General features: G+C 71.7%; 49 protein-coding genes, 1 pseudogene and 1 riboswitch (1 of these 51 only partly in view). Of the genes and pseudogenes, 32 read left to right on the forward strand and 18 right to left on the reverse strand.

The features are described 5' to 3' along the window. The 6 genes from rpsM to truA all read left to right on the forward strand — a co-directional run. Nucleotides 1-62, forward strand: partial view of a 30S ribosomal protein S13 gene (gene rpsM / locus OH804_RS31785; protein ID WP_030329917.1) — the 3' portion only. Its footprint begins 319 nt before the window's first position; the window shows 62 of its 381 coding nt (coding positions 320-381); its start codon lies off the left edge, out of view; the stop codon is at nt 60-62. An 89-nt stretch (nt 63-151) separates the two neighbouring features. Continuing rightward, on the forward strand, nt 152-559 hold the full coding sequence (rpsK, locus tag OH804_RS31790; protein ID WP_030329919.1) for a 30S ribosomal protein S11: 408 nt from the start codon (nt 152-154) through the stop codon (nt 557-559). Nucleotides 560-572: 13 nt separating this feature from the next. Then, entirely contained in the window at nt 573-1199 is a 627-nt protein-coding gene (gene rpsD, locus OH804_RS31795) for a 30S ribosomal protein S4 (RefSeq protein WP_030489600.1), read from the forward strand. A 98-nt stretch (nt 1200-1297) separates the two neighbouring features. Further along, nucleotides 1298-2320 carry a DNA-directed RNA polymerase subunit alpha gene (locus OH804_RS31800; protein WP_007465227.1) on the forward strand — a complete coding sequence of 341 codons (1023 nt, stop codon included), beginning with the start codon at nt 1298-1300 and terminating at the stop codon, nt 2318-2320. A 34-nt stretch (nt 2321-2354) separates the two neighbouring features. Continuing rightward, a complete protein-coding gene (rplQ, locus tag OH804_RS31805) occupies nt 2355-2912 on the forward strand; it encodes a 50S ribosomal protein L17 (RefSeq protein ID WP_196919806.1) in 558 nt (185 codons plus the stop codon). A gap of 68 nt (nt 2913-2980) precedes the next feature. Further along, nucleotides 2981-3811: a tRNA pseudouridine(38-40) synthase TruA gene (truA, locus tag OH804_RS31810; RefSeq protein WP_196919805.1), complete on the forward strand. Its 831-nt coding sequence runs from the start codon at nt 2981-2983 to the stop codon at nt 3809-3811. Nucleotides 3812-3824: 13 nt separating this feature from the next. On the opposite strand, the gene OH804_RS31815 is transcribed toward truA, so the two are convergent. Then, nucleotides 3825-4940, reverse strand: a complete 1116-nt coding sequence (locus tag OH804_RS31815; protein ID WP_231392414.1) for a hypothetical protein — start codon at nt 4938-4940, stop codon at nt 3825-3827. A gap of 102 nt (nt 4941-5042) precedes the next feature. Between OH804_RS31815 and OH804_RS31820 the strand changes: the two genes are divergently transcribed. From OH804_RS31820 to OH804_RS31835, 4 genes are read left to right on the forward strand one after another with little or no spacing between them, the layout of a single operon-like run. Beyond that, nucleotides 5043-5648: a class I SAM-dependent methyltransferase gene (locus OH804_RS31820; protein WP_196919803.1), complete on the forward strand. Its 606-nt coding sequence runs from the start codon at nt 5043-5045 to the stop codon at nt 5646-5648. A 41-nt stretch (nt 5649-5689) separates the two neighbouring features. Next, nucleotides 5690-7369 (forward strand): ABC-F family ATP-binding cassette domain-containing protein, encoded by a 1680-nt coding sequence (locus OH804_RS31825; protein WP_406061304.1) that lies wholly within the window; start codon nt 5690-5692, stop codon nt 7367-7369. Then, on the forward strand, nt 7366-8166 hold the full coding sequence (locus OH804_RS31830) for a nucleotidyltransferase domain-containing protein (protein WP_406061306.1): 801 nt from the start codon (nt 7366-7368) through the stop codon (nt 8164-8166). The genes OH804_RS31825 and OH804_RS31830 overlap by 4 nt, the downstream gene beginning before the upstream one ends. Nucleotides 8167-8203: 37 nt before the next feature. Then, complete coding sequence (locus OH804_RS31835) at nt 8204-9166, forward strand: aldo/keto reductase (protein ID WP_406061308.1); 963 nt, start codon at nt 8204-8206, stop codon at nt 9164-9166. 192 nt (nt 9167-9358) lie between these two features. Here OH804_RS31835 and OH804_RS31840 read toward each other — a convergent pair whose 3' ends face one another. Both OH804_RS31840 and OH804_RS31845 read right to left on the reverse strand, forming a co-directional pair. After that, on the reverse strand, nt 9359-9934 hold the full coding sequence (locus OH804_RS31840) for a hypothetical protein (RefSeq protein ID WP_406061310.1): 576 nt from the start codon (nt 9932-9934) through the stop codon (nt 9359-9361). A 71-nt stretch (nt 9935-10005) separates the two neighbouring features. Then, nucleotides 10006-15837, reverse strand: coding sequence for a ThuA domain-containing protein (locus tag OH804_RS31845; protein ID WP_406061312.1), 5832 nt, complete (start codon nt 15835-15837; stop codon nt 10006-10008). 313 nt (nt 15838-16150) lie between these two features. Further along, nucleotides 16151-16260, forward strand: a riboswitch (TPP riboswitch). Here OH804_RS31845 and thiE point away from each other — a divergent pair. From thiE to thiC, 7 genes and pseudogenes are all read left to right on the forward strand, one after another. Continuing rightward, the gene (gene thiE, locus OH804_RS31850) at nt 16255-16881 is read left to right on the forward strand and encodes a thiamine phosphate synthase (protein ID WP_196919797.1); all 627 of its coding nucleotides are present in this window, start codon (nt 16255-16257) and stop codon (nt 16879-16881) included. It overlaps the preceding riboswitch by 6 nt. Beyond that, the gene (thiO, locus tag OH804_RS31855; RefSeq protein ID WP_406061315.1) at nt 16875-18032 is read left to right on the forward strand and encodes a glycine oxidase ThiO; all 1158 of its coding nucleotides are present in this window, start codon (nt 16875-16877) and stop codon (nt 18030-18032) included. Before thiE ends, thiO begins: the two co-directional genes overlap by 7 nt. Next, nucleotides 18023-18223: a sulfur carrier protein ThiS gene (gene thiS, locus OH804_RS31860; protein WP_196919796.1), complete on the forward strand. Its 201-nt coding sequence runs from the start codon at nt 18023-18025 to the stop codon at nt 18221-18223. Before thiO ends, thiS begins: the two co-directional genes overlap by 10 nt. Then, nucleotides 18220-18999 (forward strand): thiazole synthase, encoded by a 780-nt coding sequence (locus tag OH804_RS31865; RefSeq protein WP_196919795.1) that lies wholly within the window; start codon nt 18220-18222, stop codon nt 18997-18999. The genes thiS and OH804_RS31865 overlap by 4 nt, the downstream gene beginning before the upstream one ends. 65 nt (nt 19000-19064) lie before the next feature. Further along, nucleotides 19065-19637: pseudogene (locus tag OH804_RS31870) on the forward strand (thiamine phosphate synthase); the annotation flags it as partial. A gap of 158 nt (nt 19638-19795) precedes the next feature. Continuing rightward, nucleotides 19796-20581 carry a bifunctional hydroxymethylpyrimidine kinase/phosphomethylpyrimidine kinase gene (gene thiD, locus OH804_RS31875; protein WP_406061317.1) on the forward strand — a complete coding sequence of 262 codons (786 nt, stop codon included), beginning with the start codon at nt 19796-19798 and terminating at the stop codon, nt 20579-20581. A gap of 17 nt (nt 20582-20598) precedes the next feature. Further along, complete coding sequence (thiC, locus tag OH804_RS31880; RefSeq protein ID WP_145790332.1) at nt 20599-22191, forward strand: phosphomethylpyrimidine synthase ThiC; 1593 nt, start codon at nt 20599-20601, stop codon at nt 22189-22191. A 188-nt stretch (nt 22192-22379) separates the two neighbouring features. Here the strand turns inward: thiC and OH804_RS31885 are convergent, their stop codons facing one another. From OH804_RS31885 to OH804_RS31900, 4 genes are all read right to left on the reverse strand, one after another. Then, entirely contained in the window at nt 22380-25559 is a 3180-nt protein-coding gene (locus tag OH804_RS31885; protein ID WP_406061320.1) for a hypothetical protein, read from the reverse strand. Between the two features lie 76 nt (nt 25560-25635). Continuing rightward, nucleotides 25636-25944 carry a cupin gene (locus OH804_RS31890; protein WP_030329959.1) on the reverse strand — a complete coding sequence of 103 codons (309 nt, stop codon included), beginning with the start codon at nt 25942-25944 and terminating at the stop codon, nt 25636-25638. After that, nucleotides 25941-26891 (reverse strand): LLM class F420-dependent oxidoreductase, encoded by a 951-nt coding sequence (locus tag OH804_RS31895; protein WP_196919792.1) that lies wholly within the window; start codon nt 26889-26891, stop codon nt 25941-25943. The genes OH804_RS31890 and OH804_RS31895 overlap by 4 nt, the downstream gene beginning before the upstream one ends. A gap of 2 nt (nt 26892-26893) precedes the next feature. After that, nucleotides 26894-27679 (reverse strand): ABC transporter ATP-binding protein, encoded by a 786-nt coding sequence (locus OH804_RS31900; protein WP_196919791.1) that lies wholly within the window; start codon nt 27677-27679, stop codon nt 26894-26896. Nucleotides 27680-27949: 270 nt separating this feature from the next. Between OH804_RS31900 and OH804_RS31905 the strand changes: the two genes are divergently transcribed. Further along, nucleotides 27950-28981, forward strand: coding sequence for an ABC transporter substrate-binding protein (locus tag OH804_RS31905; RefSeq protein ID WP_196919790.1), 1032 nt, complete (start codon nt 27950-27952; stop codon nt 28979-28981). 103 nt (nt 28982-29084) lie between these two features. After that, nucleotides 29085-29942 (forward strand): ABC transporter permease, encoded by an 858-nt coding sequence (locus tag OH804_RS31910; protein ID WP_196919789.1) that lies wholly within the window; start codon nt 29085-29087, stop codon nt 29940-29942. 214 nt (nt 29943-30156) lie between these two features. Here the strand turns inward: OH804_RS31910 and OH804_RS31915 are convergent, their stop codons facing one another. Continuing rightward, a complete protein-coding gene (locus OH804_RS31915) occupies nt 30157-31335 on the reverse strand; it encodes an ABC transporter substrate-binding protein (protein ID WP_196919788.1) in 1179 nt (392 codons plus the stop codon). Between the two features lie 444 nt (nt 31336-31779). Between OH804_RS31915 and OH804_RS31920 the strand changes: the two genes are divergently transcribed. The 4 genes from OH804_RS31920 to OH804_RS31935 all read left to right on the forward strand — a co-directional run bounded on the left by OH804_RS31920 (nt 31780) and on the right by OH804_RS31935 (nt 36392). Then, entirely contained in the window at nt 31780-34929 is a 3150-nt protein-coding gene (locus OH804_RS31920; protein ID WP_406061324.1) for a nitrate- and nitrite sensing domain-containing protein, read from the forward strand. Continuing rightward, nucleotides 34926-35333 (forward strand): roadblock/LC7 domain-containing protein, encoded by a 408-nt coding sequence (locus OH804_RS31925; protein ID WP_007465177.1) that lies wholly within the window; start codon nt 34926-34928, stop codon nt 35331-35333. The genes OH804_RS31920 and OH804_RS31925 overlap by 4 nt, the downstream gene beginning before the upstream one ends. An 89-nt stretch (nt 35334-35422) precedes the next feature. Beyond that, nucleotides 35423-35788: a DUF742 domain-containing protein gene (locus tag OH804_RS31930; protein WP_007465174.1), complete on the forward strand. Its 366-nt coding sequence runs from the start codon at nt 35423-35425 to the stop codon at nt 35786-35788. Then, complete coding sequence (locus OH804_RS31935) at nt 35769-36392, forward strand: ATP/GTP-binding protein (RefSeq protein ID WP_124821294.1); 624 nt, start codon at nt 35769-35771, stop codon at nt 36390-36392. The genes OH804_RS31930 and OH804_RS31935 overlap by 20 nt, the downstream gene beginning before the upstream one ends. Before the next feature lie 45 nt (nt 36393-36437). Here OH804_RS31935 and OH804_RS31940 read toward each other — a convergent pair whose 3' ends face one another. From OH804_RS31940 to OH804_RS31960, 5 genes are read right to left on the reverse strand one after another with little or no spacing between them, the layout of a single operon-like run. After that, nucleotides 36438-37526, reverse strand: a complete 1089-nt coding sequence (locus OH804_RS31940) for a uroporphyrinogen-III synthase (RefSeq protein WP_091402337.1) — start codon at nt 37524-37526, stop codon at nt 36438-36440. Continuing rightward, complete coding sequence (gene nirD / locus OH804_RS31945) at nt 37526-37873, reverse strand: nitrite reductase small subunit NirD (RefSeq protein WP_196919786.1); 348 nt, start codon at nt 37871-37873, stop codon at nt 37526-37528. The genes OH804_RS31940 and nirD overlap by 1 nt, the downstream gene beginning before the upstream one ends. Further along, the gene (gene nirB / locus OH804_RS31950; RefSeq protein WP_406061327.1) at nt 37870-40407 is read right to left on the reverse strand and encodes a nitrite reductase large subunit NirB; all 2538 of its coding nucleotides are present in this window, start codon (nt 40405-40407) and stop codon (nt 37870-37872) included. The genes nirD and nirB overlap by 4 nt, the downstream gene beginning before the upstream one ends. Next, nucleotides 40404-41843 (reverse strand): FAD-dependent oxidoreductase, encoded by a 1440-nt coding sequence (locus OH804_RS31955; protein WP_406061329.1) that lies wholly within the window; start codon nt 41841-41843, stop codon nt 40404-40406. Before OH804_RS31955 ends, nirB begins: the two co-directional genes overlap by 4 nt. After that, on the reverse strand, nt 41840-43999 hold the full coding sequence (locus tag OH804_RS31960) for a molybdopterin oxidoreductase family protein (RefSeq protein WP_406061331.1): 2160 nt from the start codon (nt 43997-43999) through the stop codon (nt 41840-41842). The genes OH804_RS31955 and OH804_RS31960 overlap by 4 nt, the downstream gene beginning before the upstream one ends. Nucleotides 44000-44237: 238 nt before the next feature. Between OH804_RS31960 and OH804_RS31965 the strand changes: the two genes are divergently transcribed. The 7 genes from OH804_RS31965 to glmM all read left to right on the forward strand — a co-directional run bounded on the left by OH804_RS31965 (nt 44238) and on the right by glmM (nt 49711). Continuing rightward, nucleotides 44238-44933, forward strand: coding sequence for a class I SAM-dependent methyltransferase (locus OH804_RS31965; protein WP_196919782.1), 696 nt, complete (start codon nt 44238-44240; stop codon nt 44931-44933). Between the two features lie 89 nt (nt 44934-45022). Continuing rightward, on the forward strand, nt 45023-45280 hold the full coding sequence (locus OH804_RS31970; protein WP_091403518.1) for a DUF6364 family protein: 258 nt from the start codon (nt 45023-45025) through the stop codon (nt 45278-45280). After that, nucleotides 45270-45563 carry a hypothetical protein gene (locus tag OH804_RS31975; RefSeq protein ID WP_406061334.1) on the forward strand — a complete coding sequence of 98 codons (294 nt, stop codon included), beginning with the start codon at nt 45270-45272 and terminating at the stop codon, nt 45561-45563. The genes OH804_RS31970 and OH804_RS31975 overlap by 11 nt, the downstream gene beginning before the upstream one ends. 142 nt (nt 45564-45705) lie before the next feature. Beyond that, complete coding sequence (locus tag OH804_RS31980) at nt 45706-47088, forward strand: nitrate/nitrite transporter (RefSeq protein WP_406061335.1); 1383 nt, start codon at nt 45706-45708, stop codon at nt 47086-47088. Between the two features lie 209 nt (nt 47089-47297). Next, on the forward strand, nt 47298-47741 hold the full coding sequence (rplM, locus tag OH804_RS31985; protein WP_053653864.1) for a 50S ribosomal protein L13: 444 nt from the start codon (nt 47298-47300) through the stop codon (nt 47739-47741). Between the two features lie 20 nt (nt 47742-47761). Beyond that, a complete protein-coding gene (gene rpsI, locus OH804_RS31990) occupies nt 47762-48235 on the forward strand; it encodes a 30S ribosomal protein S9 (protein ID WP_112626216.1) in 474 nt (157 codons plus the stop codon). A gap of 120 nt (nt 48236-48355) precedes the next feature. Continuing rightward, nucleotides 48356-49711, forward strand: a complete 1356-nt coding sequence (gene glmM / locus OH804_RS31995) for a phosphoglucosamine mutase (RefSeq protein ID WP_196919779.1) — start codon at nt 48356-48358, stop codon at nt 49709-49711. A gap of 161 nt (nt 49712-49872) precedes the next feature. On the opposite strand, the gene OH804_RS32000 is transcribed toward glmM, so the two are convergent. The 3 genes from OH804_RS32000 to OH804_RS32010 form a co-directional block, all read right to left on the reverse strand. Next, on the reverse strand, nt 49873-50982 hold the full coding sequence (locus OH804_RS32000; RefSeq protein WP_406061338.1) for an IS630 family transposase: 1110 nt from the start codon (nt 50980-50982) through the stop codon (nt 49873-49875). A gap of 96 nt (nt 50983-51078) precedes the next feature. Then, nucleotides 51079-52275 (reverse strand): pyridoxal phosphate-dependent aminotransferase, encoded by a 1197-nt coding sequence (locus OH804_RS32005; protein ID WP_406061340.1) that lies wholly within the window; start codon nt 52273-52275, stop codon nt 51079-51081. A gap of 45 nt (nt 52276-52320) precedes the next feature. Beyond that, nucleotides 52321-52911: an MmpS family transport accessory protein gene (locus OH804_RS32010; protein WP_406061342.1), complete on the reverse strand. Its 591-nt coding sequence runs from the start codon at nt 52909-52911 to the stop codon at nt 52321-52323. A gap of 348 nt (nt 52912-53259) precedes the next feature. Here OH804_RS32010 and glmS point away from each other — a divergent pair, with 348 nt between their 5' ends. Further along, complete coding sequence (gene glmS / locus OH804_RS32015; RefSeq protein WP_196919776.1) at nt 53260-55173, forward strand: glutamine--fructose-6-phosphate transaminase (isomerizing); 1914 nt, start codon at nt 53260-53262, stop codon at nt 55171-55173. A gap of 3 nt (nt 55174-55176) precedes the next feature. On the opposite strand, the gene OH804_RS32020 is transcribed toward glmS, so the two are convergent. Together OH804_RS32020 and OH804_RS32025 are read right to left on the reverse strand one after the other, a co-directional pair. After that, nucleotides 55177-56784: an alpha/beta hydrolase gene (locus OH804_RS32020; protein ID WP_406061344.1), complete on the reverse strand. Its 1608-nt coding sequence runs from the start codon at nt 56782-56784 to the stop codon at nt 55177-55179. After that, nucleotides 56781-57077, reverse strand: a complete 297-nt coding sequence (locus tag OH804_RS32025; protein ID WP_196919774.1) for a hypothetical protein — start codon at nt 57075-57077, stop codon at nt 56781-56783. The genes OH804_RS32020 and OH804_RS32025 overlap by 4 nt, the downstream gene beginning before the upstream one ends. Before the next feature lie 174 nt (nt 57078-57251). On the opposite strand from OH804_RS32025, the gene OH804_RS32030 reads away from it, so the two are divergent. Further along, complete coding sequence (locus tag OH804_RS32030; RefSeq protein WP_406061346.1) at nt 57252-57620, forward strand: holo-ACP synthase; 369 nt, start codon at nt 57252-57254, stop codon at nt 57618-57620. The last annotated feature ends 51 nt before the right edge of the window (nt 57621-57671 follow it).

Raw genomic sequence — 57671 nt, forward strand, 5'->3', positions numbered from 1 at the left:
CACGGACCCGCAAGGGCCCGAAGCGGACCGTCGCCGGCAAGAAGAAGCCCGGCAAGAAGTAGATTTTGACCGGAATTCGGGTCGATGTCGGGTCCAGGAAGACCGGCCCGCCCGGCCCGATCCGGAAAGTCAACTAGGAGCGCACAGACTTATGCCACCGAAGGCTCGTGCCGGAGCCGCTGTAAAGAAGGTCCGGCGCAAGGAACGCAAGAACGTCGCCCACGGGCAGGCGCACATCAAGAGCACGTTCAACAACACCATCGTGTCCATCACGGACCCGACCGGTGCGGTCATCTCCTGGGCCTCCGCCGGCCAGGTCGGCTTCAAGGGCTCCCGCAAGTCGACTCCGTTCGCCGCGCAGCTGGCCGCCGAGGCTGCCGCGCGTCGCGCCATGGAGCACGGCATGCGCAAGGTCGACGTGTTCGTCAAGGGCCCCGGCTCCGGCCGGGAGACCGCCATCCGTTCGCTGCAGGCAGTGGGCCTCGAGGTCGGGCAGATCGCCGACGTCACCCCGCAGCCGCACAACGGGTGCCGTCCGCCGAAGCGTCGCCGGGTCTGAGAGGTAGAGAGAGATGGCTCGTTACACCGGTGCAGACTGCCGCCGTTGCCGGCGGGAGAAGATGAAGCTGTTCCTCAAGGGCAGCAAGTGCGATGGGCCGAAGTGCCCGTTCGAGTCCCGGCCGTTCCCGCCCGGGCAGCACGGCCGCGGCCGTACCAAGGAGACGGAGTACCTGCTCCAGCTCCGTGAGAAGCAGAAGGCCCGTCGTGTCTACGGCGTGCTGGAGAAGCAGTTCCGCGGTTACTACGAGGAAGCCGTTGGCAAGCAGGCCAAGACCGGTGAGGTCCTCCTGCAGATCCTCGAGTCGCGGCTGGACAACGTCGTTTACCGGGCCGGCTACGCCCACTCGCGGGACATGGCCCGCCAGCTGGTCAAGCACGGTCACTTCACGGTGAACGGCAAGAAGGTCGACATCCCGTCGTACCGCGTCAAGGAGCACGACATCATCGAGGTTCGGGGCAAGAGCAAGGAGCTCACCCCGTTCATCGTCGCGCAGGCTCAGGCCGGCTCGAAGACGGTTCCGGCGTGGCTTGAGGCCATCCCGAGCCAGATGAAGGTGCTCGTGCACTCCCTCCCGGCCCGGCAGGTCATCGACACGCAGGTCCAGGAGCAGTTGATCGTCGAGCTCTACTCCAAGTAGTCCGAGCTCGTTCGGTGGCCCGCCCCTCGGGGCGGGCCACCGGAACAGTTTGTGTCGTGGGCGTCAAATAGCGGGCGCCCCGGAAGAGAAGAGAAAAGATGCTCATCAGCCAGCGACCCTCCCTCTCCGAGGAGTCGATCAACGAGACCCGGTCGCGGTTCGCCATCGAGCCGCTGGAGCCGGGCTTCGGCTACACCCTGGGCAACTCGCTGCGGCGTACGCTGCTGTCGTCGATCCCGGGCGCGGCCGTCACCTCGATCAAGATCGACGGTGTGCTGCACGAGTTCACCACGATCCCCGGTGTCAAGGAGGACGTGGTCGAGCTCGTCATGAACATCAAGGAGCTGTGCGTCAGCTCCGAGCACGACGAGCCGGTCAGCATGTACCTGCGTAAGCAGGGCCCGGGCGACGTGACCGCGGGCGACATCCAGCCGCCGGCCGGCGTCTCGGTGCACAACCCGGATCTCAAGCTCGCCACCCTGAACGGCAAGGGCCGGCTCGACATGGAGCTGACCGTCGAGCGGGGCCGGGGCTACGTGACGGCGGCGCAGAACAAGCAGTCCGGCGCGGAGATCGGCCGGATCCCGGTCGACTCGATCTACTCGCCGGTGCTGAAGGTGACCTACCGCGTCGAGGCGACCCGTGTCGAGCAGCGCACCGACTTCGACCGGCTGATCATCGACGTCGAGACCAAGCCGTCGATGGGTCCGCGTACCGCGCTGGCCTCCGCCGGTTCGACGCTGGTGGAGCTGTTCGGGCTCGCCCGGGAGCTGGACGAGACCGCCGAGGGCATCGACATCGGGCCGTCCCCGCAGGACGCCCAGCTGGCGGCGGACCTTGCCCTGCCGATCGAGGAGCTGGACCTCACCGTCCGCTCCTACAACTGCCTCAAGCGCGAGGGCATCAACTCCGTTGGTGAGCTCATCGGGCGTACCGAGGCCGACCTCCTCGACATTCGCAACTTCGGTCAGAAGTCGATCGACGAGGTCAAGATGAAGCTCGCCGGGATGGGTCTCGGGCTGAAGGACTCGGCTCCGAACTTCGACCCGGCGCACGTCGTGGACACCTTCGGCGAGGCCGACTACGACACCGACGACTACCGCGAGACCGAGCAGCTCTAGTCCGCGCTGCCGCCACAACTGAGGAGCACCAAAAATGCCCACGCCCACCAAGGGCCCCCGCCTCGGCGGCAGCCCCTCGCACGAGCGGCTGATGCTCGCCAACCTGGCGACCGCGCTGTTCCAGCACGGCAAGATCCAGACCACCGAGACGAAGGCCCGGCGGCTGCGCCCGCTGGCCGAGCAGCTCATCACCAAGGCCAAGCGCGGTGACCTCGCCTCGCGGCGTCGGGTGCTGGGTGTCGTCAAGGACAAGGACGTCGTCTACGCCCTGTTCGACCAGATCGCGCCCCGGTACTCCAACCGCCCCGGCGGTTACACCCGGATCGTGAAGACCGGTCCGCGCAAGGGTGACAACGCGCCGATGGCCATCATCGAGCTGGTGGAGGAGCTTCAGGTCGCCGAGCCGAAGGTGAACAAGAAGACCGCCGCCCGCAAGGCCGCGCAGCAGGACAAGGTCGAGGCGCTCGCCCCGGCCGACGAGGCCCCGAAGTCGGCTCCGGCCGACCAGGATTCCGAGGCGCCGGTGTCGGCGTCCGGTGACACCGCCGCCGCCCGCGAGGACAGCGACGAGGCCACCGAGAACAAGGCCTGATCAAGGGCATTATCGGGCCCGGCACCCCATCGGGGGTGCCGGGCCCGACCCGTAACAGGAGGTACGAGGTGGACGAGCGGATCCGGCTGCGGCTGGACGTCTCGTACGACGGCACCGACTTTTCCGGCTGGGCACCCCAGCCGACCCGGCGCACCGTCGCGGGGGTGCTCGTCGAGACCCTGGACCTGGTCCTCGGCGTTGGTACGGCCACCGGGCTGACGGTGGCCGGACGGACCGACGCGGGGGTGCACGCCACGGGGCAGGTGTGCCACCTGGACCTGCCGGTGGACGTGTGGCGGCAGCATGAGGGACGGCTGCTGCGTCGGCTGGCCCGGCTGCTCCCCACCGACGTGCGCGTACGGGCGATGACCGAGGTGCCGGCCGACTTCGACGCCCGGTTCTCGGCAACCTTCCGACGCTACGAGTACCGGGTCACCGATGCGCCCTTCGGCACCGAGCCGCTGCGCCGGCACGAGGTGCTGGCCTGGCCGAAGCCGTTGGACCTGGCCGCGCTGAACGCCGCAGCGACCGGGCTGGTGGGGGAGCACGACTTCGCCGCGTACTGCCGGCGCAAGGAGCACGCGACCACGCTGCGCGAGGTGACCCGGCTGGACTGGCGTCGCGACCCGGACGGCATCCTGGTCGCCACCGTGCAGGCCGACGCGTTCTGCCAGGCGATGGTGCGCAGCCTGGTGGGGGCCATGCTGGTGGCCGGGGACGGCCGCCGCCCGGTCGAGTGGCCGGGCACTCTACTCACCCGGCGCGAGCGGTCCAGCGAGGTGACGGTGGCCCCCGCGCACGGGCTGACGCTGGTCGCCGTCGGCTACCCGGCCGATCCGGCCGAGTACGCCCACCGCGCCACGCTCACCCGCCGGTTGCGGGTCCCGATCGAGGGTTGACCGCGCCTGCGGGTCAGTCGCCCGGCAGGCCACCCTGGTTCGCGTTGCTGCCGGTCGGGGCCGCCGTCGGTTGTCCGGCGGTGCCACCGTCCGCGCGGCTCTGCAGCACGCCCCGGCTGAGGTGCAGCTCGATCATGTCGAACAGGATTTCGCGGACCTTGGCGTCACCCGCCTTGATCGCCGCCCCGTCCTTGCGGACCACCAGCGCGTAGGCCAGGTAGTGGCCACGGACCTGCCAACCGACCCGGGCCGGGGCGCTGGTCAGGACGTCGGTGTCGGTGTCGTCGCCCTCGTCGCCGGTGAGGCCACGGAATCGGCCCTGCCGTTCGTCGAGCAGTTGCCGGAGTCGGTCGCGGGCTCGTTCCGCGCTGACCTTGTCGGTGAGGTTGAACAGGCCGGCGGTGACCAGGTGGTTGCCGTCGGGCGTGCTCAGCGTGGCCCGGACGACCTGGTTGCAGCCGAGCCGGACCAGCAGGTCGGCGACCTCGTCGGTGGCGGCGACGGCACAACTGCCGCTGGACTGCGTCTTGAGCACCTGGTAGCTCGGTTGGCCATCGGTGAGCTTCAGCTCCTTGCCGGGGAAGAGTTCCTTGGCGGTGAGCGGGGCCTGGTCGGTGTCCCGGGAGTCGAGGGCCAGCCGTTCCGGCGTTGCCGACGTCGGTGCGGCGGCGTTCGGCTGGTAGGTCGGGTTGCTCTGCGGCTGCTCGTTGCGGTCCATGAGCAGCGCGGCGGCACCGAGGCCGCAGAGGGCGAGCAGCACGAGGACGGCTGCGCCGCCGATCAGTACCTGCCACAGTCGGCCGCCGCCGCGCCGGGCGGACGGCTCCACCGGTGTCGCCGAGGTGTAGATCTGGCTGCGGGGCGGGGCGGGCGGGATGTCGGCACGCGTCGGCAGTGGCTGCGGCGCATCGGCACGATTCGGCGCGGGCTGCGGTACTGCGGCACGAGTCGGCGCGGGCTGCGACGAGGGCAGCGAGAGCTGGTTCGGCCGGGGCAGCGACGGCGTGGGGAAGCGCGACGGAGACGGCCCGGCCGGCGGGGGCGGACCGGCGCCGAGCACCGACAGGTCGGACCCGGGCTCCGGGTACTCCTCGAAAGCGTCCTCATCGGACTCGTACCGATACACCATGTCGCCCAGAGTAGGAGCCATTGTCCCTTTAGGGGGTAATATCGGGGAAATGTGCGTGTGGGCCGTGTCAGGTCCGCCCCGGACCGGTGCGAGAATTGCCAGGTGACCGGCGACCACTACTTCACCGCTCAGCCCACCAGCGACGCCCCGACGCGCGAGGTCGAGTTCTCCGTCGCCGACCGCGACTACCGGCTCACCTCGGCCGGCGGGGTCTTCTCCGCCAGCCGGCTCGACCCGGGCACCGCGGTGCTGCTGCGAAAGGCCGAGCTGCCCGCCGCCGACACCACAGGCGACCTGCTCGACCTCGGCTGCGGATTCGGGCCGATCAGCTGCGTGCTGGCCGACCTCGCGCCCGCCAGCACCATCTGGGCCGTCGACGTCAACGCCCGCGCCCGCGAGCTGACCGCCGCCAACGCGGCCCGGATCGGCGCCGCCGACCGGGTCCGGGTCAGCGCGCCGGACGACGTTCCGGACGGCGTCCGCTTCACCCAGCTCTGGTCGAACCCACCCATCCGGATCGGCAAGGACGGGCTGCACGACCTGCTGCTGCGCTGGCTGCCCCGACTCGCCCCGGACGGCGTCGGGTGGTTGGTCGTCGCCCGGCACCTCGGCGGCGACTCGCTGCAACGCTGGCTCACCGAGCAGAGCTGGCAGGTCGAGCGGTACGCCAGCCAAAAGGGCTTCCGGGTGCTGCGCGTCACCCGGTAATTGGATGTACCCCCCGACCCTCACTGGGGCAGGATCCCGGCGTGGGATACGTGGACGTGGCAGCGGTCGGGCACATCCTGCCCGACGGTCGGGAACTCTTCGCCGACGTGTCGTTCCGAGTCGGTGAGGGCAGCAAGGTCGCCCTGGTCGGGCCGAACGGCGCGGGAAAGACGACGCTGCTGAGGATGGTCGCCGGCGACCTGCCGGTACGCAGCGGCGTCGTCGCGCGGGCCGGCGGGCTGGGCGTGATGCGCCAGTTCATCGGCATGATCGGCGACGAGTCGACAGTCGCCGACCTGGCGTTGTCGCTGGCCCCGCCGGCGCTGCGCGACGCCGGCCGGCGACTCGGCGAGACCGAGGCGGCCATGCGGGCGGCCGAGGCCCACGGCAAGTTCAGCAACGCCGCGGGCAAGGCCCAACTGGCGTACGCCGATGCGCTCGGCGCCTGGGGCGAAGCCGGCGGGTACGACGCCGAGGTGCTCTTCGACACGGTCGCGACCATCGTGCTCAGCCAGCCCTGGGACGCCGTACGGGACCGGCCGGTGCGTACCCTCTCCGGCGGCCAGCAGAAGCGCTTCGCCCTGGAGTTGCTGCTGCGCGGCCCGGACGAGGTGCTGCTGCTCGACGAACCCGACAACTTCCTCGACGTGCCCGGCAAACGCTGGCTGGAGGCACGACTGCGCGAGTCGGCGAAGTCGGTGCTCTACGTCTCGCACGACCGCGAGCTGCTGGCTCAGAGCGCCGACCGGGTGGTTGCCGTCGAGGGTGGCAGCGCCTGGGTGCACCCCGGCGGCTTCGCCAGCTGGCACGAGGCTCGGGTGGCCCGGCACGCCCGCCTCGACGAGCTGCGCCGGCGCTGGGACGAGGAGCACCAGAAGCTGCGCGAGCTGATGCTGATGTACAAGCAGAAGGCCGCGTACAACGACGGGTTGGCCTCGCGCTACCAGGCCGCGCAGACCCGGCTGCGCAAGTTCGAGGAGGCCGGGCCGCCGCCCGTACCGCCGAAGGACCAGGACATCCGGATGCGGCTCAGCGGGGGGCGGACCGGCAAGCGCGCGGTCGTCTGCGAGCAGTTGGAGCTCGACGGCCTGACATTCCCCTTCGACCTGGAGATCTGGTACGGCGACAGGGTGGCGGTGCTCGGTGCCAACGGCACCGGCAAGTCGCACTTCCTGCGGCTGCTGGCCCGCGGCGGCACCGACCCGGACCCGGCGAACGGGCCTGTCGACGGCGCGGGCGCGCTGGCGCCGGTGACGCACGACGGCGTGGCCCGCCTCGGTGCCCGGGTCCGGCCCGGGCACTTCTCCCAGACGCACGACCGGCCGGAGCTGATGTCGAAGACGCTCGTCGAGATCCTCTGGCGGGGCGACGAGCACCGCACCGGGATGGACCGGCACGCGGCGATGGGGGTGCTCAGCCGCTACGAGCTGGCCGCGCAGGGCGACCAGCGCTTCGGCACGCTCTCCGGCGGGCAGCAGGCCCGGTTCCTGGTGCTGCTGCTGGAGCTGTCCGGGGCGACCCTGTTGCTGCTCGACGAGCCCACCGACAACCTCGACCTGGCCAGCGCGGAAGCTCTCGAAGCGGGTCTGAACGCCTTCGAGGGAACGGTGATCGCTGTCACCCACGACCGTTGGTTCACCCGCTCCTTCGACCGGTTCGTGCTGTTCCGAGGCGACAGTGAGGTGGTGGAGACCCCGGAGCCGGTCTGGGACGTCGGGTGATCCCCGCCGACCTGCCCGACCGGCTGTGCGGCGTCGGCGGGGTGGTCGCCGTGGCGCTCGGCGGTAGTCGGGCACGCGGCGAGCAACGCCCGGACTCCGACTGGGACCTGGGTCTCTACTACCAGGGTGAGCTGGACGTGCCGGCGCTGCGTGCGGTCGCCGCGACGGTCGCCGACGACACCGACGTCGCGCTCACCGCCCCCGGTGGTTGGGGCCCCTGGGTCGACGGGGGTGGCTGGCTGCGGGTCGGCGGGGTCGCCGTGGACTGGATCTACCGGGACCTCGGCCGGGTGCACCGCGTCTGGGCGGACTGTCGGGCCGGCCGGTACGAGGTCGGGGTGCAGGCCGGGCACCCGCTCGGGTTCTACTCGTCCGCCTATGCCGGCGAGGTGGCGTTGTGCCAGGTGCTGGCGGACCCGACCGGCCAGCTGACCCGCCTGCGGGACCGGACTCGGGAGTATCCGCCCGCGCTGGCCGACGCACTGGTGGCTGGCGGCTGGGAGGCCGGGTTTCTGCTGACCGGCGCGGCCAAGGCCGCCGCCGGCGGGGACAGCGGGTACGTCGCCGGCTGCCTGTTCCGGGTGGTCGGCGTCCTCGCCCAGGTGCTGCACGCCCGAGCCGGCCGGTGGTTGGTCAACGAGAAGGGGATGATCGCCGCCGCAGGGCGACTGCCCGGTGCTCCGCCGAACTTCACCCAGCGGGCGCAGGCGTTGCTCGGCGCCGTCGGACGTAGCCCCGCCGAGCTGGCCGCGACCATCGGAGCCGCCCGTGAGCTGGTCACCGAGGTGGTCGGCTGAGCCGCCGCCGAGGTGGTCCGCACCGAGCCGGCATAGGGTGGATCTCGTGACTGAAATGACCTATCGCCGGCTGGGCGACTCCGGGCTCGTGGTGTCAGTGGTCGGCATCGGCTGCAACAACTTCGGCCGCAAGCTCGACCTCGACGGCACCCGGGCGGTGGTGGACGCCGCCCTGGACGCCGGCATCAACCTCTTCGACACCGCCGACATCTACGGCGAGCCGCAGGGCGGTTCCGAGGAACTGCTCGGGCAGGCGCTCAAGGGACGCCGGGACGACGTGGTGGTGGCCACCAAGTTCGGCATGGACATGAACGGCCTCAACGGGCCGGACTACGGCGCCCGGGGTGCGCGGCGCTACATCGCCCGCGCTGTGGAGGCGTCGCTGCGCCGGCTCGGCACCGACCACATCGACCTGTACCAGATGCATGAGCCCGACCAGGGCACTCCGATCGACGAGACCCTCGCCGCCCTGGACGACCTGGTCCGGGACGGAAAGGTCCGTTACCTGGGCAACTCGAACTTCGCCGGCTGGCAGATCGCCGACGCGGACTGGGTCGCCTCGTCCAACGGTCGGTCCCGCTTCATCAGCGCCCAGAACCACTACAGCCTGCTGGAGCGCTCGGTGGAGGCCGAGGTGATCCCGGCGTGCGAGCGGTTCGGCCTCGGCATGCTGCCGTTCTTCCCGCTCGCCAACGGTCTGCTCACCGGCAAGTACAAGCGCGAGGCTCAGCCGCCCGCCGGCAGCCGACTCTCCGGCGGTGGCCGGTACGCGGAGCGGCTCGCCGCAGCCGACTGGGACACCATCGAGGCGATCGAGGCGTACGCGGGCGAGCGGGGTCTGACGATGCTCCAGGTGGCCATCGGCGGTCTGGCCGCCCAGCCGGCGGTGACCTCGGTGATCGCCGGTGCCACGACGCCCGAGCAGGTGCGCGCCAACGCGGCCGCCGGCACCTGGGAGCCCAGCGACGAGGACCTGGCGGCACTGCGCGCTGTCCTCTGAGCGCGGCGAGGCGTGCGCGGGCGTGCGCTGCGTCGTGCGCCACGCATGATCCACTCGCGTTCCTTGAAGTCGGGGTGACCTGCGGTCCGGGAAGCCCCGACTTCAAGGATGCCGAGTCGATCACCAGCCGATCGAACGACGCCGGGCCGGGCCGCTCGTCGCGGCCCGGCCCGGTCGTTGAATGCCGTTTGGTCAGTCGGTGCGGCGGCGGCCGAACAGCATGGCCACCCCCATCGCGGCGGCGACGAGCACGAGACCCGCCGCCGCGAACGGCCACCAACCGGTGCCCGCCCCGCCGTCCGCTGGCTTGGTCACCGCGACCGGCGCGGGCGCTGGCGGTGACTGCGCCGCCTTCGCCTGCACCGTGGCGGTGGCCTTGCTCTGAAGTGGAGCGGGGGAGTTCACCGACACCTTCCACATGCCGGTGGAAAGCACCGGGCCGCTGCTGTAGAAACCGTGCCCCTCGGGCTGCGGTTCGAGCTGCACCGGCCCGACCCGCTGCCCGTCCGGGCCGGTGGCGGTGAGGACCAACCGCACCACCTGCTCCAGCCGGCGGCCATCGGCGTGGGTGGCCTGGATGGTGACGCCCTGAGCCCCGTCACCGGCCACCGTGAGTTTGAGCTTGTCGGCCTTCGCCGCCGGGGCGGCCTGAGCGGCCTGCGCCGCCGGGGCGGCCTGAGCGGCCTGAGCCGCCGCCGGGGCGGCGGCGGACAGGGCCAGGGCCAGTCCGGCGAACACGGCGGCCAACACCTTGCGGATACCCGTCACGGACATCTCCTCCCTACCGATGAGGGAGGCCCCTCCCCGACGCCGTAGCGCCGGGGAGGGGCCTCGTCGGATCAGAGCTGGCGACCGGGTGCCAGCCGGGTGGCATCGCCACCGAGCCGCCCGGTGCCCTTGACCGGGTCACCGTCGTTCGCCTTGACCCCGGCCTTGCTGGCCGCGCCGCCGAGCCGAACGATCATGGCGTCGGCGTCCCGGATCAGGACGTCCCGAACCTCCGCCTCGGGCACCAGGGTGGCGTCGGAGGCAAGCGTCCGGAACGCGGTCAGCTGCCGGACGGCCGCCTTGTCGTCGCCGGCCGCCTCCGACGCGCGAACAGCGTCGAGCTTGTTCGACAACTGCTTGTGCGCCTTGGTGGAGAGCCGCCCCGTCGCCTTGAACCGGTCCAGCAGACTCTGCATGTCCCGGAACGAGGTGGTGACGAAGAACCGGACCGTCGAGGTGGTCTTGTTGCCCGCCTTGTCGGTCGCGGTCACGGTCAGCTCGTGCAGACCGAGCGACAGGTCGTACATGGCCTGCAGCGTGCCGCTGGTGTACGCCTGACCGTCGAGCTGGCCGACCACGCTCGCGATGCCCGAGGTCGGGTCGACGGCCTGCCAGGACACCCGAACGTCCTGGCTGTCGCCGTAGAGCTGTCCGTCGGCGAGACCGGACACCAGCAGCGTCGGCTTGGTGCCGTCGATGCGCAGCACCGCTGACTTCAGCGTCTCGACGTTGCCCGCCTTGTCCGTCGAGCGGAACAGCAGCTCGTGCTGCCCGTCGCCGGTCACCTCGACCGGCGTCGAGTACGGCGTCCACGCGCCACCGTCCAGCGACCACTCCACAGTTTTGACACCGGAACCAGCGTCGGTCGCGGCCAGCACCACCGGGATGGTCCCGTTGTGCCAACCGGCGTCGTTCGCCGGAGCGAACGTCGCCGAGGTCACCGGCGCGGTGGCGTCGATCTTGACCGAGACGGTCTTGGTCGCCTCCACGTTGCCGGCCTTGTCCGTCGAGCGGAACCGAAGCTCGTGCTCGCCGTCCCCGCTGACCGCCACCGGAGCGGTGTACGCCGTCCAGGTGGTGGCCCCGTCCAGCTGGTACTCCGTGCTGGCGAGCCCGCTACCGCCGGCCTCGTCGGCGCCGGTGAGCGTGATCGTCACCGGTCCGGTGTGCCACCCGTCGGTCGGGGTGCCGGAAACCGCCGCCGTGGTCACCGGCGCGGTCTCGTCGGCCACCTCCGTGCTGAGCCGGAAGTAGTCGAACGAGGCGGTCTTCGACGCTGTCTGGTTGGCGCCGAGGGTGAACAGCCCCACCTTCGGGGTGGCCCCGACCGCGCTGTTGGTCAGCGCCGTCAACGCGGTCCAGGTCGTCCCGTCGGCCGAGTACGACGCGGTGAACGTGTCGCCCGTGCGGGCCAGCCGCAGGTGCCACACCGCCGAGGTCAGGTTGCCCGCCTCGGGTTGCGGGTTCTGGACCACCCCGGCGATCTCGCTGCGGAACTCGATCCGCCGCGTCACCGCCTGGCCGGCCTGGTTGTCCGCGATGAAGTCGAACTTCAGGTAGTTGTCGTCGTCGGCCTGCACGAGCAGACCGGCCTGCTGGTACTGCTCGTTCAGCAGACTGCCGTCGACCTTCGTCTCCAGGGTCCAGTCGCCCGACGGCGCGGTCTGGAGGATGAAGTTCTTCGGCCCGGTGTTGTCGGTGCCGTAGATGTCACCGTTGGGCACGTCGATCCGCAGCGCGCCATCGGTGACCCGGTAACCGCTCGGGTCCTCCCGCGTGATGGCGTCCCACCGGCACTTGTCCAGCGTGCTGCCGGTGAACTCGTCCGACGGGTCGACCGGGCCGGCCGGAGCGTCCGGCGTGACCTGGAACGAGTCGAACGCGGCGTCGACAACCGGCGCCTCGGTGCCTCCGTTGAGCGCGAAGACCCCGATCCGCGGGTTGGTGATGCCGGCGAGCGCTGCCGAACGGCCGACCGGGGTGAAGGTCTGCCCATCGGCCGAGACGGCCGCGGTCAGGTTCGTCCCGTCGCTGGTGATCCGCAGGTACACGGTGTCACCCGCCGGTGCGGCGGTCCTGTCGTCGGCCTCGTTGCGAGGCGTGGCCGCCGTTTCCCGGATGAACTCCACCGCCCGGCTGCCGTTGTACAGCAGGTCCAGCTTGGCGTAGTTGTCGTCGTCGCCGTACACCAGAAGGCCAGCCTGCTGGTAGTTGGCCGTCACCGGCAGGGTGACCTTGGTGGTCATCTCCCACGCGCCGGTCGGGGCCGCCTGGAGCACCAGGTTGGTGGCGTCGTTGCGTGCGCCGTAGAGGTCACCCACGCCGGTGGGCAGCCGCAGCGCGCCGCCACTGAGCGAGTAGAGCTGGTTCTCCCGGATCACGCTGGTCCAGCGGTCCTTGTCGAGGCTGTTGCCGTTGAAGTCGTCCGAACGCGCCCCGAAGCAGGACGTGTCCGGAGCGTCGACCCGCACCGGCACCGTGGCGTACGACTTGGCACCCTTGCTGTCGGTCACCGTGAGGGTGGCCGTGAAGGTACCCGGGCTGGTGTAGGTGTGGCTGGCGTCCAGTGTGGTCGCCGAGCCTCCGTCACCGAAGTCCCAGGCGTACGTCAGCGGGGTGTCGCCCTCGGCGTCGGTGGCCGTGCCGTCGAAGGCGACGGTGACCGGCGCGGTGCCGGTGGCCGGGGTGGCCGTGGCGCTGACCGTCGGCGGCCCGTTCTCGGTGACACCGCGGCCGACGAAGTCCATCCAGTTGACGTTGAACAGCGAACCCGTTCCGCCGTTCGGGTCGCGGGCCAGGAAGTACAGCGAGCCGCTCGCCGCGCCGGTGACCGGTGCGCTCACGTCCGTGTACGTCTGCCACGCGCCGGTCGACGGTACGACGGCCGTGGCGACCACCGGTCCGTCCACCGCACCCGCGCGGACCTCGATCCGACCGCCAGCGGCGGCGGAGGCGGCCCGGAACCGGATCTCGGTGATGTTGGTCAGGTCCGCCGGGGCGAGCGACCACCAGTCGCCGTCCTCGATGAACGCGACGCTCTGGCCGCCGCCGGCGGTGTCGGCGCCGGCCTCCCGCTGCACGCCGGCGTCGCCGCCGCCGGTGCTCACCGGTGCGCGCCCGGTGGCGGTGAAGAACTCGGCCTGCTTGCGCTTGGGCTGGAGCACCTCGATCGCGCGGCCGGTGAGCGGGCTGGCCCCGCCGGTCCCGCCACCGTCGGTGTAGGTGGCCTCGAAGACCGCGAAGACGTTCGCCTCGGCGCCGTGCCCGGAGGCGAGCGACGTCTGCACGGTGCCGCTGCAGCCGGTGTGCTGCTCCAGCGGGTGGGCGTGCTCGTCGTGGCCGAGCAGCACCTGGAGGTTGACCTTGGCGCAGTCGATCTGCCCGTCCTCCGGGTCGGTCACCTTGATCGAGTAGCGGACCTGGTCACCCCACTCGAAGAACCCACCGTCCGGCGGGAACTCGATGGTCACCGTCGGGGACGTGTTGCCCACGGTGACCGGCACGTTGGCCACCGCGGTACGGCCCTTGGGGTTGGTGACGGTGAGCTGGGCGGTGTAGTTGCCCGCCGTGGCGTACGTGTGGGTCGGGTTCGCCTCGGTGGAGGTCTGCCCGTCGCCGAAGGCCCAGGCGTAGGTGAGAGTGCCACCGTCCGGGTCCCGGGATCCGGCGCTGGAGAACTCGACAGTCAACGGCGCGGCGCCCGACGTCGGGGTCGCGGACGCCGTCGCGATCGGCGCGCGGTCACCGGCGGTGTAGTCGATCCGGTAGACGCCGGAGTTGTCGTTGTTGCCGCCGAAGCCGCTGCCCCACTCGATCAGGTACAGCGCGCCGTCCGGGCCGAACTCGAAGTCCATCGGCCGGACCATGCTCATGCCGGTGAGCAGCTGGTTGATGTCCACCAACGACTTGCCGTCGGGGGTCACCTGCATGGTGTACATCTTGTTCTGGTTCCACTCACCGAGCAGAGCCTTGCCGTCGTAGTACGCCGGCCACTTGCGGTTGGAGTTGAGGTCGGCGTCGTACCGGTAGACCGGGCCGCCCATCGGGGCGCCGCCGCCGCCGATCTCCGGGTAACGCGCGTCGCCGGCGTACCCGTAGTCGACGGTCGCAGGGACCACCGGCGGGAGGTTGGTCAGGCCCGTGTTGTTGGGCGAGTTGTTCACCGGCGCGGCGCAGTCGAACTTCGCGCCGCTCGGGCCGGACGGGAACGTGTAGTCGTTGTACGCCTCGTTCGTGCCCGTGCAGTACGGCCAGCCGTAGTTGCCCGGGGTGACGATGTTCCACTCGACCAGACCGCGCGGGCCCCGGTTCGGGTTGTCCGCGTTGGCGTCCGGCCCGTAGTCCGCGACGTACAGCGTGTTGGTCTTCGGGTCGGTGCCGATCCGGAACGGGTTGCGGAAGCCCATCGCGTAGATCTCGGGACGGGTCTTCTCGGTGCCCGGCGCGAAGAGGTTACCGGCCGGAACGGTGTACGTCCCGTCGTCCTCCGGGTGGATCCGGATCACCTTGCCGCGCAGGTCGTTCGTGTTGGCCGAGGTGCGCTGCGCGTCGTAGTCCTGGCGCCCCGCCCGCTCGTCGATCGGCGTGTACGAGTTCGACTCGAACGGGTTGGTGTTGTCACCGGTGGCCAGGTAGAGGTTGCCTGCGCCGTCGAAGGTCATGCTGCCGCCGGCGTGGCAGCAGGTGTTGCGCTGGGTGTCGACCCTCAGCACCTGCTTCTCGCTTGCCGGGTCGATGGTGTCACCGGTCACCGTGAACCGGGACAGCAGGTTGCGGGTGACCCCGTCGTTCGGGGCGTAGTACAGGTACACCCACTTGTTGGTGGCGAAGTCCGGGTCGAGCCGGATGCCGATGAGGCCGTCCTCGTTGCCGGTGAAGACGTCCAGGTCGACGGCGGTGACGGTGTTGCCGGTGTCCGGCTTCACGATCTGCACGCGACCGTCGCGCTCGATGTAGAAGACCCGCCCGTCGGGGGCGATGTCCAACTCCATCGGGTTGCTGGTGTTGCTGTCCAGCGTGACCTTCTCGAAGTTCGAGGTCTTCGAGGCGCCGCAGTCGGCGTTCTCGACACCGGCTGCGGTGCGGATGCCGCCGAGCAGGTGGGAGAGGAACTCGGGCTCCGCGTACGACTCCCGGGTGTGCCCGCCTCCCGTGTACCAGGAGCGGCCACCGTCGTAGTCCTGGCACCAGGCGATCGGGTGGTCCGCACCCATCGCGCCGGCGCCGGCGGTGTAGCTCTTCTCGTCCAGGCTGGCCAGCACGTGCACGTCCGGCCGGGGGTTGGTCTGGTAGTTGTACCACTCGTCGAACCGGGACCAGCGGTCCGGCAGTCCGGCCGTGGACGGGTGGGCGTGGTCCTCCACCTTGACCGTGGCCTGCTGGTTCTGCGGGTGGTTGGCGAAGTACGCGCCGACCAGGTCGCCGTACCAGGCCCAGCTGTACTCGGTGTCCGACGCGGCGTGGATACCGACGTAACCGCCGCCGGCCTTCACGTAGCGCTCGAACGCTGCCTGCTGGTCGGCGTTGAGCACGTCACCGGTGGTGGAGAGCCAGATCACCGCCTTGTACTTCGCCAGGTTGGCGTCGTTGAATGCGGCGCCGTCCTCGGAGTTGTCCACTGTGAATCCGTTGTCGACGCCGAGCTGCTGGATGGCGGCGATGCCGGTGGGGATGGAGTCGTGCCGGAAGCCGGCGGTCTTGGAGAAGACGAGGACGGAGAAGGGATCGGCTGCGGCCTTTGGCGCCTTCGGCGCCACCTGGCTGACCGGGGCTGCGGCCTTCGCATCCCGTGGGGGGACCTGGGCGGCCGCCTGGGCGGGCGCGCCGAACAGGGTGGTCGAGGCCATGGCCAGGGAGATCAGGGTTGCGGTGATGGGTACGCGGGCACGACGAGAACGGGACACGCCGCCTCCTGTGTCGTAGTTGACAGGGCTCGCGGGAGTCGGCTCGCCGAAGGCCGTCCCTGATGGAGTCGGTGGTCACACCGTGCCAGGGTGTCCCCACCGACATTTTGTCGAATCGCTGAACAAATTAATTCGGCTGGTTCGATGTCGGGCAAGATGCGGACGGGTAACGGTTCTGCAACGGCGTGCGACATTCCGAACAGGACCGCATGAAGTGCCCCATGGATCTTGATCGTTGTGGCGTGGTCCGGCCCGCCGGCTGCCGTCGACCCCGCGCCTTGGCAGGCCGGCGGATCTGTCGTACGGTGACACGCAAGTAACCCACGGGAGCCCGGTGTACCGGGCTGAGAGGGGGGCTGACAGCCCCCGACCGTTGAACCTGATCCGGGTAATGCCGGCGCAGGGAGGAGCGTTGCCGTGCCGTCCCTGGGGCGATTGCATCTCATCACCGACACCCGACCCGGCCGCGACCCACTCGCAGTGGTTCGCGCCGCCCTCACCGTGGCCCACGCCGACCTGGTGGTGCAGGTCCGGGTCGAGGATTCCGCCACCGACCGCGAGGCGTACGACCTGACCCGGCGGGTGCTGGCGCTCTGCACGCCGTACGGTGCGACCTGCCTGGTCAACGACCGGTTGCACGTGGCGCTGGCGGTGGGCGCCGCCGGTGGGCACGTCGGCGCCGACGACCTGCCGGTCGCCGCCGCTCGCCGGGTGCTCGGCCCCACCGGCGTGCTGGGCGCCACCGCCCGCGCGCCCGACCCGGCGCGCCAGGCCGTCGCGGCGGGCGCCAGCTACCTCGGCGTCGGGCCGTGCCACACCACCAGCACCAAGACCGGCCTGCCGGACCCCATCGGACCCGCCGGGGTACGCGCCGTCGTCGACGCCGTCGACGTCCCGGTCATCGCGATCGGCGGAGTGACAGCCGCCCGGGTACCGGCGCTGCGGGCCGCCGGGGCGTACGGGGTGGCGGTGGTCGGTGCGGTCTCCGCCGCCGCCGACCCGGCACTGGCGACCGCCGAGCTGATCGAGGCCCTGACGTGCTGACCGGCCGGTCCCCGTCATCGCCGTCGAGCGACCGGGCCCGGCCGGACGTGGCAGTGGTGGGGGCGGGGCCGATCGGGCTGGCCATTGCCTGGCGCTGCGCCGCGCGGGGGCTGCGGGTGGTGGTGCACGATCCGGCACCCGGCTCGGGGGCGTCGGCGGTCGCCGCCGGCATGCTCTCCCCGGTCGCCGAGGCGTACTTCGGTGAGCGGCAGCTGACCGGCTTGCTGCTGGCGTCCGCCGCCCGCTGGCCGGCGTTCGCCGCCGAGCTGACCGAGGCGACCGGGGTCGAGATCGGCTACCGGACCGAGGGCACCCTGATGGTCGGGCTCACCGGCGACGACCTGGCCGAGGCGCGCCGGCTGTGGGCGTACCAGCAGGGGTTGGGCCTGCCCGTGACGCCGCTGCGCCCCAGTGAGCTGCGCGACCGCGAACCGGCGCTCGCCCCGCGGGTGCGTGGTGGCGCGTTCGCGCCCACCGACCACCAGGTCGACCCCCGGCTGCTGGTGCCGGCGCTGCGCACGGCCGCGCAGCGGGCCGGCGCGGTGCTCGTGCCACAGCCGGTCCGGCAGCTGTCCGACGTGGACGCGCAGGTCACAGTGGTCGCCGCCGGCCGCGGGGCCGCCGCGCTCACCGGCCTGCCCGTGCGGCCGGTGAAGGGCCAGATCCTCCGACTCCGCGCGTCCGACGGCGTCGCGCCGGGCTTCCGGCACGTGATCCGGGGGTACGCCGACGGCGAGCACGTCTACCTGGTGCCCCGCACCGACGGTGAGGTAGTGCTCGGCGCGACTGTCGAGGAGCGCTCCGACACCACTGTCACCGCCGGCGCCGTGCAGCGGCTGCTGCGCGCCGGGATCGACCTGCTGCCCGAACTGGCCGAGTACGACCTGGTCGAGGCGGTCGCCGGCCTGCGCCCGGGCACCCCGGACAACGCGCCGGTCCTCGGGCCGCTGCCCGACCGACCCGACGTCCTGGCCGCCACCGGACACCACCGGCACGGCATCGTGCTCACCCCGATCACCGCCGACCTGATCGCCGACCTGGTGCTCGGCGGCGTACCCGACCCGCTGCTCGCGCCCTTTCGCGCCGACCGCTTCGGCGCTGCCGCGTTGGGCCGAGCTGAACCGACGATGGAGGGGGACCTGTGGAGTTGACGGTGAACGGGACCGGGCGCAGCGTCGCCGCTGGCGCGTCAGTGGCGGACCTGGTCCGCGACCTCGTGCCGCACCCCCGTGGGGTGGCGGTCGCTGTCAACGGCGAGGTGGTGCCCCGGACCGGCTGGCCGGCCCGGTCGCTGCGCGACGGTGACCGGGTCGAGGTGCTCACCGCGGCGCAGGGCGGGTGAGCGCCGTGCCGTTCGAACTGGGTGGGCAGACCTTCACCTCGCGGCTGATCCTCGGCACCGGCGGCGCCGCGAACCTGCACATGTTGGAGCAGGCGATCCGGGCGTCCGGTACCGAGCTGGTCACACTGGCGCTGCGCCGGGTGGGCACGGCGCCGGGCTCCACCGGCGGTCTGCTGGAGCTGCTGGACCGGTGCGGGGTACGCCTGCTGCCGAACACCGCCGGCTGCCACACCGCCACCGAGGCGGTGAAGGTGGCCCGGCTGGCCCGGGACGCGTTCGACACCGACTGGGTCAAGCTGGAGGTGATCGGCGACGAGCGGACCCTCCTGCCCGACGGGGTGGAGTTGCTCCGCGCCGCCGAGGAGTTGGTCGCCGACGGGTTCACAGTGCTGCCGTACACCAGCGACGACCCGGTGCTCGCCCGTCGCCTCGCCGACGTGGGCTGCGCCGCGGTGATGCCAGCCGGCTCGCCGATCGGTTCGGGGCTCGGCATCGGCAACCCGCACCACATCCGACTCATCCGGCAGGGTGTGGACGTGCCGGTGATCCTCGACGCCGGGATCGGCACCGCGTCCGACGCGGCCCTGGCCATGGAGCTGGGCTGTGACGGGGTGCTGCTGGCGAGCGCTGTCACCCGGGCGGCCGACCCGGTGGCGATGGCCACCGCGATGCGGTTGGCGGTCGAGGCCGGCCGACTGGCCGCCGGCGCGGGCCGGATCGCCCGCCGCTTCCACGCGCTCGCCTCCACCCCCGACGAGGGAAGACCCGAGCTGTGACCGGGTTGGTGCCGCCCGCAGATCTTGGAAGCAGTCTGCCCCTGGAGAGGCCCATTCCTTCCAAGATTCCGTCTGGGGTAGTTGTTCTTACCGATCGGCTGGTCGCTCGCGCTCGGCTCGACCGGGCTATCGCGGGAGCTGTGGCCGGGGGAGTGCGCTGGGTGGTGCTGCGGGAGAAGGACCTGCCGCGCGCCGAACGTGCCGCCCTCGCCGCCGAACTGCGGGCGATCCTCGCCGACGTCGACGGGACCCTCATCGTGGCCGGCCCCGACCCGCTCGGCGGCGACGCCGTGCACCTGCCCGCCGCCGGCCCGTACCCGCCGCCGACCCACGGTCTGGTCGGCCGCTCCTGCCACCACCAGACCGAGCTGAACCGCCTGACCACCGAGCACTACGCCACCGTCTCCCCAATCTGGCCCACAAGGACAAAACCCGGTTACGGCCCACCCCTGGGACCGGACGGCCTGCGAAAGCTTGTCGACTCCAGCCCCGTGCCGCTGCTGGCGCTGGGCGGAGTCGAAACCCCGGACCAGGTAACCGCCTGCGTCCAAGCAGGAGCCACCGGAGTAGCCGTACTGGGCGCACTCATGCGCGCCACGAACCCGGCAGAGACAGCCGCCACCCTGACCAGCGCCTTCAAAGAGGCGGTTACCCCTGTGCTGACCCAAACCCGGCGCGGGGTCACCCAGGTCTCCACGTCAGGGCTGCGGCCGACCGTGCCCACGCAGGGATCAAGCCTGACCGCCCGGAGTGGGCACGGTCGGCCGCAGCCCCAAACCGCAACCAAGGAGGAGAAGTGACCCCGAGCACCATCCTCACCATCGCCGGCTCGGACTCCGGCGGCGGCGCAGGCATCCAGGCCGACCTCAAGGTCTTCGCCGCGCTGGGCGCGTACGGCACCAGCGTCCTCACGGCGGTCACCGCGCAGAACACCAGGGGTGTCGACGCGGTGCTGCCGCTACCCCCGCGCACCGTCACCGAGCAGTTGGACAGCGTGCTCACCGATTTCACGGTCTGCGCGGTGAAGACGGGGATGCTCGGCACCCCGGCGATCGCGGACGTGGTTGCCGAGGCGGCCCGGGACGGTCGGCTGCCTCAGCTCGTCGTCGACCCGGTGCTGGTCGCCACGAGTGGTCACCGGCTCGGCGTGGTGGGCGCGGTGGAGCGGCTGCTGCCGTACGCCAGTGTCGCGACCCCGAACTGCGCGGAGGCCGCGGCGATCACCGGACGCCCGGTGGACGACGTGGCCGCGATGGTCGTGGCCGCCGAGGCCCTGGTGGCCGGCGGCCCGGAGTACGTGGTGGTCACGGGCGGTGACCTGGACGGGGGCGAAGCGGTCGACGTGCTGCACGGCGGCGGGGTCACCACGGTGTTGCGCGCACCCCGGGTGCCCACCCGGCACACCCACGGCACCGGGTGCTCGTTCTCGGCGGCGATCGCGGTGCGGCTCGGTCTGGGCGATCCGGTGCCGGCCGCCGTGGGGGCCGCCAAGGAGTACGTGCTCCGTGCGCTGACCGGCGCGCGGGGTTGGGAGCTCGGAGCGGGGCGCGGACCGCTGAACCACTTCGGCTGGTCCGCTTGATCACCAGGGAGGCTGTCATGCACGCACGAGGCAAGGTGTACGTCGAGGGTTCGCGGCCGGATGTCCGGGTGCCGTTCGCGGAGGTGGGACTGACCGGGGACCTGCCGCCGGTGCGGCTCTACGACACGTCAGGTCCCGGGTCGGACCCGGAGGTGGGGCTGCCGCCGCTGCGCGGGCCGTGGATCGCCGAGCGGGGTGACGTGGCACCGGTGCGGGGTGCGGGCACGCCGTTGGCCGGGGTGGACGGTCGCCGGCCCACCCAGCTCGCGTACGCGCGGGCCGGGGTGGTGACGCCGGAGATGGAGTTCGTGGCGATCCGGGAGAACGTCGACCCGGAGCTCGTGCGAGCCGAGATCGCCGCCGGTCGGGCGGTCCTCCCGCTCAACGTCAACCACCCGGAGTGCGAGCCGGCGATCATCGGCAAGGCGTTCCTGGTCAAGGTGAACGCCAACATCGGCACCTCGGCGGTCAGCTCGTCGGTCGCCGAGGAGGTGGAGAAGCTGACCTGGGCCACCCGCTGGGGCGCGGACACCGTGATGGACCTGTCCACGGGCAAGCGGATCCACGAGACCCGTGAGGCGATCGTGCGGAACTCCCCGGTACCGATCGGAACGGTGCCGATCTACCAGGCGCTGGAGAAGGTCGGCGGCGACCCGGTGAAGCTGAGCTGGGAGGTGTTCCGGGAGACCGTGATCGAGCAGGCCGAGCAGGGCGTGGACTACATGACGGTGCACGCCGGGGTGCTCCTGCCGTACGTGCCGCTGGCAGTGGACCGGGTCACCGGGATCGTTTCCCGCGGCGGTTCGATCATGGCGGCGTGGTGCCTGGCGCACCACGAGGAGAACTTCCTCTACACCAACTTCGAGGAGCTGTGCGCGCTGCTCGCGCGCTACGACGTGACGTTCTCCCTCGGTGACGGGCTGCGCCCCGGCTCGATCGCCGACGCCAACGACGAGGCGCAGTTCGCCGAGCTGCGCACCCTCGGCGAGCTGACGAAGATCGCCTGGGCGTACGACGTCCAAGTGATGATCGAGGGCCCCGGCCACGTGCCGATGCACAAGATCAAGGAGAACGTGGACCTTCAGCAGGAGTGGTGCCACGAGGCGCCCTTCTACACGCTCGGTCCGCTGACCACCGACATCGCGCCCGCGTACGACCACATCACCTCGGCGATCGGCGCCGCGATGATCGGCATGTTCGGCACTGCGATGCTCTGCTACGTCACGCCGAAGGAACACCTCGGCCTGCCGGACCGGGACGACGTGAAGGCGGGTGTGATCGCGTACAAGATCGCGGCGCACGCGGCGGACCTGGCCAAGGGACACCCCGGCGCGCAGGCCTGGGACGACGCCCTGTCGAAGGCGCGATTCGAGTTCCGCTGGGAGGATCAGTTCAACCTCTCACTGGACCCGGAGACGGCGCGCTCGTACCACGACGCGACCCTGCCCGCGGAGCCGGCGAAGACCGCGCACTTCTGCTCGATGTGTGGCCCGAAGTTCTGCTCCATGAAGATCACCCAAGAGCTCAAGGAGTACGCGGCACGCGGCATGAAGGACAAGTCGGAGGAGTTCGTCTCCGGCGGCAGCCGGGTCTACCTACCGCTCGCCTGACCCTCGCCAGGGTGCGACGCCCCCGTGGCGCCCCGGTGTTGCGGGGGTGTCGCGGGGTGATCGACTCGGGTTCATTGATGTCGCGGTGTCCGGCTGCGTGGGATAGCCCGATATCAGTGAACCCGAGTCGATCAGCGGCGACCGGTCGGTGCGTGTGTGCGCTACGTGGTGAAGTCAGTGACGGTGGGTCACTCGCGGTGGTGTCGACCGGTGGAGCGCAACGACCGGCGGCCATTCTCCTGCTCGGGCTCGTTGTCCGACACCGGCTTGCTCAGGCCGGCGACCCAGTCGACGAATTCCTCGTCCTGGGTCGCCAGCGGCTCCGCTTCGTCCGACGTCTTCGGGCTCTCCTCGTCCGCGCGGGACCGGTTGCGGCGGAACAACCCGCCGAGCCGCCCTCGCCGAGAGGACTGCTCGGCCACCTTCGGCGGCGTCGCCGCTGCGGCGTCGTCAGGCGCCGGATCGCCGCTGCCGGTATCGGCGCTGGTGGTGGCGGCACCCGAGGGTGCGTCCACCGTGGCCGGGAACTCCGACGGGCCCGGGCGTTCGGCGGGAGCGTTCGTCTCGCTGGCTTCGGTCGGCGCTGTGCGTGCCGTCGAGCTGTCCGGTGACCCCGCCGAACCGCCGCGCCGAGAGGTGTCGAATGCGTTCCAGGTGCCGGCCCGGCTCAGGTCCGGCAACGGTGCCCGGTGCCGGGGCCTGGGCGTCGGCCCGGTGGGCTCGTCGGAACTGCTCGGCCCCTCCGGTGCCGGTGCCCCCGGCTCGGAGGCCTGCGGTGGCACCGTCCAGGTCGAGGTGACCGGCCAACCCGACGGCGCGGGCGTCCAGCGGCCGGCGTCCGGGTCACTGGCGGCGGTGGACTCGAACAATCCGGCGGTGGGAACGCCCTCGGCGGCGGGCCGCGCACTGTCGGTGTCACCAGCCCCGGCGATTGCAGAATCACTGGTCGCGTCGGCCGCTGTTGCCTTGCTGCCGGTCTTCCGGGCGCGCGGGGTGGCTTCCGCGCCAGTGTGGCCGGTCGCCGTGGTCGGTACCGCCGGTGCTCGCGTCGCCCCGGTTGTGGTGGTCGGTGCTTGTGTCGCCCCGGTTCCGGTTCCGGTCTCAGTGGTCGGGGTCGGGGTGGCGTCGGTTGCCGTGGCCGGGGACTCCGGGTTGGCCGGCACCTGCGTCGCACCGGCTTCGGCGGTCACCGAGGCGGCCGGCGCTTGCTTCGAGCCGGCGGCGGGCGTGGCCGGTGCTCGCTTCGCGCCGGTAGCGGTGGTGCGGGCTGCTGGCGTGCCGGCGGCAGCAGTCGAGGTGACCTCGGAGGTCGAGCTCGACCGCCCACCCTGGCCCCCCTGACTGGGTACCGGAGTGTCGGTCGCCGCGTCGGAGCTGCTGCTGTCGGCGGACCCGCCCGGCTTGGTGCCCTTCGTGGCGCGGCCGGTGGTCGTCTCGCGGCTGACCGTCTCGTCGGCGGTCGTCTCGCGGGTGGTCGTCTCGTCGGTGGTTGCCGAATCGACAGGGGGCGTGTCGTCGGCCACGTCGGAGGCGGCGGCGTCCGGGGTGGCTTTCGACTTACGGGTCCGTCGCGGTTTGATCGTCGGCGGTGCCTCGGGCGTGCCGTGGTCGGCCGTGCCCGTGCTGGTCGGGCCCGTGGCCGCGCTGGTCGGGCCCTTGCTCGTGCTGGTCGGTCCCGTGTCCGTCGGGGTCGTGCCCTTGGCGGCGGTGACAGGGCTGGGAGCGCCAGTGCCGGTGGGGGATGCGCTGGCCTCCGTGCCGCTGCCCGTGCTGGTCGCGGCTGGGCTGGTCCGGGCCGTGCCGGCCCGTGCCGTGCTGCCGGTGGTGGGGATCGGCTCGGCCGAGCTGATCGGCGCGCCGGACGCGGCCGAGCTGGTCGTGCCAGTACCGAGTGCATCCGTGCTGCTCGGGACTGCGGTGCTGGCGGACTTGCGGGTGGTGCGCCCACCGGTCGACCTCGCGCTCGTGCCCGTCGCCGCGCTGTCGGTCGTGTTCGTCGACGCGCCGCTTGTCGGTTCGTCGGCCGCACGGCCACCCGTCGGGGTTGCGGCGTCGACGCGTCCGGCCGTGGCGCTGGTCGGGGTGACGTCGCTGACGTCGGCGCTGGCCGAGGCCTCGGTCGTGGCCGGGACATCATCCCGTTGCGCCGGGGGAGTCTGCCCCGCAGAGGTGAACTCACCGGTCGGCGCGGTCAGCCAGGCCGCCGGCTGAGTCGACGCGGCGGGAGTCGAAGCGGTGGGAGTGGACGCGGTGGGAGCCGGGCCGTGCTGGCCGCTCGCTGTGGTCTCCGGCCAGTCCCAGTGGGCCGGGACGGTGCGTACGCCATCGGGGTTGCCCGCTGCCCACCGACCCGCAACGACGCCGCCGGGCTGCGCGGTGGCCAGCTCGGCGTTCGTCGTCTCCGTGTCGGTGCGCTCGGCGGTGTCCCGGTCGTTCGCCGCGCCCGGCAGCGGCGGGCCGGCGGGCAGCGGGCGCAGGATGGCGGTGGGCTCTATCGCCTGCGGATCGGCGGTACGGGTGCGCGTCGGCCACCGCAGCAGCGCGGCGGCGGCCGCGCCGAGAGCTCCGGCGAGGATCGCGATCAACGAGCCGTAGTAGGGGGTGGCCTGGTAGCGGTCCACCGCGTCGCCGGGACCGGCGGTCAGGTAGGCGAACGCCACCAGCACCGGACCGGCCACCCCGGTGGCCCCGCTGACCAGTGGGGCCTGGCCCCGCCAGCGGGCCAGCCCGGCGGTCGCCGCGCCGGCCAGTAGCGCCACTGTGGGCAGCAGGAGCGGCGCCAGCCGCTGTGCGGCGGCGTCGTCCAGCCAGCTCGGCTCCAGTACGCCGAGCCGGACGGTCGGCAGTGGGCCGGCCGTGCCGAGCGACGGCAGGACGGAGATCAGGGCCAGCAGCCAGACCGCGCCGGCCACGACCGCGACGTTCCAGCCCAGCTCGGGCCGGAACAGGACGGCGACCGCCGCGCCCGCCCCGATCACCGCACCGACCATGGCGCAGATGCCCACCGCCCAGACCGGGTCGACGGAGATCAGCTCTGCGGCGCGGGCGGGCTGCATGCAGAGCGGGGCGATGACTGTGGCGCCGAGCGCCGCCGCGGCCCCGACCGCCAACTGCCGGGCGGTGCTGGCTGCCGGGACGTCGCGGCGGGCGAGACGTCCGGTCAGGACCGCACCGGCGACGGCGGCGTTCGCGGCGAACCAGCCCACCCAGACGAGCTGGGCCGGCCACTGGTTGACGGTCGTGCCGGTGAATGCGCCGGTCAGGCGGACGATGCCGAAACCGTATGCGACGCCGAGCTGGCCGGCTCCGGCCAGCACGCTCACCCCGAGCGCCGTGAGCAGCAGTCTGCCCCAGGTCCGAAAGGCCATGTCCGGCACGTTACGCACCTGGTACACCCGATCGCCAACGGCGCGCCGCGCGGCACGCCGGTGGCCATCGGCGGGTCTACTTGAGTTCGACCAGCCGGGCGAGGTAAGTCGTATCCCCGACATTGGTCAGCATGTGCACCGCGCCCGGGTCCCGGTAGACCACTCCGCCGGTGGGCTCGTCGGCGTCGATCCGGGTGCCGTCGACGGTCTGTACGACGTTCTTGGCGCCCTCGATCGCCACCACCAGGTAGGGGTGGTCGTGCCGGTGCAGCGGCTGCCGCTCGCCCGGTTCGAGCCGGATGTGCCAGACCCGGACCCGGTCGTTCTCGTACACGATCTCCTGACCCACCGGTCCGAGTTCGGTTCCGTCGATCACGTCGGTCATCGTGCTCCGTCCAGTTGGGGCAGCACCTCGGCGGCGATCAGCTCAAGGTGGTCGAGATCGTCGAAGTCGATCAGGCGTAGGTGGACCCGGGTGGTGCCGATCGCGGCGAACTCACCGATCCGCTGCGCGAGTTGCGCGGGGGAGCCGACCACCGGGTCCTCCGGTGGCAGCGCGCTCTTCTCGTGCAGGGGCGCGGCCCGACGCTGGGCCTCGGCGTCGGTCCGGCCGATGGCGACGACGATCCCGGCGGAGAGCACCAGCGGGTCGCGCCCGGACTCCGTCCGTCCGGTGCGCTCACACGCCTCGCGCACCCGGTCGTACGCCTCGGCGGTGGCCGCCACGGACTTGAACGGCATGTTGAACTCGTCGGCGTACCGGGCGGCCAGTTCCGGTGTGCGCTTGGGCCCGCGCCCGCCCACGATGATCGGCGGGCCGGGCACCTGCACGGGCTTGGGCAGGGCGGGAGCGTCCACCAGCCGGTAGTGGTCGCCGGTGTAGCTGTAGGTCTCGCCGGGCGGGGTTCCCCACAACCCGGTGATCACCTCAAGCTGTTCGGCGAGCCGGTCGAAGCGCTCGCCGACCGGCGGGAACGGGATGCCGTACGAGGTGTGCTCGCGCTCGTACCAGCCGGCCCCGATGCCCAGGTCGACCCGTCCACCGCTCATCTGGTCGACCTGCGCGACCATCACGGCGAGGGGACCGGGCAGGCGGAACGTGGCCGACGTCACCAGGGTGCCGAGCCGGATCCGCTCGGTCTCCCGGGCCAGCGCGGCGAGGGTCAACCAGGCGTCCGTCGGGCCGGGCAGGCCCGGGTCCGCGCCCATCGACTGGTAGTGGTCGGCGCGGAGGAAGCCCTCGTAGCCGCAGGCCTCGACCAGCCGGGCGAACCGGAGCTGGGTGTCGTAGCTGGCGCCACGGTTCGGCTCGGTGAAGACCGACACCCGCATGGTCAGTGTCCTTCCGCGCCGGCGGTCGCCGGCTGCTCGCGTTCCATCAGCAGTTCGTGCAGGTCGGCGCTGACCTGGGCGACGTCGGCCAGGTGGGCGTTGCGGCCCAGGGTGCGGGGCCGGGGGATGGTCACGTCGACGACCTTGCGGATCCGGCCGGGGCGGGGGCTCAGCACGACCACCCGGTCGGCGAGCAGCACCGCCTCGTCGATCGAGTGGGTGACGAAGACGATCGTCGGCTTGTTCTCCATGTGGACCCGCTGGAGCTCGCCGGAGAGTTCCTCGCGGGTGAGCGCGTCCAGCGCGGAGAACGGCTCGTCCATCAGCATCACCCGGGGCTCACCGATCAACGACCGGCACAGCGACACCCGCTGCTGCATGCCGCCGGAGAGTTCGTGCGGCAGCCGCTTCTCGAAGCCGGCCAACCCGGCCACGTCGAGCAGTTGCCGGGCCCGCTCCCGGTGCTTGGCGCGGCCCCAGCCGAAGACCTCCACGGGCAGCAGGACGTTGTCCAGCACGCTGCGCCAGGGCAGCAGCGCCGGCTTCTGGAACAGCATCGCGATGTCCTGGCGAGGGCGGGTGATCGGCGTACCGGCGACGGTGATCTCACCGGCGGTCAGTGGGAGCAGCCCGGCGATCAGTCGCAGCAGCGTGGACTTGCCACAGCCGGAGCGGCCCAGCACGGCGACGAACTCGCCCTCGGCGACGTCGAGGTCGATGCCGCGCAGCGCTTCCACCCGGCCGGATCGGCCCTCGAAGGTACGGGACACCCCGGACAGTCGGATCATCTCCGGCGTACCTCCGCTGAGTCGACGGTCAGGAATCCGACAAAGGCTAACCGCCCGGTTGAGGTATGGCACCGGCTGGGGTGGTCGTCAGGTTGTTTCCGTTCCGCAACCCGATACGCCTGGCGTCGCAACTGTGGGTTTCTCGTACGCTGTGCCCGCGAAGAGTCCCCCCACGACGGCGGCGTCCGGCTTCCACCCCTCCCGCCGGCCCGTCACGACAACCCCCTCCGGTGGCCTGCCGGCCCCGGTCGGAAAGGACATGGTGCACTGATGAGAAGGCTGACCCGTACGGTCGCTACGGCCGCGCTGGCCACCGCCCTCGCCCTTGTCTCCGCCTGCAGCAGCGGGTCGGATTCGGCCGACGATGCCAAGGGCGGCGACGGCAAGACGCTGGAGAAGGTGACCTACCTCACCTCGTTCGGTAACTTCGGCCGTGACTCCTACGCCTGGGTGGCGAAGGACAAGGGCTTCTTCAAGGAAGCCGGCTTCGAGGTCGAGATCAAGGCCGGTCAGGGCACCGGTGGCGTGATCCAGACCGTCGTCGGCGGTCAGGCCGACTTCGGCCCGATCGACCTCACCGGCGGCCTGCTCCAGCTCGGCAACGGCCAGGCGAAGGACTTCACCGCGGTGGCCGCGATCCAGCAGCGCACCATGGCGGGCATCGCCACCGTCGAGGGCAAGAACATCAGCTCTCCGAAGGACCTGGAGGGCAAGAAGCTCGCCGACACCCCCGGTTCCGTGGTCCGCAACCTCTTCCCGACGTACGCCCGGCTCGCCGGCGTGGACGCGACCAAGGTGACCTGGGTCAACGGTGAGGCGCAGAACCTGATCGGCACGCTGGCCTCCGGGTCGGTGGACGGCATCGGTCAGTTCGTCGTCGGTCAGCCGACGATCGAGGCGGCGGCCAAGAAGAAGGCCGTCATGCTGCCGTACAGCAACGTGATGCAGGACCTCTACGGCAACGTGCTGATCACCTCCTCGAAGACCGCCAAGGAGAAGCCCGAGATGGTGAAGCGGTTCACCGCGGCGCTGCTCAAGGGCCTGGAGTACAGCCTGGCGAACTCCAAGGAGGCCGCCGACATCCTGAAGAAGAACGTCGACGCCACCAACCCGGTCTCCGCCGCCGCCGAGCTGGAGCTGATGGCCGCGTACGTCCGTTCCGGCAACACCGGCACCGCGATCGGCACCCTGGACAGCGGTCGGGTCGCCAAGAGCATCGCCATCCTGCAGGGCGCCGGTGCGCTGAAGCAGAACATCACCCCCGAGCAGATCATCGACTTCAGCCTCGCGCCGAAGGCCTGATCGTCCGGTCGTCATCAGGGGGTACGTCCCGCCGGTTCCGGTGGGGCGTACCCCCGTCGCTCGTCGGCCCCCGGCGGGCCGTGGGATTTCGAGGAGGACAGAGATGACCGACGTCCGGTCAGCGGACCCGGCGGTGGCGGAACCCCCGCCCCCGAGTGCCGGCCCCGAGGCGGGGCGCACGGGTCGAGGTGCCGGTCTTCGGGCCGGGGCCGAGGCGGCGCTTCCCGCGGTCGGCATCCTGGTCGCGCTGGCGGCGTGGTGGCTGGTCGCCCGACTGGAACTGGTCCACCCTGTCGCCCTGCCGCCGCCCGGCGACGTGCTCAGCGCGTTCGTCGAGAAGCCCGCCCAGATGCTGGAGCACACCTGGGACACCACGTTGGAGATCCTGACCGGCTTCGCCCTCTCGGTGGCCGCCGGTGTGCTGATCGGGCTGTCCCTGGCCAGCTCCCGCACCGTGGAGCGGATGTTCACGCCGCTGCTGGTCGCGGTGAACGCGGTGCCGAAGATCACGCTGGGCCCGCTGTTGGTGGTGGCGCTCGGCTGGGGCCAGAAGCCGATCCTGACCATGGTGTTCCTGCTCTGCTTCTTCCCGATCGTGTTGTCCACAGCGACCGGGCTGACCACCACGCCGGCCGACCTGGCCGAACTGGTGCGGTCCTGGAACGCGTCCCGCTGGCAGGCGTTCCGCAAGGTGCGCTTCCCTGCAGCGCTGCCGCAGATCTTCGTCGGGCTCAAGGTGGCCATGCCACTGGCCGCGATCGGCGCGGTGATCGGTGAGTTCCAGGCCGGCGAGAGCGGCCTCGGTTACGTCATCACGCAGTACGCCGGTATCGGCGACGCCGCCACCGCCTGGGCGGCGATCATGCTGGTGGCGTTGGTGAGCATCCTGCTCTACTCGGCGCTCCTGCTGATCGAGCGGATCGCCCTCCCCTGGGTGCGAGAAACCACCAGCAGCCGCTAACCCAACAGAAGAAATAAACCCCAGAAACGCGAAGGGCCGGCCTCCACATGGAGGCCGGCCCGTTCCGTCGAAGCCGCAGGCGAGTCAGGTGTGGCCGACCGTGCCCGGCGGAGGGATCAAGCCTGACCGCCCGGAGCCGGGGACGGTCGGCCACACCCCACCCGGCACTCGACGAAGGGCCGGGAAACGAACCCGCCAAATAAAGGCCCCAGCGTTACCCCGCCAACCGCCAGCGACCATTGCGGGCGACAAGCGTGGTGAGCGCCTGCGGCATCAGGCCGCTGTGGTTGTCCGGCGTCATGCGGATCGGGCCGGAGAGGCCGTCCATCTGGGACGTTTCCAGCACGTCCCGGATGCCGTTGCGGTCGACCTTCCCGATCTCACCACCGGCGCGCAGTTCGGCGTCGGCGATCAGCTGGACGGCGTCGGCGGCGAACGACGAGGACCCGTTGTAGCCGCCGAAGCGTGCCGTGTAGTCCTGGAACCACTGCCGTCGCGCCGCCTTGGCCGGGGTGGTCGCGATCACGTCGTCGATCACCATGGTCTGCGTGAAGATCAGCGTGGCCTTCTCGGTCGCCTTGGCCGCCGCGCCGAGGAAGAGGTCCCCGGCCGCCCCCGCGTCGAAGTAGATCGACCCACGGAAGCTGATCTGCTGGGCGCTGGTGGCGGCCAGCGTGGCCTGCTCCGGCGGGGTCCAGAAGACCATCGCGTCGGGCTTGCCCGAGGCGAGCTGCTGGACCTGCTGGCTGACGTCGGTGTCGGTGGTCTTGATCCGCTGCTGCCGGAGCGAGATGTTGGCCTTGTCCAGCTCGTTCTTGAGTGCGGTCGCGCCCTCCTGGCCGTAGTCGTCGTCGCTGACCAGCATCCCCACCTTGCGGATGTTGTTGCGCCGCAGTTCGGTGGTCAGTGCGGCGGCGCTGTCCGGGGCGTTGGGGCCCAGCTTGAACACGTAGCGCCGTTGGGCGGCCGGCGCCGCGATCGCGCCGGAAGCGGCTAGCGCAATGGTGGGAATCCGCTTCTCGTTGATGGTCCCGACCGCTCCGACCGCGCATTCGTTGCAGCCGCCCATGATGATGGCGCTGACCTTCGAATCGCTGCTGAAGTCGACGATGTTGCGAAGTGACTCGGCCGAGTCGGAACGGTTGTCCTTCACCTTCAGGTCGATCTTCCGGCCGTTCAGTGCTCCGGAGGAGTTCAACTGCTCGACCTTGAGTTCGAGGGCGCGCTGGTATGTCCGACCAACCGTGGCGGCGGCGCCGGAGAGTTCGAGATCGGCGGCGATCACGATCGGACTCGTGTCCTGTTCCGCCTCGCCAAACTGGCAGCCGGTGAGCGTGGTGGCCACTACGGCCGATGCGAGCGCCGCGATGGTCGCGGAGCGGATGGGGCTCAACTCAGTCCTCCAGGTGCGGGCGCGGGCGCTGCCCGGTCACCGCCGCTAATCCGTCCTCAGTGGAGGACGGGATCTCCTCTGCCGTACGGTGTGCGCGAAGCCTGCAAAACCTTGCCAATGGCCGGCGCTGTGGTCAAGCGCGGACCCCGGCAGCATTTTCGGGACGGCCATCCCACATGCTGGGGTAACGCAATGTTTGCAAAAGCTCACTTTGCATACACGCGTGACCACTCTGGAGTTACATGCCCTGTTCAGGGGCTTGCGGAAATGAAGGTATCAGTTGCCCGGATCACGGGATGCGCTCCGTCCGACCGTTTCCTACCTCACTGCGGCTTCCCAAGCAGGATCATCTCTGATGAAATCGCGGCCGTGCCGCGCGTGGTCCCCTCCGCTTACGGCATGGCTCGGCGGCTCAGGCGGGGAAGAAACGACGGAGGCGATGTCGTGAGCACCGGACCGACGACCCTGCCCGCGCTCGGCGATAGCGCTCGGCCTGCGCGCCGACGGATGCCGAGACTGCGTGACGCCCGGATCCGGTCCAAGTTGGCACTGATCCTGGTCGTCCCGGTGGCGGCGGTGATCGCGCTCGCCACGGTCCGCCTGATCTCCGTCGGCGAGGGCGCCTTCGACGCCACCCGGGCCCGGTCACTGACGGCCCTCTCCATCGACGTCAGCGCCCTCACCCAGGACCTCCAGGCCGAACGGATGGCCGCGGCCGCCTACCTCGCCAATCCGCAGCAGCCGGCCGACGCGTACAACCTGCGGGTCCGCCAGACGCAGCAGCAGGTGGACCAGTACCGCACCGAACGGGGCCGGATCGGCGAGGTGCCGGCCGCCCTGCGCGACCGGCTGGCAGCCATCGACGACCACCTGGCCACCCTGGACGGCACCCGTCAGGAGGTGCTGGACCGCCGGCAGATGGCGGTCGCCGAGGCGGTGCTCCGCTACGGAGTCATCCTCACCGACCTGGTCTCGTACGGCGACGGCCTGGCCCAGCTGCCCGGCGACGAGAGCCTGGCGGACAGCCGCCGCGCGGTCTCCGCCTTCGCCCGCGCCAAGGCTTCCGTCGCCGAGGAAGAGGCCGTCGCCTTCACCGCGCTGTCGGCCGGCCAGCTCGACTCGGAGCAGTTCTCCTCCTTCGTGGCAACGTTGACCGGCCAGCAGGAGGCCCTGGTCGCCTTCTCGCTGGCCGCCGACCCGGTGCAGCGCGCTCTGGTCGACAGCACCGTCTCCGGCGATGCGGTCGGCCTGGCCGACCGGGTGGCCACCGACATCACCCGCTCGGTCGGGCAGCGTCCCCTGGTCACCGCGCAGGACGCCACAGCGGCCATCGGCGCCGTGAACGACCTGATGCGCTGGGCCGAGATCCAACTGCAGGACCGGCTGCTCCAGCAGGCCGACCAGGCGCGCTCGGACGTCATCCGGCAGGCCGTGGTCGAGTCGACCCTGGTGCTGCTGACCCTGATCATCGCCGTGTCGCTGGCCGTGGTGCTGGCCCGCTCGCTCAACCACTCGCTGCGCCGGCTGCGTGAGGGCGCCCTCTCGGTGGCCAACCACGACCTGCCCGACGCCGTGCAGCGCCTGCAGAACATGGGCAGCGTGGGTGACGGCGGGGTGGACGAGATCGTCCGCCAGGTCCGGGACCCCATCCAGCTCAACACCCGCGACGAGGTCGGCCAGGTGGCGTTGGCCTTCAACGTCGTCCACCGGGAGGCGGTGCGGGTCGCCGCCGAGCAGGCGGCACTGCGTACCAGCGTCTCGGCGATGTTCCTCAACCTGGCCCGCCGCAGTCAGACCCTGGTCGACCGGATGATCGGCGAGCTGGACGCGATCGAGCGCGGCGAGGAGGACCCGAAGCGGCTCGCGCAGCTCTTCGAACTGGACCACCTGGCCACCCGAATGCGGCGCAACGACGAGAACCTGCTGGTCCTGGCCGGCGCCGACTCCGCCGTACCGCGTCGTGACGACGCGTTGGTGGTGGATGTCCTGCGCGCCGCCCAGTCCGAGGTGGAGCTGTACAACCGCATCGAGTTCGGGACGGTGGACACCGACATCTCGGTCTCCGCGCACGCGGTCAACGACGTGGTACGTCTCGTCGCCGAACTCCTCGACAACGCCACCCGGTTCTCGCCGCCGAACACCACTGTGGTGGCCGACGGTCGGCGGATCCGCGACTACGTCCTGATCCAGATCGAGGACCGGGGTCTCGGCCTCACCGACGAGCAGCTCGACTCGCTCAACCGGCGGCTGGCCGCGCCGCCGAGCGTCGACGTCGCCGCGTTCCGGCTGATGGGTCTGGCCGTGGTGAGTCGGCTCGCCTCCCGCTACGGCATCCGTGTGGAGCTGCGCCGCAACGTCGAGGGTGGCACCGTCGCCCAGGTGACGCTGCCCGCCGCCACAGTGCTGCTGCCCACCAACCGGGGCCGCGAGCAGGTGCTCACCCGGCCGCGTCAGCCGATGGCAGTGGAGCAGAACCCGCTCACCCCGGTCGGTCACGCCGAGCAGTTCGCCGGCGCAGCCACGACGGCAGCGACGCTGCCCGACCAGTGGCGGACCAGCACGCCGGCGCCGGCCCAGTGGCAGTCGCCGCTGGACTCGCGGGACACCACCCCGGCCGTACAGGCGGGTGGCTACACTGGTCCGCGCTCGCCCATGCCGCCCGCCCCCGCCGCTCCGGCACCCGCCGCCCCGCTCCCGCCGGCCCGGCCGGCCTACAGCAACGGCGCGGGCGCCTCGCTGGGCAGCCCGACAGTGGCCTACCCGACCGTCGACCCGCTGCCTCGCCGCGGTTCCATGGCGGACGCCGCGGACGGGCGCGGTGCTCAGGGCGGCCTCCCGGTCGGGCCGGTCGCCGGGCCGGGCGCGGTGGCACCGCCGGCCGCCCCACCGGCCTCCCCGCTGGCCGCGCCGCCGGTGCCGGCCGCGCCGGTGAGCACCCGGCCCGACTTCCCCGCCGAAGCTCCGATCTTCCGGGAGATGGAGGCGGTCTGGTTCCGGTCGCACGGCGACGACGCCACAGCGATCTTCACCCGGCCCAACTTCGACGAGCCTCCCGCGCCCGCCACCAGGGCGGCCGACGCCGGCCTGCGCACCGGTAACGGCGGCCAGCCGAGCGCCGCGCCCGTGCCGGCCGCGCCGCTGGCCCGACCGAAGCTGCCGACCCGCACCCCGGGCAGTTCCGGCACCGACGGCACGGCCACCCCGGGCGCCGAGGGCCTCGGCACCACAATGGACGGATTCGGAGCACGGCCGACGGCACCACCGTCGTACAACCCGCCCCCGGCCAGCCGGACGGCTCCGGCCGCGCCCGCCCCCGACCCGGAGGCCTGGCGTACGGCGGCGGACGAGGGCTGGTCCCGGGCCAGCCGGGCTGCCGAGCCGGCTCCCGCGGGGACCACCCGCTCCGGGTTGCCCAAGCGGGTGCCGCAGGCACAGCTCGTGCCGGGTGGCATCGAACCGAAGAGCGGCCGGGACCGCAGCCGGCGGACCCCGGATGAAGTACGTGGTCTGCTGTCGGCCTACCACCGCGGTGTGCAGCGCGGTCGGACGGCCGGAACGGACCTGAACAGCACCTCGACCAAGGAGAGCCGATGAACAGGCCAGCTGCCATGCAGGACATGGGTTGGCTGCTCACCAACTTCGCCGACAGCGTGGCGGGCATCGCCCACGTGGTGGCGGTGTCCGCCGACGGGCTGCTGCTCGCGTCCTCCCGGGATCTGCCGGGGGACCGGGCCGACCAGCTCGCCGCGATCACCTCCGGGGTGGTGAGCCTGACCGAGGGCGCGGCCCGGATGTTCAGCGCGGGCGGGGTGTTGCAGACAGTCATCGAGATGGACAGCGGGTACCTCTTCCTGATGTCGATCAGCGACGGCTCCTCGATGGCCGTGCTGGCCGCGCGCAGCTGCGACGTGGGCCAGGTGGGCTACGAGATGGCGCTGCTGGTCGAGCGGGTGGGTGCCGCGCTGGTGCCGCTGCCGCGCGACGCGGTGCGCTCTTAGCACCGGAAGGCGGCGCTCGTTCCGAGCGCCGGACCAGGGACGAGAGGCGGCACAGTCCGGCTCAGCGAGGGACGGGGAGGTGATCGGGGATGGACCAACGACGCGCTGACCCGCGCGGCGCACTGGTACGTCCGTACGCGGTCACCCGTGGTCGTACCGAGCCCCGGCAGGACATCGCCCTCGAGGCCGTCCTCACCGCCTCTCCCACCCAGGTCGCCGAGTCCCGCTTCGCCGGGCATGACAAACACCGCATCGCCACGGTCTGTGAGGGCCGAGCACAGTCGCTGGCGGAGATCGCCGCGTATACCCGGATGCCGCTGGGCGTCGCCCGGGTGTTGGTCGCCGACATGGTGGCCGAGAGCCTGCTGACGTTACACACTGCTGCTCCCGCCGAGGGGTTCGAGGAGCGGATGGAACTGCTTGGAAGGGTGCTAAGTGGACTTCGCAGGCTATGACCCCGCAGGGGGGCGGCCGGGCCGGGGAATCGTATCCGCGAAGATCGTCGTCGCGGGCGGCTTCGGCGTCGGTAAGACGACACTGGTCGGGGCGATCTCCGAGATCACACCGCTGACCACCGAGGCGTTGATGACCGCGGCGGGTGTCGGTATCGACGATCCGTCCAAGGTGCCGGGCAAGGAGACCACCACGGTCGCCATGGACTTCGGCCGGATCACCATGGCCCAGGACCTGATCCTGTACCTCTTCGGTACACCGGGTCAGACGCGGTTCTGGTTCATGTGGGACGAGATCATCCGTGGGGCGGTGGGTGCCGCCGTGCTGGTGGACACCCGCCGGATCACCGACGCGTTCGCCCCGCTGGACTACTTCGAGAACCGCAACCTGCCGTACGTGGTGGCGCTGAACAAGTTCGACGGCGCACCGCAGTACGAGCCGGAGGAGGTCCGCGAGGCGCTGGCCATCTCGCCGCAGGTGCCGCTGGTGATGACCGACGCCCGGCAGCGGGACTCGGTCAAGCAGGTGCTGGTGACTGTTGTCGAGCACGCCATGCTCCGGCTCCAGTCCGAGCACGGGCGGGGCTTCCCGACGCCGGTCGGCTGAACCGTCGCGTCACGGCCGGCACGCGACGGCCGGCCGTGACGCCCTTCAGTCGACCCGGAGCCGGTAGCCGCGCTTCACCACGGTCTGCACCACGCGGGGCGCGCGCAAGCCGGCCCGTAGCCGGGCCACTGCCATCTCCACTGCGTGCTCGTCCGCGCCCCGGGGCAGTGTCCGCAGCAACGCCGTGCGGGACAGCACCCGGCCCGGGGACTGGGCCAGCGCCCGCAGCACCGCCATCGGCGCGGGCGCGAGTGGCCGCAGCTCACCGTCGATCACCGCGGCGTGCCCGCGCAACGTGAGCAGATGCCCACCGGCCTTGAACGTCACGGTCCGGCGGGGCAGTTCGTCGACGATGGTCCGCACCAGCGCCCCCAACCGGGCCCGGCCGGGCGCGCTCACCGGCACCCCGCGTCGCAGCAACGGCTCGGCGGTCACCGCGCCGACGCAACTGGCCAACACGTCGCTGCGCAACGCGGACAGCACCGCGTCGGTGCGGTCACCGGCGGCCCGCAGCAACGCCTCGGCCGCCGGCGCCGAGGTGAACGTCACAGCGTCCACCAGCCGGCCGGCGATCAGGTCGATCAACCGGTGCAGCGGCGCCGGGTCGGTCGGCGGCGCCCAGCGGTAGACCGGCACCTCGATGACCGTGGCCCCGGCCGCCTCCAGCGCGAGCGTGCACTCGGGCTGCCGCTCGCCGTGCAGCTGCATGGCGATCACCTGCCCGGCCACCCCACGCCGGCGCAGGTGGTCGACCACCTCGTCGCAGCTCTCCGAGGCGGGCGACCACTGGTCGTGCAGCCCGGCCGCCCGGATCGCGCCGCGCGCCTTCGGCCCGCGCGCCACCACGTACGAGCTGGCCAGCACGGAGCGCAGCGGCTCGGCCAGCCCCCAGCCCTCGGCCGCCTCCAGCCAGCCGCGCATGCCGATGCCGGTGTTGGCCATCAGGATGTCCGGCGGTTGGTCGAGGCAGGCGCGGGTCGCCTCGCGCAGCTCGGTGTCGTCGGACAGCGGCACGATCCGCAGCGCCGGGGCGAGCACCACCCGCGCACCCCGTCGTTCGAGCAGCGCGGCCAACTCGTCGCGCCGCCGGTCGGCGGTCACCCCGATGGTGAAGCCCGCCAGTTCTTCCCGCATCAACCCTCCTGTCGCAGCCGCACCTCGACCAGCCCGTTGCGGCAACGTGCGTCGTGTCGGGCCACTGCCACCCCGGGCAGGTCGAGGCAGTGCCCGCTGCGCAGGTCGTACACCTGCTTGTGCAGCGGTGAGGCGACCGTCGGCACTCCGCCGCGGCTGCCGACGATGCCCCGGGACAGCACGTACGCCCCGGAGACCGGATCGCGGTTGTCGATCGCGAACAGCCCGTCGACCGTCCGGAAGAGTGCGATCTGCACCCCGTCGACCAGGGCGGCGACTCCCCGGTCCGGTTCCAACCGGTCGAGGAGGCAGACGGTGGTCCAGGTCAGCGTGAGGGTCTGGGTCATCGCCGTACCTCCGGTAGGCCGAGGGTGACCGGTTGCCGACGGTGACCGTTTGTCGGCTCGGATCCGGTCGGGGACTGGTCGCGTACGGGCACTGGCTGGCCGCGTTCCCGGGTGAAGGTGATCGACGGGTCGGGTACGTCGGGGGCGTTGACGAAGGAGGTGTAGCGGCGCAGCCGGTCCGGGTCGTCCAGGACGTCGCGCCACTCGTCGGAGTACGACGACACGTGCCGGGCCATCGCCGCGTCGAGGTCCTCGCAGAGCCCGAGCGAGTCGTCCACGATCACCGAGCGCAGGTGGTCGAGGCCGCCGTCCATGGCCTCGATCCAGCCGGCGGTGCGTTGCAGCCGGTCGGCGGTGCGGATGTAATAGATCAGGAATCTGTCGATCAGCCTGATCAGCGCGTCCGTGGACAGATCGGTGGCGAACAGGTCGGCGTGCCGGGGTCGGAAACCACCGTTGCCGCCGACGTAGAGATTCCAGCCGGTCTCGGTGGCGATGATGCCGAAGTCCTTGCTGCGCGCCTCCGCGCACTCCCTGGCGCAACCGGAGACCGCCGACTTGAGCTTGTGCGGAGCCCGCAACCCGCGATAGCGCAGCTCCAGCGCGACGGCCAGCCCCACCGAGTCCTGCACCCCGTACCGGCACCAGGTCTCGCCCACGCACGACTTCACAGTGCGCAGCGCCTTGCCGTACGCGTGACCGGACTCGAAGCCAGCGTCGACCAGCCGCCGCCAGATCTGCGGCAGCTGCTCCACCCGTGCCCCGAACAGGTCGATCCGCTGCCCTCCGGTGATCTTCGTGTAGAGCTGGAAGTCCCGGGCGACCTCGCCGATCACGATCAGCTTCTCCGGGGTGATCTCGCCGCCGGGGATCCGGGGCACCACCGAGTAGCTGCCGTCGCGTTGCAGGTTTGCCAGGAAGTGGTCGTTGGTGTCCTGCAACGACGCCTGTTCGCCGTCGAGCACGTGCCCGCCGCCCAGCGAGGCGAGGATGGACGCCACCACCGGCTTGCAGATGTCGCAGCCGCGGCCCCGACCGTGCTCGGCGACCAGCCGGGAGAAGGTGCGGATGCCGCGGACGCGGACGATCTCGAACAGCTCCCGCCGGCTGACGTCGAAGTGCTCGCAGAGCGCGCTGGACTGCGCCACCCCTGCCGCGTCCAGGAGCTGCTTCAGCATCGGCACGCAGGAGCCGCAGCTGGTGCCGGCCCGGGTGCACGCCTTCAACGCCGGCACGTCCGCGCACCCGTCGGCGATGGCGGCGTCCACGTCGCCCCGGGTCACCGCGTTGCAGGAGCAGACCTGCGCGGTGGCGGGCAGCGCCCCGGCGTCCGCGCCGCCGCCGTCGGGGGCGAGCAGCGCCAGCGGCGCGGCCGGCAGCGGGCCGCCCACACTGGCGCGCAGCGTCGGGTAGGCGCTGGCGTCACCGACCAGCACCCCACCGAGCAGTGTGTGTGCGTCGTCGGAGAGGACCAGCTTCGCGTAGACCCTGGTGGCCGGGTCGGTGAACGTGACGTCCAGGCAGCCCTCGGTCGTGCCGTGGGCGTCGCCGAACGATGCCACGTCGACGCCGAGCAGCTTGAGTTTGGTGGCGGTGTCCGCGCCCGGGAAGGTCGCCGCGCCGCCGACCAGCCGATCGGCCACCACCTCGGCCGTCGCGTACCCCGGTGCGACCAGACCGTGGCAGGTGCCGTCGACCGCGGCGCACTCGCCGACGGCCCAGATCCGCTCGTCGGCGGTGCGGCAGGTCTCGTCGACGAGCACCCCGCCGCGCGGACCCAACGGCAGGCCCGCGTCCCGGGCCAACTGGTCCCGGGGCCGGATGCCGGCGGCCACCACCACCAGCTCGGCGTCGAGGGCGGTGCCGTCGGAGAGTTCCAGGGCCGCGACGCCGCCGTCCGGGCCCTGACGGATCGCTGTGGTCGCCACCCCGAGGTGGGTCCGTACGCCCAACTCGTCGACGTAGCGGCGGAGCATCGCGCCGCCGGCCTGGTCCACCTGCACCGGCATCAACCGGGGCGCGAACTCGACAACGTCGGTGCTCAGGCCGAGCAGTCGCAGGGCATTGGCGGCCTCCAGACCGAGCAGCCCACCACCGATCACCGCCCCGGCCCGCCGGCCCCGTGCGTACTCCCGGATCGCCGCCAGGTCGTCCAGGGTCCGGTAGACGAAGACCCCGGGCAGCTCCGTACCGGCCACCGGCGGCACGAAGGCGTACGACCCGGTGGCGAACACCAGCGCGTCGTAGCGGTATTCGCCGACGGCGGTGGTCACCACCTGCCGGTCCCGGTCGACGGCGGTGGCCGGCTCGCCGAGTCGCAGCCGCACCCCGTCGTGCGGGGTGTGCAGGTTGAGTTCGCTCTCACTCACCCCGTCGAAGTACGCCGAGAGCCGCACCCGGTCGTACGCCGGGCGCCCCTCCTCGGCCAGCACCGTCACCCGCCAGCTGCCCTGTGGGTCGCGGGCGCGCAGCGCGTCCACGAAACGCTGCCCGACCATGCCGTTGCCGATGACGATCAGATCGCCGCCGCTCATCGCGTCACCTCCACCGATTCCGCCTGGCTCAGCCAGTCGACGATGCCGCTCACCGCGTCCCGGCATCCGCCGCATCCGGTGCCGGCCCGGGTCGCGGCCACCACCGCATCGACAGTCCGGGCGCCGGAGCGCCAGCTTCTGACCAGTGCGCCCTTGCTCACCGTGTTGCATTGACAGACAGTGGCCGCGTCCGGCATCAGCGCCGGTGAGGCGGCCGGGGTCGCGCCGACCGCGCCGAGTGCCCGGCCGAGCAGCAGCGCCCGCCGGTCACTCGGCACCGGCTGACCACGGTCGAAGAGTTGGATCACAGTGCCGACCGCCGGGTTGTCGCCGAGCAGGATCGCGCCGATCAACCGCTCGTCCCGGATACGCAACCGGGCGTACGTGCCCCGGGTCGGGTCGGCGAAGGTCAGCTCCTCGCCCGGCCCGCCACTTGCCGCGTCACCCATCGACGCCAGGTCGATGCCGGCGGCCTTCAGCCGGGTCACCACCGGCCGGGGCCGGTACCGGGCCAGTGGGTCCGTCCCGGTCAGCACGTCGGCGAGCACCTGGGCCTGGGCCCAGGCGGGCGCGACCAGCCCGGTGAGCACGCCGTCGTGCTCGGCGCAGTCGCCGATCGCCGAGATGGACCGGTCGGTGGTGCGGAGCCTGTCGTCCACCACCACGCCGCGCCGCACCGTCAGGCCGGCGGCCTGAGCGAGGGCGGTGTCCGGGCGTACGCCGCAGGAGAGCACCAGCAGGTCGGCGCGGAGCGATCGGCCGTCGGCCAGGTCGAGGCGGACACCACTGGCGTCCGCGGCCACGCCGGTCGCCGACAGCCCCAGTTGGACGGTGACGCCGAAACCGGCGAGCGTGCCCGCGAGCACCGCGCCGGCCGCCGGGTCCAGTTGCCGTTCCATCAGGTGCTCTCTCGGGTGCACCACTGTGGTGGCCAGCCCTCGGGTGGCCAGCCCCCGCGCGGCCTCCAGACCGAGCAGCCCGCCGCCGAGGACCAGCGCGCTGCGGGCGCCGTCCGCGGCGGCGAGGATCCGCCGGCAGTCGTCAAGGGTCCGGAAGGGGACCACCCGCTCCGGCAGGTTCGCCGGGTCGAGGCCGGGAAGCGTCGGCACCACCGCCCGCGCGCCGGTGGCCAGCACCAGGTGGTCGTACCCGATTCGTTCGCCGTCGTCGGTACGGACCTCCCGGGCGGACCGGTCGACGGCGACCACCGGTACGCCGCTGCGCAGGTCGACGCCGTGCCCGGCGGCTTCGGTCAGCTCCACGTCCGGCTCGTCGATCCGCCCGGCCAGCAGGGTGGAGAGCAGGATCCGGTTGTACGCGCGGTGCGGCTCGGCCCCGAGCACTGTGACCTTCCGGTCTCCCTCCCGGGCGTGCAGCTCGCCGGCGAGGCGCGCGCCCGCCATCCCGTTGCCGACGATGACCACCCGGGCGGTCATGCCTTCTCCACCCGGACGGCGCAGATCTTGAACTCGGGCATCCCGGAGATCGGGTCCACCGCGTCGTTTGTCACCGAGTTGGCGCGTCCCGCTCCCGCGTAGTGGAACGGGGCGAACACGGTGTCGGGTCGGATCCCGGCGCTGAGCCGGGCCGGAGCGCGGAACTCTCCTCGGCGTGAGGTGACCCGGACCGGGTCGCCGTCGTCGATGCCCAGCCGGGCGGCCAGGTCGGGGTGCAGTTCGACGAACGCCTCCGGGGCGGCGCGCCGCAGCGCTGCCACCCGTCGGGTCTGGGTGCCCGACTGGTACTGGGCCAGCACCCGCCCGGTGGTGAAGTGCAGTGGGTACGTGGCGCAGACCTGCTCGGCGGCCGGCCGGTGGTCGACGGGGTGGAAGCGGGCCCGGCCGTCCGGGGTGGCGAACCGGTCGGCGAACAGTCGTGGCGTGTCCGGCCCGTCCTCGGTCGGGCAGGGCCAGTAGACCCCGTCGTCGGCGTCGATCCGGTCCCAGCTGATGCCGGCGTAGTCGGCGGCCCCACCGGCGGAGGCGCGGCGCAACTCGGCGAAGACGGTGGCCGGGTCGGCCGGGAACCGGGCCGCTGCGACGGCGGCCGGTCGCACGCCGGCCGGGTCGGCGTCCGTCGCTTCGGTGGCGGCCAGCCGCGCCGCCAGGTCGGAGATGATGGCGAGGTCGGTTCGGACGCCGGGCGGGGGCGGACGTAGTGCGCGCCGACGCAGCACCCGACCCTCCAGGTTGGTCATGGTGCCGTCCTCCTCGGCCCACTGAGCGGTGGGCAGCACCACGTCCGCCAGCGCGGCCGTCTCGGAGAGCATCAGGTCGGCGACGACCAGCAGGTCGAGGTCGCGCAGTCGGCCCTCGATCCGGGCCGCGCGGGGTGCCGAGACCACCGGGTTCGACCCGAACACCAGCATCGCGCGCGGGCCACCCGGAGTGCCGAGCGAGTCGAGCAGTTGGTAGGCGGGCACTCCCGGGCCGGGCAGATCGTCGGCCGGCACGCCCCACACCCCGGCCACGTGCTCCCGGGCGGCCGGGTCGTCGATCTTCCGGTAGCCGGGAAGCTGGTCGGCCTTCTGCCCGTGCTCCCGTCCGCCCTGGCCGTTGCCCTGGCCGGTGAGGCAGCCGTACCCCGAACCGTCGCGGCCGGGCAGGCCGAGGGCGAGGGCGAGATTGACGTACGCGGTGACGGTGTCCACCCCCTTGGCGTGCTGCTCCGCGCCGCGCGCGGTCAGGATGATCACGCGACCGCCGGTGCCCAGCGCGCGGGCGGTCGCCTCCAGGTCGGCCACCGGCACCCCGGAGAGCTGTTCGGTGCGGGCCGGCCACCAGGCGGCGACGCCGCGGCGGACCGCGTCGAAGCCGGTGGTGCGGTCGGCCACGTAGGCCCGGTCGACCCAACCCTCGGTGAGGGCGATGTGCAGCAGCGCGTTGGCCACCGCGAGGTCGGTGCCGGGCAGCGGTTGCAGGTGCAGGTCGGCCTGACGGGCGGTGGCGGTGACCCGGGGGTCGATGACGATCAGTTTTCCGCCGTTGCGGCGCTGCTCGGTGAGCCAGCGCACCAGCGGCGGCATGGTCTCCGCCGGGTTCGCGCCGACCAGCAGCAGGGTGTCGGCCCGGCCCAGGTCGGCGAGGGGGAACGGCAGCCCGCGGTCGATGCCGAAGGCGCGCATCCCGGCGGCTGCCGCCGAGGACATGCAGAACCGTCCGTTGTAGTCGATGTGCCGGGTGCGCAGCCCGATCCGGGCGAACTTTCCCAACGCGTACGCCTTCTCGTTGGTCAGGCCACCACCGCCGAAGACGGCGACGGCGTCCCGGCCGGCGTCGTGCTGAACGGCGCGGATGCCGGCGACCACCCGGTCGAGCGCGGTGTCCCAGCTCGCCGGTTGCAGCGCGCCGGTGACCAGGTCGCGCACCAGCGGGGTGGTCAGCCGCTCCGGGTGGTCGAGCAGTTCGGCGGCGGTCCAACCCTTCTGGCAGAGCCCGCCCCGGTTGGTGGGGAACTGGCGCGGGTGGACCGTCACCCCGGCGTCGTCCGCGCGCAGTGTCATCCCGCACTGCAGGGCGCAGTACGGGCAGTGCGTCGCCACCTCCCGGGGCGTCCGCCCCGGTGTAGTTGCCGACCGTGCACCGTCTGTCATGTCGGGAAAGCGTGCCGCCGGGCGGTTTCCGGTCCGGGTCCCTTCTGTTTCGGTCCTGTCAAGTGGGGCTCACACCGCACGGGGGCAGCGGGTGTGACGGATGGGTGGTGGCGTCCGACCTGCCACCCGCCGGCCGCGACCAGCGCCGCTCGTGTCCCACGGAGCGGTCGGTGCCGTGCTCGACCGAACGCCTTCGCTTACTATGTGGGAAAATTGTCTCACCAAATGGGAGATGGCGATGAGCGTGACGGACGTTTTCGACGCGGTGGCCGGCACCTACGACGAGGCGCGCAGGCGGCTGATCCCGTGCTTCGACGCCTTCTACGGCACCGCCGTCCAGGTGGCCACACCGCCGCTGCGCGCCGCGCTCGCCGCCGGGCGTACCCCGGAGGTGTTGGATCTGGGAGCCGGCACCGGCCTGCTCTCGCTGCTGCTGTCCGCCGCGGTGCCCGGAGTCCGGCTGACCCTGGTGGACGGAGCACCGGCGATGCTCGCCCGCGCCACCGACCAGTTGGACGCGCGGTCCGTGCCGCACCGGACGGTCCACGCCGACCTGGCCGACGAGTTGCCGCCGGGCCGGTACGACGCGGTGGTCAGCGCGCTGGCGATCCACCACCTGGACGACGCCGGCAAGCGGGCGCTCTACCGGCGGGCCGCCGCCGCGCTGGCACCGGGCGGGGTGTTCGTCAACGCCGAGCAGGTCGCCGGCCCGACCCCGGAGCTGGACCGGCGCTACGACGAGGTGTGGCTGGCGGGGATCACCGAGCGGGGCGCGTCCCCCGACGAGATCGCGGGCTCCCGGGAGCGGATGCGCCACGACCGCCCGGCGACAGTGGCCGACCAGTGCCGGTGGCTCGCCGAGGCGGGCCTGGCCGACGTCGACTGCTACTTCAAGGAGTGGCGCTTCGCGGTGTTCGGCGGTCGGGCCCGGTAGGCCCGCCGGAATGTGCGTTTCGCCGCCCGGGGGTGAGCCGCTGATCGCGGGGATGACTGTTGGTCACACCGGTGGGTAATCTGCTCGGCATGACTGCCAAGGTGACTCTCTCGTTCACGGACGAGACGATCGAGGAAGCGCGGCGGTTCGCCAAGCGCGAGGGGCTGTCGCTCTCCGCGTGGATGGACCAGGCCGCCCGGGAGAAGGCGCTGCGCGAGGTCTTCACCGCGCATGCCGCCGCCGTGGGCCGCGCCAGCCTTGATCTGGAGTCCGCCGCCCTCGCCGACGCCCGCGAGGTGGGCATGGTCAACGACCTGTTCTCCGGCGGACGGCCGCGTGCTGCGTAGGGGTGAGATCTGGCGCATCGAGGGCGCCCGGGAACGCCTCGGCCTCGTGATCAGCTCGGACGTCTACAACTCCACAGACGTGCCCATCGTGATTGTGGTCGAGGTGGTCGAGGAGTCGCTGCTGCGGGACTCGCCGCTCGCCGTCGCGATGGGCAGGTACGTGGTGATGCCCGACCGGATCTCCTCGCCCATGAAGAAGTGGTTCACCGAGTGCGTGGACGTCGCCGACACCGACACGATGCTGAGGGTCGGCCGCGCGCTGCGCATCCTCCAGCAGCTCTGACCGCGCCGCCGCGGTGGAGTGCTCACCATCGCCGCCGGCCGGTGGTGCGATCCCCGTTTCCGGCCCGACCCGCGACGGGCACTGCCAGGTAACCGGGCGTTCCTAGCGTCTCCCCTCGTCACATCGACGAGGAGGAGCCGCCGTGAGCACGCTCACCAGCACCGTAGTCACCGCCGAGCCGCCTGCCGTCACCGGTCGCCGGCAACCGTTGCACGACTGGCGCCCCGAGGACCCGGACTTCTGGCAGGCCACCGGCGCGCCGATCGCGCGCCGCAACCTCTGGGTCTCGATCTTCGCGGAGCACGTCGGCTTCTCGGTGTGGAGTCTCTGGTCGGTCACCGTGCTCTTCCTCGGCCCCGCGTACGGCATCGATCCGGCCGGGAAGTTCCTGCTCACCGCCGTGCCGGCCGCGTTGGGCGCGGTGCTGCGGCTGCCGTACACGCTGGCGGTGGCCCGCTTCGGCGGGCGACGCTGGACGATCATCAGCGCCCTGCTGTTGCTGGTGCCCGCGGTGCCGATGACGGTGCTGCTGGAACCCGGGGTGTCCTACTCCACCCTGATGGTGCTCGCCTGCCTCACCGGGGTCGGTGGCGGCAACTTCGCCTCCTCGATGGCGAACATCAACCTGTTCTATCCGCAGCGGCTCAAGGGGCGGGCGCTCGGGCTCAACGCCGGTGGCGGCAACCTGGGCGTACCCGCCGTGCAACTGGTCGGCCTGGCGGTCCTCGCCACCGCGGGTGCCGCGTACCCCCGGTTGGTGCCGGCGGTCTACCTGCCGCTGATCGTGTTGGCCGCGCTGGCGGCGGCCCGCTGGTTGGACACGGTGCCCGGGGCGCGCAACGAGCCGGGCGCGCTGCGTGAGGCGGCCCGCGACCCGCACACCTGGGTGATGTCGCTGCTCTACATCGGCACCTTCGGCTCGTTCATCGGCTTCGGGTTCGCCTTCGGTCAGGTGCTCCAGCTCCAGTTCGCCGAGCGGTTCCCCACCCCGGTCGACGCCGCCTGGCTGACCTTCCTGGGACCGCTTGTCGGTTCGCTGATCCGGCCGCTGGGCGGGCACCTCGCCGACCGGTTGGGCGGGGCCCGGGTGACCTTCTGGAACTTCGTGGCGATGGCGGCCGGCGCGAGCACCGTGCTCTACGCGGCCCGGGAGCGATCGTTCGAGCTCTACCTGGCCGGGTTCCTGGCCCTCTTCGTCTTCTCCGGCGTCGGCAACGGCTCCACGTACAAGATGATCCCGGCGATCTTCCGGGCCCGGTCGGCGGACGCGGTGGCGACGGGTCAGCGTGATCCGGAGGCTGCCGCCCGGTGGGCGCGGCGGATGACCGGCGCGTTGATCGGCATCGCGGGTGCGATCGGCGCCTTCGGCGGGGTGCTTGTCAACATCGCGTTCCGCCAGTCGTTCCTCAGCTCGGGCAACGCCGACGCCGCCTACCTGGCCTTCATCGGCTGGTACGCGTTGTGCTTCGCGGTCACCTGGGTCGTCTACCGTCGTCCGAGGGCCGGTCGACTCGCCAACGTGTGAGCTGAGCCACCCTCGGCGCGTCGCCGCGCGGGACCGTACCCCCGTTTTGACCTGCGGACGGGGCGCCGGGTATCGTTGCCTGCTGTTGTACGACATCCAGAGGCGTGCCCCATCAGGTACGCTTGGTCGTTCGTGCGCGCTGGTCCGGCCTGCTAGATCTGGTCACCTCGGCGCGCGACCCCAGACCGACGACGAGACAAGGTAGACCTGTGCGTACGTACAGCCCGAAGCCGGGTGAGATCGAGCGTCAGTGGCACGTCATCGACGCCTCTGATGTCGTGCTGGGCCGCCTGGCCACCCACGCCGCCACGTTGCTGCGTGGTAAGCACAAGCCGACTTTCGCGCCGCACGTCGACACGGGCGACTTCGTCGTCATCGTGAACGCGGGCAAGGTTGCGCTGACCGGCAACAAGCGCCAGACCAAGGTCGCTTACCGCCACTCCGGTTACCCGGGTGGTCTGAAGCAGATCGGCTACGACGAGCTGCTGACCAAGCGTCCCGAGCGAGCCATCGAGCTGGCTGTGAAGGGGATGCTCCCGCACAACAAGCTCGGCCGTCAGCTGATCAAGAAGCTGAAGGTCTACGCCGGTGCCGAGCACCCGCACCTCGCGCAGCAGCCGGTGCCGTTCGAGATCAAGCAGATCGCGCAGTGAGCGCGGGCGAAGGAAGCAGCATGACCGACATCATCGAGACCGAGGTCGCCCCGGAAGCCCCTGAGGCCACCGAGGCGCCGGCGCCCGTTGCCCGCGCGCCTCGTGGTGACCGGCCGATCCAGACCGTGGGCCGCCGCAAGGAGGCCATCGTCCGGGTCCGCATCGTCCCGGGCACCGGCAAGATCACCTGCAACGGCCAGGACCTCGAGGCCTACTTCCCGAGCAAGGTGCACCAGCAGCTCATCAAGGACCCGCTGGTCACCGCCGAGAAGCTCGAGCAGTTCGACGTCATCGCGAACCTGCGTGGCGGCGGCACCACCGGCCAGGCTGGTGCGCTGCGGCTGGGCATCGCCCGCGCGCTGATCATCAACGAGCCGGACGACCGCCCGGCCCTGAAGAAGGCCGGCTTCCTCACCCGTGACGCCCGGGTCAAGGAGAGCAAGAAGTACGGCCTCAAGAAGGCCCGTAAGGCTCCCCAGTACTCGAAGCGCTGATCTTTCCCAGCGCGTTGTACTTCTGACGGACGGCCGGTCCGCCTCCCCCTCGTCGGGGGGAGGTGGGTCGGCCGTTCCGCTTTCTCCTCACTGGCAGTGCTCTTTCGGAGGTTGGCGGGTATGGGTCGGTTGTTCGGCACTGACGGCGTACGCGGGCGGGCGAACGCGGATCTCACCCCGGAGCTGGCGTTGGCGCTCGCGGTGGCCGCCGCGCACACTCTCGCCGAGACGGACCGCAGCCATCCGCCGCTCGCCGTCGTCGGCCGGGACACCCGCGCCAGCGGCGAGATGCTGGAGGCCGCCGTGGTCGCCGGGCTGACCAGTGCCGGCGCCAACGTGGTGCGGGTCGGCGTGCTGCCCACCCCCGCGGTGGCGTTCCTCACCGCCGAGGCCAAGGCCGACCTGGGTGTGATGCTCTCCGCGTCACACAACCCGATGCCGGACAACGGCATCAAGCTCTTCGCCGCCGGTGGGCACAAGCTGCCCGACGAGATCGAGATGCAGATCGAGGCGGCCGTCGAGACGAACGCCACCACCGCCTGGGACCGCCCGATCGGTGCCGGCGTCGGCCGGGTGCACGACCTGCTCGACGGTGCCGACCACTACGTCCAGCACCTGGTGGGCACCGTTCCGCACCGGCTCGACGGGATCAAGGTCGTTGTCGACTGCGCCAACGGCGCCGCCGCCGAGGTCGCCCCCGTCGCCTACCGGGAGGCCGGCGCGGAGGTCATCGCCATCCACGCGGAGCCCGACGGGCTGAACATCAACGACGACTGTGGCTCCAACCACATCGAGGCGCTGCGCGCCGCAGTGGTCGAGCACGGCGCCCACCTGGGCATCGCCCACGACGGCGACGCCGACCGCTGTCTGGCGGTCACCGCCGACGGCGACGAGGTCGACGGCGACCAGGTCATGGCGATCCTCGCGCTGGCCATGCGGGACGCCGGCACGCTCACCCAGGACACCCTGGTGGCCACCGTGATGAGCAACCTCGGGCTGCGGCTCGCGATGTCCGCGCAGGGCATCCGCCTGATCGAGACCAAGGTCGGCGACCGGTACGTGCTGGAGGAGCTGCGCGCCTCCGGACTGGCGCTCGGCGGTGAGCAGAGCGGCCACATCGTCATGCCCGCGCACGCCACCACCGGCGACGGGGTGCTCACCGGCCTGCACCTGATGGCTCGGATGGCGGCCACCGGCCAGTCCCTCGCCGAGCTGGCCTCGGTGGTCACCAAGCTGCCCCAGGTGCTGATCAACGTGCCGGTCGGTGACCGGACCGTCGGCGCCGCCGCACCCGTCGTGCGCGCAGAGGTCGAGCGGGCCGAGGCGGAGCTGGGGGAGACCGGCCGGGTGCTGCTGCGCCCGTCGGGCACCGAGCCGCTGGTCCGGGTGATGGTCGAGGCGGCCACCGAGGCGACCGCCCGTGAGGTGGCCGAGCGGATCGCCGAGCTGGTCCGCACCGCGAGCCCGGTCGCCTAGGGCCTGTTTCATAAGGGCGGTCGAGCCGAGGCGGAGTCCGGGCGGCGATCCGGCAAGGCGCGGTTCCGGCCGGATACCGGTGTTGTATCCGGCCGAAACCGCAACGCCGCCGGTCGTCGTCCGGGCCCGCCGCAGGCCGGCCAGTTCTTATGAAACAGGCCCTAGTCTCCTGAGTCGCTAGAAGCTTTATTGATCTGGGTGCAGTAGTTGGCGAGGTTATCGAGGATCTGGTCGGCGGTTTTGGTCCAGACAAAGGGTTTCGGGTCGTCGTTCCATGCCGCGATCCAGGCGTTGACGTCGTCTTCGAGAGCCTTGACGCTGCGGTGCGTGGAGCGGCGGAGCTTGCGGTTGGTCAGTTCAGCGAACCAGCGTTCGACCAGGTTGAGCCAACTCCCGGAGGTTGGTGTGAAGTGCAGGTGGAAGCGGGGATGCGCGGCCAGCCAGGTACGGATCGCCGGGGTCTTGTGCGTGGCGTAGTTGTCGCAGATCAGGTGCAGGTCCAACTCGGGCGGCGTGCTGGCGTCGATGGTCTTGAGGAATCGCAGGAACTCCTGATGGCGGTGCCGACGCTGGTGCTGGCCCATCACCTTGCCGGTGGCGATATCCAGCGCGGCGAACAGGCTCGTCGTGCCGTGCCGCACATAGTCGTGAGTGCGGCGCTCAGGCACGCCCGGCATCATCGGCAGCATCGGCGCGGTGCGATCGAGGGCCTGCATCTGGGACTTCTCGTCGACGGCGAGGACCATCGCCTTGTCCGGCGGATCGAGATACAACCCGACCACGTCACGGACCTTATCGATGAACAGCGGATCAGTGGACAGCTTCCAGGTGTCCACCAGGTGTGGTTTGAGCCCGAACGCCCGCCAGATCCTCGATACGGCCGTCTGGTTGAGCCCGGCCGCCTTCGCCATCGATCGGGTTGACCAGTGGCTATCCCGGTTGGACGGCACCTCTTCGAGGGTCTTGACGATGACCGCCTCGACCTGCGCGTCGGTAATCTTCCGCGGTGCGCCAGGACGAGACTCGTCCTGCAGCCCTGCCAGTTGCTGCGCGATGAACCGCTTGCGCCACTTCCCAACCGTTGGCAGCGACACCCCGAGCTGCCGTGAGACCTCACTGTTGGACAGGCCATCCGCGCACGCCAACACGATCCGCGCACGCAACGCCAACGCCTGCGCCGTTTTTCCACGACGAGCCCAGCCCTGCAACACGTCCCGATCCTCGGCGTTCAACACCAGCGACGCCAACTTCGGACCACGACCATCACCCATGCCATCAATCTAGCAATGAATCAACGACTCAGCACACTAGGTCAATTGGACGCTGTGGAGCTGAACCGTTGACGGCATCAGCTCCACAGCTCGACGTCAGCCGCTCGGGGTCAGGGCGCGCAGCCGGGTGACCGCCTCGGTCAGCACCTCGGGGCGCTTGCAGAAGGCGAACCGGACGAGCCGCCGACCCGCGTCGACGTCGTCGTAGAAGACCTGGGTCGGCACCGCCACCACACCGCAGCGCTCCGGCAACGAGCGGCAGAACTCCACCCCGTCCCGGCCGCCGAGGGCGGTGATGTCGGCGGTGACGAAGTACGTCCCCTCCGAGTCGAGCACCTCGAACCCGGCGTCGGTCAGACCACCGACGAGCTGGTCACGCCGCTGCTGGAGACTGTCCCGGAAGCCGGTGTAGTAGTCGTCCGGCAGGGCCAGCGCCACGGCCACCGCCGGTTGCAGCGGCGCGGCGTTGACATAGGTGAGGAACTGCTTCACCCGGAGCACCGCCGAGACCAGCGCCGCCGGGCCGCTCGCCCAGCCGACCTTCCACCCCGTGCAGGAGAACGTCTTGCCGGCCGACGAGATGCGCAGCGTCCGCTCCCGCATCCCGGGCAGGCTGGCCAGCGGCACGTGGGTGCTCGCCGCGTCGGTGAAGACCAGGTGCTCGTACACCTCGTCGGTGACCGCGTACGCGCCAAACTCCTGGCACAACTCGGCGACCTGCGCCAACTCGGCCGGAGTGAAGACCTTCCCGGTCGGATTGTGCGGAGAGTTCAGCAGCACCAGCCGGGTGCGCGGACCGAACGCCGCACGCAACGCCGCCGGGTCGAAGTCGTACCGGCCGTCGGCAGTGGGACGCAGCGTCACCGGTCGGCGGACCGCGCCGGCCAGCGCGATCGAGGCGGCGTACGAGTCGTAGTACGGCTCGAAGCACACCACCTCGTCGCCCGGTTCGCAGAGCGCGAGGATGCTCGCCGCCACCGCCTCGGTCGCGCCCGCCGTGATCACGATCTCGCCGTCCGGGTCGTACTCCAGGTCGTGGAACCGCCGCTGATGGGCCGCGACGGCCGCGCGCAGGGCGGGGATCCCCGGGCCGGGCGGGTACTGGTTCTGCCCGCCGCGCAGCGCCTCGGCAGCGGCGGCCAGCATCTCCGGCGGGCCGTCGGTGTCGGGGAAGCCCTGCCCGAGGTTGACCGCGCCGGTGCGTACGGCGAGGGCGGACATCTCGGCGAAGATCGTCGTGCCGAACGGCCGCATCCGGGCCACCAGCGGGTCGACATCGGTGCTCGTCGTCACGCCCGCCAGCCTACGGGCCAGCCGGGTCAACTCGACCCCGGCGGTTCAGCCGAAGCAGCTGGCCCGCCACGCCGCTTCGCTGACCCGTTCCGTCACCGGCGTGCCACCGTCGATGGTGACGGAGCAGGCCATCGAATCTCCGGTGCCGACGGTCCTGCTGACCTGCACCAACACATGGTCCCGTCGGTCCGTGCGAATGTTCGCGCGCCACGGCAGCTGCACCGCGTCCAGCCAGATTTTTTCGCCGTTCGCGTCGTCGTAGAGGATGTCGGCCCGCCCCTGTCCGGTCACCTCGTAGACCACCTGCACCTGACCGGGGCCGGTGGACGGCGTTGTCGCGGGTCGAGCTGAGGCGTTCTGCGTCGGCTCCGGGGTGGCGACCGTCGGAGCCGCAGTCTGCCGGGGATCGGCGGTGAGCGACTCGGCCGGGGGCTGGTCGTCGGGCCGGAGCAGCGCGTACCCGCCGAGACCGCCGAGCAGGAGCGCCACCGCGAGGGCCGCGCTGGTCAGCACCCGCCGGCGGGGGTGTGGGTCGCCGGGCTGGGGCTCGACGCCGGCGGGCGGAACCGGGGCGGCATCGGGCCGCGCCGACGGATCGGGCGATGACGGATCGGAGGGTGGCGTTCCCTCGGGCATGACTGCTCCAGTCAGGATTAGCGGACAACCGCGCAAGCGGTTCGCCCGGGCTTCGCAGGGGCGCGGCAGAGCCTACCCAAGGGAGGTGACGCAACTTCCGCCACTTTCGCCTCGGCAGCCACTGTGCTGGGGGTGGCGTGGACGCGGGTGGGTCACCGGTGAGCCGGTGCCCGCCCCGCTGCTTGCGGCCTCGCTGTGCGGGTAGAAGGGAGCTGCGGCCCGAGTCGTGGCACCTCAGGCCGGGCTTCCACGCCGGTCGTCGTCGCTCGGCGGTTCGCTCAAACAAGATGTTCGTTTACCCGACTTTCGAGCACCCATCATGAGTGAAACTGGGTTAGGCTGCGGGCCATGTGTGGAATCGTGGGATACGCGGGCGCGCGCCCCGCACTCGGCATCGTCCTCGACGGGCTGCGGCGGCTGGAATACCGCGGCTACGACTCGGCAGGCGTCGCGATCGTCTGCGACGACCAACTGCTGACCGAGAAGAAGGCCGGCAAGCTGGCCAACCTGGAGAAGGTGCTGTCCGAGCGGGCCGCCGACGACCCGACCTCTTGCGCGGCCAGCCCGATCGGCATCGGCGACGGCACCACAGGCATCGGGCACACCCGGTGGGCCACCCACGGCGGCCCGACCGACCGCAACGCCCACCCCCACGTCGCCCCCGACGGGCGGGTCGCGGTGATCCACAACGGCATCATCGAGAACTTCGCCAAGCTCCGCGCCGAGCTGGAGGCCGACGGCGTCCAGTTCACCAGCGACACCGACACCGAGTGCGCCGCGCACCTGCTCGCCGCCGCGCTGGCCGACCTGCGCGCCGCCGGCCAACCGGACAGCCCGCAGCTGCTCGCCGCCGGCATGCGCGTGGTCTGCCAGCGGCTGGAGGGCGCGTTCACCCTGCTCGCGGTGGACGCCGCCGTGCCCGGTGCCGTCGTCGGCGCCCGGCGCAACTCGCCGCTGGTGGTCGGCCGCGGCGACGGCGAAAACTACCTGGCCAGCGACGTGGCCGCGTTCATCGAGCACACCCGGGAAGCGGTCGAGCTGGGCCAGGACCAGATCGTGCTGATCACCGGTGACAGCATCGAGATCACCGACTTCGACGGCCAGCCCGCCGCCGGCAAGGACTTCCACATCGACTGGGACTCCTCGGCCGCGGAGAAGGGCGGCTACGACTGGTTCATGCTCAAGGAGATCGAGGAGCAGCCGCAGGCCATCGCCGACACGCTGCTGGGCCGGCTCACCGAGAGCGGCGAGATCGCCCTCGACGAGGTTCGCCTCAGCGACCAGGATCTGCGCGACGTCGACAAGATCTTCATCGTGGCCTGCGGCACGGCGTACCACGCCGGCATGGTCGCCAAGTACGCCATCGAGCACTGGACCCGGATCCCGTGCGAGGTGGAGCTGGCCAGCGAGTTCCGCTACCGCGACCCGGTGCTCGACCGGTCCACGCTGATCGTGGTCATCTCGCAGTCCGGCGAGACGATGGACACCCTGATGGCGCTGCGCCACGCCAAGGAGCAGAAGGCCCGGGTGCTGGCGATCTGCAACACCAACGGCTCCACCATCCCCCGCGAGTCGGACGCCGTGCTCTACACCCACGGCGGGCCGGAGATCGCCGTCGCCTCCACCAAGGCGTTCCTCACCCAGGTCGTCGCCTGCTACCTGATCGGCCTGCACCTGGCCCAGGTGCGCGGCATCAAGTTCGCCGACGAGGTGGGCGCGGTCGTCGCGCAGTTGCAGGAGATTCCCGGCAAGCTGCGTGAGCTGCTCGACCGGATCGAGCCCGTCCGCGAGCTGGCCCGGGAGCTGAAGTCCGAGCCGACAGTGCTCTTCATCGGCCGGCACGTCGGCTACCCGGTGGCCCTGGAGGGCGCGCTGAAGCTCAAGGAGTTGGCGTACATGCACGCCGAGGGCTTCGCCGCCGGTGAGCTGAAGCACGGCCCGATCGCACTGATCGACAAGGGCACCCCGGTGATCTGCGTGGTGCCCTCGCCGGTGGGCCGGGGCATGCTGCACGACAAGGTCGTCTCCAACATCCAGGAGGTGCGGGCTCGTGGCGCGCGGACCATCGTCATCGCGGAGGAGGGTGACGAGGCGGTCGTCCGGTACGCCGACCACCTGATCTACGTGCCGCGTACGCCCACCCTGCTGGCGCCGCTCGTCACCACTGTGCCGTTGCAGGTGCTCGCCGCCGAGATCGCCGCCGCCCGGGGGCACGACGTGGACCAGCCCCGCAACCTGGCCAAGTCGGTCACCGTCGAGTAGCCCTCAGCGGCCCAGCACGACCCGGGCCATCCCGTCCAGCGCGGGATTGCCCGGGTCCCAGTAACCGGTGTGCCCGCCCCGCCCACTGCCGAAGACCCGACCGCCGAACCCGGGATCGGACGGGTCGTGCCCGAACCACAGCTCGTGCCCGGTCCGGCCCGGCCAGCCCAGCACGGCAGCCAGCGGCGCCGTACGCAGCAGGGCCCGTCGGGCCAGCTCGTCCGGTGACTGGGCCGCCCGGATCACGTCGTCGGAGGCGCTGCTCGCCCAGACCTCCCCGGGTGGCACGCCCAGCTCGGCGGCGTGCGACGCGCCGACACCGGGGGAGCCGACAAAGACCAGCGCGTCGGCGGCCAGCCCGTGCTCCCGGGCGGCCACACCCACCACCAGTGACCCGTAGCTGTGCCCGAGCACTGTCTGCCGGGCCGGTGGCCCGTCGTGGCTGACGCGCAGCCCCTCCTGGAAGCGGTGCAACGCCGGGCCGGCGTCCCGGGCCTGGCCCGCCGAGGCGGCCTCGGTCAGGAAATCCGGCGCGTCGTAGTCCAACCAGAGCACCGCCGCGCTGCGCTCACCCGGGGCGAGCGCCGCGCACCGGTCCAGCACCCGTGCCGCCCTACCCAACTCGCCGGGGGCGTCGTCCAGGCCGGCGGTCATCCCCGGCACGTAGGTGAGCACCCGGTCGGCGTGGTCCGGGTCGCCGAGCGCCACCACCACCCGGCCCTCACCGGCCGGATCCAACCCGAGCAGGTACGCCCGCGGCGCCCCGTCGGCCGTCAACCGCCCGACCAGCGCGTCCAGGCCGGCCAACCGCCCGGCCACCCCACGCAGCCGGATCGACGCGAGCGTCCCCGGCGGCACCCCTGACAGCAACCGTCGCCGCTCGGCCAGCAGCTCCGCACGCCAGACGTCGAGCCGTAACCGGTTGGCCTGGTCGCGGGCGGCCACCGGAACCCCGTCCAACCGACCGACGAGGGCCGGCTCGCGCCCGATCAGCCACCGACGCTGCGCCGGGGTCAACCCGGACCACCAGGCGCTGACCAGCGCGGGCGCGGCACCGAGGGCCGGTCGGCCCGGCGGAGGCGGGGACGCCCAGCCGGTGCCGGCGGCCCTCGCCAGCTCATCCAACCGGTCGGCGGCGACCCGGTCCGCGACTGCTGCCCCGTCGAGCGCGGCCCGCAGGGCCGCTGCCACCCCAGCCGCCGCCATCCCCGCCGCTGCCACAGCGGCCCGGTCGGTGGGCCGAACCCGGGCGGGATCGACCCGCACCCCGCCCGAGCGGTCCACCAGCAGGCCGGCCGCGTCGGCCTGGGCGACCGCCTCGGCGAGCCGTGCCTTCGCCACCGTCAGCCGGCTGGCCAACTCGGCCAGCACCTGGTCGACCTCGATCAGCGCGGGTGCCACCGAGGCCAGCTCGTCCCGGAGGCCGGCGAGCCGGGCGTCCGCCGCCGCAGAGGCCGCACCCGACCAACCGCCCCGCAACCGCCCGCCGGACGCGCGCAACCCGCCGACCCGCCGATCGACCGGCCCGACCAACCCCGCCCACGCCGCCCCGGCGGCCCGCCACCCTTCCGGATCGACAGCCCACAGCTGCCGATAGCCGACGCCGCTCACCGGGGCAGGGTGGCGAAGCGGTCGGCGGCCCGGTCGTCCACCGTCTCGTACGCCTCGGCCGCCGCCCGGACCCCGCCGGAGGTCGCCGCGACCCGGCCACCGAGCCGGCAGAACCAGGCGTGCCCGGCCGCCTCCAACCCGGCCAGGGCCGCTCCAGCTCGCCACTCGGGCGCCGCCACCACCAACCCCGGCAGCCCCGCGAGGCCCAACGCCAACCGGCGCGCCTCGTCGTCGAGCAGGACGGCGACCGCCCGCAACTCCTCCGGTCGGACGGCGAACGGCTCGTCGGTCATGACCCCACCCCCGTGGACGATCGGCATCGACGCGCTGACGCTAGGCCCGTACCGGAGGTTGCGCCGTGCCCTGTGGACAGCCGGCGTCAAGGCGTACCCCGGGGTGTCCACAGGCGTTGCCCAGCGCGAGCCCGACGGCTAATCTGCGGCCCCGACCGCCGGTAGGGTGAAGTGGTGATCGTCGCTGTCGGCATCGACGTCGTCCTGGTCGACCGGTTCGCCCGGGCGCTGGCCCGGACGCCCCTGCTCGCCGACCGGCTCTTCACCGAGGCCGAGCGGCACACCCGCGCCGGCAACCCGCGCTCGCCCGAGTCGCTCGCCGCCCGGTTCGCCGCCAAGGAGGCGGTGGCCAAGGCGCTCGGCGCACCGGCCGGGCTGAGCTGGCACGACTGTGAGATCGTGCCCGACCCGGATGGCCGCCCCTGGCTGGCCGTCTCCGGCACTGTCGCGGCGGTGGCCGACGCACGTGGGGTCAACCACTGGCATCTCTCGTTGTCGCACGACGGCGGGATCGCGTCGGCGATGGTGGTCGCGGAACGATGACGTCGGGCGGGAGGGCCGGTCGGGCCCGCCCGCGAACGGGATGGGACACGG

Origin of the sequence: Micromonospora sp. NBC_00860, from assembly GCF_045207375.1 — a bacterium.
GTDB lineage: Bacteria > Actinomycetota > Actinomycetes > Mycobacteriales > Micromonosporaceae > Micromonospora > Micromonospora vinacea.

Coding starts and splice junctions, on each gene's coding strand:
- OH804_RS31930 (WP_007465174.1), top strand. CDS start 35,423: ATGGACCAACGACGCGCTGACCCGCGCGGCGCACTGGTACGTCCGTAC.
- nirB (WP_406061327.1), bottom strand. CDS start 40,407: ATGAGCGGCGGCGATCTGATCGTCATCGGCAACGGCATGGTCGGGCAG.
- OH804_RS31955 (WP_406061329.1), bottom strand. CDS start 41,843: ATGACCGCCCGGGTGGTCATCGTCGGCAACGGGATGGCGGGCGCGCGC.
- OH804_RS32010 (WP_406061342.1), bottom strand. CDS start 52,911: ATGCCCGAGGGAACGCCACCCTCCGATCCGTCATCGCCCGATCCGTCG.
- OH804_RS31965 (WP_196919782.1), top strand. CDS start 44,238: ATGAGCGTGACGGACGTTTTCGACGCGGTGGCCGGCACCTACGACGAG.
- rpsK (WP_030329919.1), top strand. CDS start 152: ATGCCACCGAAGGCTCGTGCCGGAGCCGCTGTAAAGAAGGTCCGGCGC.
- OH804_RS31895 (WP_196919792.1), bottom strand. CDS start 26,891: ATGCGGGTGTCGGTCTTCACCGAGCCGAACCGTGGCGCCAGCTACGAC.
- OH804_RS31970 (WP_091403518.1), top strand. CDS start 45,023: ATGACTGCCAAGGTGACTCTCTCGTTCACGGACGAGACGATCGAGGAA.
- nirD (WP_196919786.1), bottom strand. CDS start 37,873: ATGACCCAGACCCTCACGCTGACCTGGACCACCGTCTGCCTCCTCGAC.
- OH804_RS32025 (WP_196919774.1), bottom strand. CDS start 57,077: ATGACCGACGAGCCGTTCGCCGTCCGACCGGAGGAGTTGCGGGCGGTC.
- OH804_RS31800 (WP_007465227.1), top strand. CDS start 1,298: ATGCTCATCAGCCAGCGACCCTCCCTCTCCGAGGAGTCGATCAACGAG.
- OH804_RS31940 (WP_091402337.1), bottom strand. CDS start 37,526: ATGCGGGAAGAACTGGCGGGCTTCACCATCGGGGTGACCGCCGACCGG.
- OH804_RS31910 (WP_196919789.1), top strand. CDS start 29,085: ATGACCGACGTCCGGTCAGCGGACCCGGCGGTGGCGGAACCCCCGCCC.
- OH804_RS31925 (WP_007465177.1), top strand. CDS start 34,926: ATGAACAGGCCAGCTGCCATGCAGGACATGGGTTGGCTGCTCACCAAC.
- OH804_RS31905 (WP_196919790.1), top strand. CDS start 27,950: ATGAGAAGGCTGACCCGTACGGTCGCTACGGCCGCGCTGGCCACCGCC.
- rpsI (WP_112626216.1), top strand. CDS start 47,762: ATGACCGACATCATCGAGACCGAGGTCGCCCCGGAAGCCCCTGAGGCC.
- OH804_RS31960 (WP_406061331.1), bottom strand. CDS start 43,999: ATGACAGACGGTGCACGGTCGGCAACTACACCGGGGCGGACGCCCCGG.
- rplQ (WP_196919806.1), top strand. CDS start 2,355: ATGCCCACGCCCACCAAGGGCCCCCGCCTCGGCGGCAGCCCCTCGCAC.
- rpsD (WP_030489600.1), top strand. CDS start 573: ATGGCTCGTTACACCGGTGCAGACTGCCGCCGTTGCCGGCGGGAGAAG.
- OH804_RS32000 (WP_406061338.1), bottom strand. CDS start 50,982: ATGGGTGATGGTCGTGGTCCGAAGTTGGCGTCGCTGGTGTTGAACGCC.
- thiC (WP_145790332.1), top strand. CDS start 20,599: ATGCACGCACGAGGCAAGGTGTACGTCGAGGGTTCGCGGCCGGATGTC.
- glmS (WP_196919776.1), top strand. CDS start 53,260: ATGTGTGGAATCGTGGGATACGCGGGCGCGCGCCCCGCACTCGGCATC.
- glmM (WP_196919779.1), top strand. CDS start 48,356: ATGGGTCGGTTGTTCGGCACTGACGGCGTACGCGGGCGGGCGAACGCG.
- OH804_RS31900 (WP_196919791.1), bottom strand. CDS start 27,679: ATGATCCGACTGTCCGGGGTGTCCCGTACCTTCGAGGGCCGATCCGGC.
- OH804_RS31815 (WP_231392414.1), bottom strand. CDS start 4,940: ATGGTGTATCGGTACGAGTCCGATGAGGACGCTTTCGAGGAGTACCCG.
- OH804_RS31890 (WP_030329959.1), bottom strand. CDS start 25,944: ATGACCGACGTGATCGACGGAACCGAACTCGGACCGGTGGGTCAGGAG.
- OH804_RS31885 (WP_406061320.1), bottom strand. CDS start 25,559: ATGGCCTTTCGGACCTGGGGCAGACTGCTGCTCACGGCGCTCGGGGTG.